The 49,644-nt window shown below is 65.7% G+C and carries 44 protein-coding genes; 13 read left to right on the forward strand and 31 right to left on the reverse strand.

Features of this window, described 5'->3' with window-relative positions; translation table 11 throughout:
* Positions 1-438: 438 nt before the first annotated feature.
* The 5 genes from QFX32_07780 to QFX32_07800 all read left to right on the forward strand — a co-directional run bounded on the left by QFX32_07780 (position 439) and on the right by QFX32_07800 (position 4,439).
* On the forward strand, positions 439-1,329 hold the full coding sequence (locus QFX32_07780) for a PEGA domain-containing protein (GenBank protein ID MDI9633933.1): 891 nt from the start codon (positions 439-441) through the stop codon (positions 1,327-1,329).
* 65 nt (positions 1,330-1,394) lie between these two features.
* Positions 1,395-1,853: a metal-dependent transcriptional regulator gene (locus QFX32_07785; protein ID MDI9633934.1), complete on the forward strand. Its 459-nt coding sequence runs from the start codon at positions 1,395-1,397 to the stop codon at positions 1,851-1,853.
* Complete coding sequence (locus tag QFX32_07790) at positions 1,850-2,794, forward strand: zinc ABC transporter substrate-binding protein (protein ID MDI9633935.1); 945 nt, start codon at positions 1,850-1,852, stop codon at positions 2,792-2,794. The genes QFX32_07785 and QFX32_07790 overlap by 4 nt, the downstream gene beginning before the upstream one ends.
* Complete coding sequence (locus QFX32_07795; protein ID MDI9633936.1) at positions 2,791-3,582, forward strand: ABC transporter ATP-binding protein; 792 nt, start codon at positions 2,791-2,793, stop codon at positions 3,580-3,582. The genes QFX32_07790 and QFX32_07795 overlap by 4 nt, the downstream gene beginning before the upstream one ends.
* Complete coding sequence (locus tag QFX32_07800) at positions 3,582-4,439, forward strand: metal ABC transporter permease (protein ID MDI9633937.1); 858 nt, start codon at positions 3,582-3,584, stop codon at positions 4,437-4,439. The genes QFX32_07795 and QFX32_07800 overlap by 1 nt, the downstream gene beginning before the upstream one ends.
* Here QFX32_07800 and QFX32_07805 read toward each other — a convergent pair.
* From QFX32_07805 to QFX32_07830, 6 genes are all read right to left on the reverse strand, one after another.
* Positions 4,381-5,481, reverse strand: coding sequence for an MFS transporter (locus QFX32_07805; protein MDI9633938.1), 1,101 nt, complete (start codon positions 5,479-5,481; stop codon positions 4,381-4,383). The genes QFX32_07800 and QFX32_07805 overlap by 59 nt on opposite strands.
* Positions 5,478-7,367 carry a beta-CASP ribonuclease aCPSF1 gene (locus QFX32_07810; protein ID MDI9633939.1) on the reverse strand — a complete coding sequence of 630 codons (1,890 nt, stop codon included), beginning with the start codon at positions 7,365-7,367 and terminating at the stop codon, positions 5,478-5,480. The genes QFX32_07805 and QFX32_07810 overlap by 4 nt, the downstream gene beginning before the upstream one ends.
* 26 nt (positions 7,368-7,393) lie before the next feature.
* Entirely contained in the window at positions 7,394-8,035 is a 642-nt protein-coding gene (gene psmB, locus QFX32_07815; protein MDI9633940.1) for an archaeal proteasome endopeptidase complex subunit beta, read from the reverse strand.
* 91 nt (positions 8,036-8,126) lie between these two features.
* A complete protein-coding gene (locus QFX32_07820; GenBank protein MDI9633941.1) occupies positions 8,127-8,966 on the reverse strand; it encodes a CBS domain-containing protein in 840 nt (279 codons plus the stop codon).
* Positions 8,963-9,400 (reverse strand): universal stress protein, encoded by a 438-nt coding sequence (locus tag QFX32_07825; GenBank protein ID MDI9633942.1) that lies wholly within the window; start codon positions 9,398-9,400, stop codon positions 8,963-8,965. Before QFX32_07825 ends, QFX32_07820 begins: the two co-directional genes overlap by 4 nt.
* 37 nt (positions 9,401-9,437) lie before the next feature.
* On the reverse strand, positions 9,438-10,493 hold the full coding sequence (locus QFX32_07830) for an amidohydrolase family protein (GenBank protein MDI9633943.1): 1,056 nt from the start codon (positions 10,491-10,493) through the stop codon (positions 9,438-9,440).
* A 47-nt stretch (positions 10,494-10,540) separates the two neighbouring features.
* Between QFX32_07830 and QFX32_07835 the strand changes: the two genes are divergently transcribed.
* Both QFX32_07835 and QFX32_07840 read left to right on the forward strand, forming a co-directional pair.
* Positions 10,541-10,699, forward strand: a complete 159-nt coding sequence (locus QFX32_07835) for a preprotein translocase subunit Sec61beta (GenBank protein ID MDI9633944.1) — start codon at positions 10,541-10,543, stop codon at positions 10,697-10,699.
* 121 nt (positions 10,700-10,820) lie between these two features.
* Positions 10,821-11,135, forward strand: a complete 315-nt coding sequence (locus tag QFX32_07840) for a DUF1922 domain-containing protein (GenBank protein ID MDI9633945.1) — start codon at positions 10,821-10,823, stop codon at positions 11,133-11,135.
* Here QFX32_07840 and QFX32_07845 read toward each other — a convergent pair.
* From QFX32_07845 to QFX32_07855, 3 genes are all read right to left on the reverse strand, one after another.
* Positions 11,098-11,247 (reverse strand): DNA helicase PriA, encoded by a 150-nt coding sequence (locus QFX32_07845; GenBank protein ID MDI9633946.1) that lies wholly within the window; start codon positions 11,245-11,247, stop codon positions 11,098-11,100. The two genes, QFX32_07840 and QFX32_07845, sit on opposite strands and share 38 nt — an antisense overlap.
* Positions 11,248-11,312: 65 nt before the next feature.
* On the reverse strand, positions 11,313-13,103 hold the full coding sequence (locus tag QFX32_07850; protein MDI9633947.1) for a ribosome biogenesis/translation initiation ATPase RLI: 1,791 nt from the start codon (positions 13,101-13,103) through the stop codon (positions 11,313-11,315).
* Positions 13,104-13,133: 30 nt separating this feature from the next.
* Positions 13,134-13,652, reverse strand: a complete 519-nt coding sequence (locus tag QFX32_07855; GenBank protein ID MDI9633948.1) for a hypothetical protein — start codon at positions 13,650-13,652, stop codon at positions 13,134-13,136.
* 60 nt (positions 13,653-13,712) lie between these two features.
* Here QFX32_07855 and rqcH point away from each other — a divergent pair, with 60 nt between their 5' ends.
* Together rqcH and QFX32_07865 are read left to right on the forward strand one after the other, a co-directional pair.
* Entirely contained in the window at positions 13,713-15,620 is a 1,908-nt protein-coding gene (gene rqcH, locus QFX32_07860) for a ribosome rescue protein RqcH (GenBank protein ID MDI9633949.1), read from the forward strand.
* Entirely contained in the window at positions 15,617-16,642 is a 1,026-nt protein-coding gene (locus QFX32_07865; GenBank protein ID MDI9633950.1) for an mRNA surveillance protein pelota, read from the forward strand. Before rqcH ends, QFX32_07865 begins: the two co-directional genes overlap by 4 nt.
* 51 nt (positions 16,643-16,693) lie before the next feature.
* Here the strand turns inward: QFX32_07865 and QFX32_07870 are convergent, their stop codons facing one another.
* The 3 genes from QFX32_07870 to QFX32_07880 form a co-directional block, all read right to left on the reverse strand.
* Entirely contained in the window at positions 16,694-18,664 is a 1,971-nt protein-coding gene (locus QFX32_07870; protein MDI9633951.1) for a PKD domain-containing protein, read from the reverse strand.
* 34 nt (positions 18,665-18,698) lie between these two features.
* Positions 18,699-19,805: a PKD domain-containing protein gene (locus tag QFX32_07875; protein MDI9633952.1), complete on the reverse strand. Its 1,107-nt coding sequence runs from the start codon at positions 19,803-19,805 to the stop codon at positions 18,699-18,701.
* A gap of 2,648 nt (positions 19,806-22,453) precedes the next feature.
* Positions 22,454-25,927 carry a PKD domain-containing protein gene (locus QFX32_07880; GenBank protein ID MDI9633953.1) on the reverse strand — a complete coding sequence of 1,158 codons (3,474 nt, stop codon included), beginning with the start codon at positions 25,925-25,927 and terminating at the stop codon, positions 22,454-22,456.
* A 320-nt stretch (positions 25,928-26,247) separates the two neighbouring features.
* On the opposite strand from QFX32_07880, the gene QFX32_07885 reads away from it, so the two are divergent.
* Together QFX32_07885 and QFX32_07890 are read left to right on the forward strand one after the other, a co-directional pair.
* Positions 26,248-27,219, forward strand: a complete 972-nt coding sequence (locus tag QFX32_07885; GenBank protein MDI9633954.1) for a hypothetical protein — start codon at positions 26,248-26,250, stop codon at positions 27,217-27,219.
* Positions 27,220-27,226: 7 nt separating this feature from the next.
* On the forward strand, positions 27,227-28,246 hold the full coding sequence (locus QFX32_07890) for a DUF1616 domain-containing protein (protein MDI9633955.1): 1,020 nt from the start codon (positions 27,227-27,229) through the stop codon (positions 28,244-28,246).
* Here the strand turns inward: QFX32_07890 and QFX32_07895 are convergent.
* From QFX32_07895 to QFX32_07925, 7 genes are read right to left on the reverse strand one after another with little or no spacing between them, the layout of a single operon-like run.
* Entirely contained in the window at positions 28,179-28,988 is an 810-nt protein-coding gene (locus QFX32_07895; protein MDI9633956.1) for a hypothetical protein, read from the reverse strand. The two genes, QFX32_07890 and QFX32_07895, sit on opposite strands and share 68 nt — an antisense overlap.
* On the reverse strand, positions 28,985-29,416 hold the full coding sequence (locus QFX32_07900; GenBank protein ID MDI9633957.1) for a hypothetical protein: 432 nt from the start codon (positions 29,414-29,416) through the stop codon (positions 28,985-28,987). Before QFX32_07900 ends, QFX32_07895 begins: the two co-directional genes overlap by 4 nt.
* Before the next feature lie 32 nt (positions 29,417-29,448).
* Positions 29,449-30,753 (reverse strand): DUF58 domain-containing protein, encoded by a 1,305-nt coding sequence (locus QFX32_07905; GenBank protein MDI9633958.1) that lies wholly within the window; start codon positions 30,751-30,753, stop codon positions 29,449-29,451.
* 3 nt (positions 30,754-30,756) lie between these two features.
* On the reverse strand, positions 30,757-31,725 hold the full coding sequence (locus QFX32_07910) for a MoxR family ATPase (GenBank protein ID MDI9633959.1): 969 nt from the start codon (positions 31,723-31,725) through the stop codon (positions 30,757-30,759).
* Positions 31,725-32,588 (reverse strand): DUF4350 domain-containing protein, encoded by an 864-nt coding sequence (locus QFX32_07915; GenBank protein ID MDI9633960.1) that lies wholly within the window; start codon positions 32,586-32,588, stop codon positions 31,725-31,727. Before QFX32_07915 ends, QFX32_07910 begins: the two co-directional genes overlap by 1 nt.
* Before the next feature lie 10 nt (positions 32,589-32,598).
* Positions 32,599-34,377, reverse strand: coding sequence for a hypothetical protein (locus tag QFX32_07920; GenBank protein ID MDI9633961.1), 1,779 nt, complete (start codon positions 34,375-34,377; stop codon positions 32,599-32,601).
* Positions 34,374-34,634, reverse strand: coding sequence for a hypothetical protein (locus tag QFX32_07925; GenBank protein ID MDI9633962.1), 261 nt, complete (start codon positions 34,632-34,634; stop codon positions 34,374-34,376). The genes QFX32_07920 and QFX32_07925 overlap by 4 nt, the downstream gene beginning before the upstream one ends.
* 117 nt (positions 34,635-34,751) lie before the next feature.
* Between QFX32_07925 and QFX32_07930 the strand changes: the two genes are divergently transcribed.
* Positions 34,752-35,261, forward strand: a complete 510-nt coding sequence (locus tag QFX32_07930; GenBank protein ID MDI9633963.1) for a hypothetical protein — start codon at positions 34,752-34,754, stop codon at positions 35,259-35,261.
* A gap of 134 nt (positions 35,262-35,395) precedes the next feature.
* Positions 35,396-36,760 (forward strand): AIR synthase-related protein, encoded by a 1,365-nt coding sequence (locus QFX32_07935; GenBank protein MDI9633964.1) that lies wholly within the window; start codon positions 35,396-35,398, stop codon positions 36,758-36,760.
* A gap of 32 nt (positions 36,761-36,792) precedes the next feature.
* Here QFX32_07935 and QFX32_07940 read toward each other — a convergent pair whose 3' ends face one another.
* The 12 genes from QFX32_07940 to QFX32_07995 all read right to left on the reverse strand — a co-directional run.
* On the reverse strand, positions 36,793-37,800 hold the full coding sequence (locus QFX32_07940) for an AAA family ATPase (protein ID MDI9633965.1): 1,008 nt from the start codon (positions 37,798-37,800) through the stop codon (positions 36,793-36,795).
* Positions 37,787-38,518, reverse strand: coding sequence for a 4-phosphopantoate--beta-alanine ligase (locus QFX32_07945; protein MDI9633966.1), 732 nt, complete (start codon positions 38,516-38,518; stop codon positions 37,787-37,789). Before QFX32_07945 ends, QFX32_07940 begins: the two co-directional genes overlap by 14 nt.
* Entirely contained in the window at positions 38,515-39,381 is an 867-nt protein-coding gene (locus QFX32_07950) for a GHMP kinase (protein ID MDI9633967.1), read from the reverse strand. Before QFX32_07950 ends, QFX32_07945 begins: the two co-directional genes overlap by 4 nt.
* 92 nt (positions 39,382-39,473) lie before the next feature.
* Positions 39,474-40,640, reverse strand: coding sequence for a bifunctional phosphopantothenoylcysteine decarboxylase/phosphopantothenate--cysteine ligase CoaBC (gene coaBC, locus QFX32_07955; protein MDI9633968.1), 1,167 nt, complete (start codon positions 40,638-40,640; stop codon positions 39,474-39,476).
* Positions 40,637-41,509, reverse strand: a complete 873-nt coding sequence (locus QFX32_07960) for an SAM-dependent methyltransferase (GenBank protein MDI9633969.1) — start codon at positions 41,507-41,509, stop codon at positions 40,637-40,639. Before QFX32_07960 ends, coaBC begins: the two co-directional genes overlap by 4 nt.
* Positions 41,510-41,516: 7 nt before the next feature.
* On the reverse strand, positions 41,517-42,557 hold the full coding sequence (locus QFX32_07965; protein ID MDI9633970.1) for a 60S ribosomal export protein NMD3: 1,041 nt from the start codon (positions 42,555-42,557) through the stop codon (positions 41,517-41,519).
* Positions 42,558-42,566: 9 nt separating this feature from the next.
* Positions 42,567-42,860 carry a DUF424 domain-containing protein gene (locus QFX32_07970; GenBank protein MDI9633971.1) on the reverse strand — a complete coding sequence of 98 codons (294 nt, stop codon included), beginning with the start codon at positions 42,858-42,860 and terminating at the stop codon, positions 42,567-42,569.
* Between the two features lie 49 nt (positions 42,861-42,909).
* The gene (locus tag QFX32_07975) at positions 42,910-43,737 is read right to left on the reverse strand and encodes a TatD family hydrolase (protein ID MDI9633972.1); all 828 of its coding nucleotides are present in this window, start codon (positions 43,735-43,737) and stop codon (positions 42,910-42,912) included.
* A complete protein-coding gene (locus QFX32_07980; protein MDI9633973.1) occupies positions 43,738-44,061 on the reverse strand; it encodes a dihydroneopterin aldolase family protein in 324 nt (107 codons plus the stop codon).
* Positions 44,062-44,106: 45 nt separating this feature from the next.
* Positions 44,107-46,248 (reverse strand): minichromosome maintenance protein MCM, encoded by a 2,142-nt coding sequence (locus QFX32_07985; GenBank protein MDI9633974.1) that lies wholly within the window; start codon positions 46,246-46,248, stop codon positions 44,107-44,109.
* Entirely contained in the window at positions 46,245-47,210 is a 966-nt protein-coding gene (locus tag QFX32_07990) for a replication factor C small subunit (GenBank protein ID MDI9633975.1), read from the reverse strand. The genes QFX32_07985 and QFX32_07990 overlap by 4 nt, the downstream gene beginning before the upstream one ends.
* 159 nt (positions 47,211-47,369) lie before the next feature.
* Positions 47,370-49,644: PKD domain-containing protein (locus tag QFX32_07995; GenBank protein MDI9633976.1), on the reverse strand; the 2,275-nt coding region annotated here is incomplete at its 5' end.

Genomic DNA, 49,644 nt, shown 5'->3' on the forward strand with positions numbered 1-49,644 from the left:
CCGTCCCCGACTCCGGCCCCGTCACCAGCCTCCACGCCTGCGCCGCCCCGTACCCTGCCACCGCCTCCCACCCCGACACCGGACGTCGCGGTGACACAGTCTCCTGCTCCGACTCCGTCCCCGACTCCGGCCCCGTCACCAGCCTCCACGCCTGCGCCGCCCCGTACCCTGCCACCGCCTCCCACCCCGACACCGGACGTCGCGGTGACACAGTCTCCTGCTCCGACTCCGTCCCCGACTCCGACCTTGTCACCAGCCTCCACGCCTGCGCCGCCCCGTACCCTGCCACCGCCTCCCACCCCGACACCGGACGTCGCGGTGACACAGTCTCCTGCTCCGACTCCGTCCCCGGTATCCACGCCGGCACCCGCGGCCACGCGACCCGCGGGGGAGTCTCCTCCCCCGGCCGGCGCGGCGGAACCCGGCGGGCAGGGGGAGGTGCACGGTGAAGGCACCCCGGGCGGCCCGTGCGGCTGCACCCTCTGCATCGAGTCCGAGCCGGCCGGCGCACAGGTCACGGTCGGCGGGGACGTGGCGGGCCGCACGCCCCTCTGCGTCTCCCTCCCGCCCGGGACCCACCGCATCCGGGTCGCGCTCGAGGGCCGCGTCCCGTGGGAGAGCGAGATCACCCTCGCGGGATCCCAGACGCTCTACCTCCCGGTCCTCTCGCTCCGCACCGCCGTCCCGCCTGCCGCGGCAATCCAGACCGTGGCCGGGGACGGGCAGGACCCGCTCGCCGTCGGGTTCCGCGACGTCTCCACCGGTGACGTCTCGCACAGGACGTGGGACTTCGGCGACGGCGCGACCTCGACCGACGCCGAGACCGTCCACGCGTACCGTGCGCCCGGGAACTACACGGTGACACTCGTCGCGTGCGGTCCCGCGGGCTGCGACACCGCTTCGGTCCTCGTCCGCGTCGGAAACCAGGCACCGCCCGGGAGCCCGGCAAACGCGACGGCCGGCGGGCCCCTCCAGCCCTCCGGGGATAACCCGCCGGTCATCGGGGGGAGCACGGGCTTCATCGAGGTGAGGTGCCCGGTCGAGGGGGCGGCCGTCTACGTCGATGGTATCTACAGGGGGGAGGTGCGGGGCGGCACCCTGCGGATTCCCATCTACCTGACGGGGAGTCCCTGCAGGACTCTCACGGTTCGTGCCGAGGGGTACCTCCCGGCGACTGTCCCCATCCAGAAGTATCCCGGCGAGGGGGAGACTGTCACGGTGGAGATCCGCCCGGTGCGCATCGGGCCGGTTCCCGCGCTTTCCGCGGGACTCGCGAACCTCACCCCCCGCCCCGGGAACGTGACGGTCCCCCCCGCGTCTCCCCGCTGAAGGGAAAGATTATCTTTGGTACGCCACCAAATTTTTTCGCGAAACTGGCCTCGGGAGGTGGAGAGGTGGATCCGATTCCAGACGAGGGACTCTCGCCCCGCAAGATCGCGTACCTCAAGTTCCTGCGCGAGAGGGGCAACGGGGCGAGGACGGGGGAGATCGCGGGGCACTTCTCGGTCGACCCGTCGACGGTGACGAAGGCTGTCAGGGAACTCGCGGCGTGCGGCTACGTCGCCCACCAGCCCTACGGCGAGATCACCCTCACCGAGATGGGGATCGCATGCGCCGACTTCCTCATCTGGAGGCACAGGGTTCTTGGGCTCGTCCTCTCCCACTACGGGCTCACGGGGGAAGAGGCATGCCGCGAGGCAGAGCGGTTCGAGGCGTACGTCTCGGCCGAGGCCGTCCGGAGGATCTGCGCGTCGCTCGGCCACCCGACGACGGGGATATGCGGCGCGATCTCCCACGGCGCCCTGTGCGAGAGGGGTCCGCGGGCGGAAAATATTGGGGAGGTACCAAAATGATCCCGGGTGGCCCCGTCCACGACGTAGCCCACCCGCGCCCTCCTGCCCGCGCGGCAAGGACCCTCCTTTCCTCCCTCCTCGCCCTCCTCGTGCTTGCCTCGGTCGCGGGGTGCCTCGACGGGCCGGCGCACGGGAGGGGACCACCCCACGCGAGGACCGCGGTCGTCACGGTACCCCCGCAGGAAGAGGTCGTCAGGGAGATCGCGGGCGACGGCTGGGAGATCGTCGCGATGGTCCCGCCGGGGGCAGAACCGCACACCTACGAGCCACCCGTCTCGACGGTGGGACGGGCGAGCACTGCCGACGCCTACTTCAGGCTCGGCCCCGGCCTCCTCCCCCTCGAGGACGTACTGGTCGCGCGGCTCGTGGCGCAGAACCCCCGCATGGCCGTCGTGAACATGTCGGATGGGATCGCCCTCCTGCGGGGCGGGGACGGGGGCGGCGCGGGGGGCGTCGACCCCCACGTGTGGCTCTCGCCGGCCAACCTCCGGGTGATGGCGACGAACGTCGCGGCAGCCCTCTCTGCCATGGATCCTGACCGCGCGGGCGAGTACGCCGCGAGGAGGGACGCGTACCTCCGGAAGGTCGACTCCTGCGAGGAAGCGATCGAGAGGAACCTCATGGGGCTCGAGGGGAGGTCGTTCCTCGTCTTCCACCCGGCGTTCGGGTACTTCGCGCGCGACTTCGGGCTTTCCCAGGTGGCGGTGGAGGCCGGCGGCCACGAACCGGGACCCGCGGAAATCTCGCGGATCGTCACGTTCGCGCGCGAGAACGGGATAACGGTCGTCTTCGCCGCGCCCCAGTTCAGCACGAGGGAGAGCGAGGTCATCGCGCGCGAGATCAACGGGACGGTCGCCCTCGTCGACCCCCTCTCCCCCGACGTGACCGGGAACCTCGTCAGGATATCGGGTGCGATCGCGGAGGGCATGCGGTCCCGATGACGCGTGCAGGGAGCGGCGAGGGGGACGTGATCGAGGTCGAGGGGGTCTCGTTCTCCCGCGACGGGGTCCCGATCCTCGAGGACGTCTCCCTCCGCGTGAGGAGGGGGGACTTCTACGCGCTGATCGGCCCGAACGGCGGGGGGAAAACGACGCTCCTGCGCATCATCCTCGGCCTCCTCTCACCCACCCGCGGGAGTGTCCGCGTGCTCGGGCAGCCGCCGGGGAAGGCGAGGTCGCGGATCGGGTACGTCCCGCAGTTCAGGACCTTCGACTTCAGCTACCCCATCACGGTCGGGGAGATGGTCCTCTCGGGGAGGCTCTCGAGGACCCGGTTCCCGTGGGCGAGGTACACCCCCGCAGACAGGGAGGCCGCCGCGCGGGTCCTCTCGCTGCTGAGGATGGAGGAGCTTTCTGACCGGCCCCTCTCCTCCCTCTCGGGCGGCGAGCAGCAGCGGGCGATCCTCGCCCGGGCACTCGTCTCCGACCCCGAGATCCTCGTCCTCGACGAGCCGACGGTGTACATCGACGCACCCACGGAGCTCCAGTTCTTCACCCTCCTCGAGAACCTCGGGCGAAAGCTCACGGTCCTCCTCGTGAGCCACGACGTCGGGGTCATCTCGCGGCACGTGACGAGGGTCGCGTGCCTGAACCGCAGGCTCTACACGCACGACTCGCCCGAGATCACGGAGGACATGATCGAGGCGACGTACCATTGTCCCGTCGACCTCATCGCCCACGGGATCCCGCACAGGGTCTTCCGCGACCACGGGGAGGGGGGCGCGACGTGATCCCGGACCCGGGCATCCTCGCGTTCGGGTTCTTCAGGAACGCGATCGCGGCCGCGGTCCTCGCGAGCGTCGCCTGCGGGATCATCGGGAGCCTCGTCGTGGTGAGGAGGATGGTGACCGTGAGCGGCGGGATATCGCACGCGGCGTTCGGGGGCGTGGGACTCGCGTACCTCTTCTCCCTCGACCCACTCCTCGGTGCATTCCTGTTCACCGTTGCCGTCGCGCTCGCGGTCGGTCTCCTCTCGGAGAAGGCCGGGCAGGATGTCGACACCCTCATCGGGGCGGTCTGGGCGACGGGGATGGCGGTCGGGATCGTCGCGGTCAGCTTCGCGAGGGGGTACACCCCGGACCTCTTCGGCTACCTCTTCGGCAACATCCTCCTCGTCCCGCCCTCGGATCTCTGGGCCATGGCCGCCTTCTGCGGTCTCATCGTGGGGGTCGTCGCCCTCCTCTTCAATCCCCTCAAGGCGGTCACCTTCGACGAGGAGTACGCGCGGGTCATGAACCTCCCCGTGACCGCGCTCACCCTCCTCCTCTTCCTCCTCACCGCGGCCTGCATCGTCATGCTGATCCGCATCGTCGGGATCATCCTCGTCATCGCGCTCCTCGTCCTCCCGGCGGCGAGCGTGCGGGGATTTTCGACGGGACTCCTCCCGATGATGGTCGCGGCGACGGGCCTTGCGCTCGCGCTCTCCCTCTCGGGGCTCTTCCTCTCGTACCTCTGGGACCTCCCCTCGGGCGCGACGATCGTCCTCCTCGGGACCGCGGTCTACGCGGCGTCCCTCGCCCTCTCCCGGTTCAGGCGGGAACGGCCGGCCGGCGGCACTCGCACCGGCCGATGGTCGCCGCGACGGTGAGGGCAGAGAGTGCCGTGAGGAAGTACGCCGCGGGGAACCCGGCGAGCTCCGCGGTGATCCCCGCGAGGAACGGCACGGCGGACATGCCCCCGTAACTCGCGGTGTTGAAGAGTCCCATGAGCACGCCCTGCCGCCTCCCCGCGGCGGCGAGGAAGGAGAGCTGGGCTATCATCACCATTCCCGCGAGCCAGCCGATCACGAGGAAGCCCCACATCGAGAAGAAGGTGAGGGCGACGCCGCCCGCCATGGCGATCGACGCGGCACGTATCGTCGGGACGGGGGGGAGGCTCGCGTGCGAGGTGACGAGGACCGAGGCGACGGTGGCGATGTTCATGAGCGCGATCTGGGCGGAGACGGGGCCGGCGGAGAGGCCGCTGTGCTCGGGGTGGAGGGCGGTGAGGGCCCCCGTGATCCCGACGAGCACGACGGCAGAGAACCAGAGCCAGAAGTAGGTCCGGAGCGCCCAGGCGAGCCTCTCCCTCGTCTCCCCCGCCGGCTCGCCCCCGTTCCCGGGGGAGCCCTTCCCCTCCCCCATGCCGAGCGAGAGCGCGAGGGGGAGGAGCGAGACCCACGTGAAGAGGACGATCCCCTCGCGGGGCCCCCCGCCCGCAGAGACGAGCCACCCCGTCACGAGGAGGCCGGAGAGCAGGCCGAGGTTCAGGAGCCCCATGAAGTACCCGCTCATCCGCTCGTGGTCCGGACGCGCGTTGAGGCGCGCGAGCGCCGCGGGGACGAAGAGACCTGCCCCGATCCCCTCGGCGAGCCGCCCGGCGAGGACGAGGAGCGGCGATCCGGCTGCCGAGAGGACGATCCCCGAGAGGAGGGTGAGCGAGAGCCCGGCGCGGACGAGCGGGACTGCACCGACCCTGTCGGCGAGGTACCCCGAGGGCAGGACGAAGAGGAACGCCCCGAGGAAGTACGCGGAGAACACCGCGCCCTGGAGCGCTGTCCCGGGCGCGAAGGAGGGGAGGACGGGCACTATCGCGTTCGAGAGTGCCATGACCGAGAAGACACCGGGGAGGAGGGCGAGGCTCTCCTTCATATCATCCGGTACGTCTCCAAGTTCATGGGCGAGTGAGTCTCGATGTGGTATCTCTTGTAGATAGAGCTCGCGAGGTCGATGGTGTTGTTCTCGTCGCCGTGGACCGTGAAGATCTTCTCGGGCCGCGGCTGGATGTGGGCGATGTAGTTCATCAGCTGTTTCCGGTCGGAGTGGCCGGAGAACCCGTCGATCGTCACGATATCCATGTTGATGAGGATCGTCCCCTTCCTCCCGACCGGGATCTCGCGCCACCCCTTCTGGATGCGGCGGCCGAGCGTCCCCTCCGCCTGGTACCCGACGAAGACGAGCGCGTTCTTCTCGTCGGGCGCGAGGTTGCTCAGGTACTCCATCACGGGGCCGCCGTTGAGCATCCCCGAGGTCGTGATGATGACGCAGGGGTCGCCGGAGATGACCTTCTCCCGCAGGTCGGGGGAGTCGACCGGGACGAAGCACTCCGCGAGGAACGGGTTGTGCCCCTCCTTGAAGATCTGGTTGCGCAGGTCGCTATTGAGGTACTCGGGGTACGTGGTGTGGATGGCGGTTGCCTCCCGGATCATCCCGTCGAGGTAGATCTTGACGGAGGGGATCTTCTGCTTGCGCATCCCCTCCTCAAGCGCGAGCATCACCTCCTGCGACCTCCCGACGGCAAACGCGGGGATGATGACCTTCCCGCCCCTCCGGAGCGTGTTTCTCACGATCTCATACAGCCTCTCCTCGGCCTCGGCCCGCGTGGGCTGGATGTCGCCCGAGCCCCCGTACGTGCTCTCCATGATGAGGGCCTCGAGCCGCGGGAAGTTGCAGGTCGCGGGGTTGAAGAGGCGGCTCTTGCTGAAGTTGAAGTCCCCGGTGAACGCGATGTTGTAGAGGCCGTCGCCGATGTGGAAGTGGGCGATCGCCGAGCCGAGGATGTGCCCGGCGTTGTGGAAGGTGAGCTTGATGTCCGGGGCGATATCGGTCACGCTGCCGTAGTTGAGGGTGATCGAGTGGCGGACGTAGCTCTTCACCTCGTTCGAGCTGTAGGGGATCTTCCTGTCCTCCTTGCTCACCACGTCGAGGTAGTCGAGCTGGAGCATCGCGGCGAGGTCCCTCGTCGGCGGCGTGCTGTACACCGGCCCGTCGTACCCGTACTTGTAGAGGAGGGGGACGAGCGCGCAGTGGTCGAGGTGGGCGTGGGTGAGGACGACCGCGTCGAGCTGGCTCAAGGGGTGTATCTCGGGGACATAGAGGTACGGGGTGCTCGCGTTCGTGTCGGGTTTCTCGCCGCAGTCGATGAGGACCCTCGACTCGGGCGTCGAGAGGAGGAACGCTGCCCGCCCGACCTCCCTGCAGCACCCGAGCATCGTCACCCTGACCCACTGGTCCTTCGCGATGACGTCGCGGTGGATCCTCCTCCCGATGGTCCTCAGGAACTCCTTCCTCTCCTCGTTCACGGACCGGAGGTACTGCCTGATCTGCTTGACCGTGGTGGACTCTATCGGGGGCGTCCGGACGACCTTCGGCGTCCACCCGATGTGCCGCGTGATCTCGCGGAGCGTCGCGCCGTTCTTCCCGATCACGACGCCGGGTTTCTCGGCCTCGATCAGGACCTCGCCCGTGTCGGCGTCAAAGTAGATGTCCGTGATCCCCGCGCTCTCCGCGACGACCGCCCGGATGTCCTTCACCGCCTTCTCGGGGTCCTCGAGGACGTTCGGCCGGACGACGATCCGCTTGCGCAGGTCGCGCGCGAGGATCTTGATGAGGTCCGCCTGGTCGGCGAACTTCTTGGGATCGTCCGTGTAGATGACGAGTTCCGGTCCCTCGAACTCCACGTCGGAGACCGTGATCCCCGCCGGGACCTTCTCGTTGATCTTGTCCTTGAGCTCCTTGAGCCGCTCTTCGATCTGCATCAAGACCTACCTAAAAAAAAGGGTGACTAGGCGGGTACAGCCCGGGAAATTCCCTCGATCTCGCTCTCGGGGAGTTCCCTGTACGCCTCCCTCGTGATGACGACGACGTGGATGCCCTCGCCGGACCCCGCGTCCCTCTTCATCGCGGACCGGATGGCCCGCACGGCGAGCGCGACCGCCTCGTCTACCGAGAGGTCCTTGCGGTACCTGTCCTCGAGGACCCCGAACGCCATGGGCGAGCCGGACCCCGTCGCGACCATCTCCTCCTCGCGGGATGCTCCCCCGAGGGCGTCCACCGCGTAGAGCTTAGGGCCATCGTCGTCGATCCCGCCCACGAGGAGCTGGACGTAGAAGGGGTAGAACCGGTTCGCGTTGAGGATGTTCGAGAGGAGCGTTGCCACCGCGCCGACCGTCATCGGCTTTCCGCGCCGGATCTGGTAGAGGCTGCACTCCACGGTCATCAGCCGCGCGATCTGCTGGGCATCCCCGACGCCGCCCGCGGTCGTCATCCCTATCCTCTCCGCGATCTGGTAGATCTTCTTTGCCTTCTTCGAGGCGATCAGGTATCCCATCGTGGCCCTCATCTCGGACGCGAGGACCACTGCATCCCGGAGGACGAGGCCGACCGTGGTCGTGCCCTTTAGTCCTTCCCTGTATTGGTCATTCATGGAAGCACCCCAAAATATCGGAAAACGCTGGGAAATTACCTTAAAAGCGCTTCAATGAGTATAGTGTCATCCACGCGTATAAACATTTTTGTCAGGCCTTGCAGAGGGCCCTGATGAGCTCCCTGTCGAAGAGCATGGCAACGAGCTTCCGGTCGCCGTTCACGACGGGGAGCTGGTCGACGCGTGCACGCTTCATCTTGAGTGCGCACTCGCTCACCTCGGCGTTCATCGGCACCGAGATGACGTTCCTGACCATCGCCGTCTTGACGGGGCGGTTGGGGAGCTGGATGCGCGAGATCCCGTAGCTGATGACGTGCGTGTCGCGGATGCTCTCCCACGTCCACTCGTCGTCGTCCGTGCCGTTCGAGAAGTCGCTCACCTCCACGAGGTCCTCTATCATGGAGTGGCGGATGAGATCGCGCTCGGAGATGATCCCCTGCAGCGTGCTCTCCCCGTCGAGGATGGGGATCGCGTCGAACCCCGATATCTCCATGATCCGCCCGACGAGCGGGAGCGGCGTCTCCTCCCAGAGGGCAAACGTCTGGCTGATGTACGAGTCCTTTATCTCCTCCCTGATCTTCATCTGGGCGATCGCCGCGATCAGGTCGGCGACCGAGATGATGCCGACGAGCCTGTCGTCCTCGACGACGGGGAGGCGGCGGACAGAGTGCCTCGTCATGAGGGCCGCGGCCTCCTGTATGGTCGCGTCCGGCCCGATGGTGATGGGATTTGGGGTCATGAGGAGGCCTAGCTGCGTCTCCTCCGCCTTCCGGAGGAGGTCCTTCCTCGTGATTATCCCGACGAGCTTGCCCTTCTTGAGGACGGGAACGCCGGATATCCCGGTGCGCTTGAGGATCTTGAGGACGTCGTCGCGGTTCCCCGGGATCTCCACGGAGACCACGTCGGTCGTCATGTAGTCCCGGACTCTCATTTCTGCGATGGTCTCACCACCAGGACGGCCACCCTGCTGTTGCCGACGACGAAGTTCGATACGCTCCCGAGGAGGAGCCTGTCGACCTCGCTCTTCCCGTGCGAGCCCACGACGATCAGGTCTGCCCCCACCTCGGACGCGGTCTTGAGGATCTCTGACCCCGCGTGCCCCTGCCGGATGTGGGTCTCGGCGTGGACGCCGGCCTTCTGCGCTGCCTCCCTCGCGCGTTCGAGGGTCTCCTTCCCCTCCTTCTCGAGCATGCTGAACATTATCTCCCAGGTGCTGTCCATGGGCAGGGAGGAAAAGAGCCCTGTCTCCACGACGTAGACCACGTGGACTTTTGCCTTCCAGACCCGGGCCTCCTCGAGGGCGATCTCGAATGCCCTCCTCCCCATGTTTGACCCGTCAACAGCGACCAAGATATTCGAGAACATCAGTACGCTCCAAAATAGTCTGCCTATGTAATGTCCTTTACAATTTAATAACTTTTCTCACGATATTCGCGGGTCCTGCCCTGTGGACGAGCGTGGCCGCGATGTCGCGGCTGAGGGCGAGGTTGGACCCGCGCGGGTCGACGACGAGGAAGCGTGCAGGGTTCCCCTCGGCGAGCAGGGAGGGGGCCCTGCCGAGGACCGATGCCCCGGCCGTTGCAGCCCGGAGGGCGTCCCGCGGTGCGACGCGGTAGACCGTGCAGAGGAAGGCCATCTCCCCCCACATGTCGGGCTGGACGCACATCGCGTTGTCCGTCCCGAGGAGGAGCGTGCACCCGAGGGAGAGGAGTTCCCGGACGGGCGGCTTTTCGGGCGAGCTCGTGACGGCGAACCGCCAGTTCGCGCGGGGACAGACGGCGACGGGGACCCCGAGGTCCGCGATCCGGCGGAGTTGCTCGCGCGTCGCGTGCGTGCAGTGGACGAGGAGGTCGGGGTCGTACGAGAGGGCGGCGTCGATGTCGCCGGGGTCCCTCTCGCCGGCGTGGAACGCGACGATCTTTCCCGCCTCCCGCGCGCGGGAGACCATCCCGTCGAGGTCGTGGCCGACGACGTCCCGCGCGCTGGATATCCCGATGCCGTCCGCGATCTCCTCGCCCCCCTCGCGCCCGAGGATGACCGGCCTGCAGGGGATGCCCCTCGCGGCCTCGCGGAGTGCCCCGACACCCTCCCTGCCCCCCTCGCGGAAATCCGCGAAACCCGCGGTCCCGCCGCGCGCCATCGCCCGGATAGAGAGCCGCATCGCGCGGACGAGATCGCCGCGGGGCGTCGCGCGGAGGATCCTGTGCTTGAGCCCGTCGGGGGGCCGGACGATCGCGTCGAGGTCCCCCTCGAGCGGGATGTCCATCGCGATGCTGTCCCCGAGGTGGGTGTGCGCGTTGAAGAACGCGGGGAGGATCCACGGGAGGTCGCCGCGCCTCTCCCCGATCTCCTCGATCCTCCTCACGGTCCCGCCCTCGACCACGATCCGTGCGGGGACCTCCTCGAAGTCATCCCCGAGGAGGGCGACCCCCTCCACGGCGAGTTCCCGGGCCGCCATGGTTCCTGCCAGCCTTTTATATATGGAGAACGAGAAATATGTTTTGCATGGCAAGGAAACAGGGAGGACGCCTGATCTCCTCGGCGGGGCTCGTCAATTACTACGAGAGCGAGGACAGGAGGGCAATCCGCGTGAGCCCGTACTCTGTCATCGCCGTGAGTGCCGCAATCGGTGTCGCGGTGCTCGTCCTCAACATCATCTACTGAATAAAATCTTTTCCCGGAATCCCATTCGCCCGCGGTTTCCCGGTCCGCACACCGTTCCCCCGCGAGCGCCGCTCCCGTCAATATTTATATACAATGGGAGCTGCAATCACCAATTGCCGAGATGTTCCTGATCATCCGCTGCCCGGGGTGCCGGACCTTTTCGTACGTCGACCGGTTCCAGCAGTGGAAACTCTGCCCGGTCTGCGGGGAGGCGTTCGAGGTCGGGAAGGCACAGGTGTACGTCGAGGTGGACGAGTACCAGGTCGCCGAGCAGATTGTCGGGCAGCTCGAGGAATACCTGCACAGGAACAAAAAGAAGGACCTCTCCGCCGAGGAACTCGCGGCACTCCGCGCGCAGTACGCGGAGTGGCTCCGGAAGAGGGCAGGCGGGGAGGACGTCACCATTTCTTCCCGCAACCCGGGCATAAGAGGGTGATCTCGCGCCCGCAGCGGGGGCAGTGGAGCCCTATCCTCTGGTTGTAGAGGACGGGGGACCCGCACCTCCGGCAGAGGATCTCCTGCTCGAACCCGCACTCGTGCCGGACCATGAGGAGGATATGGCGGGAGGGGGGAGAAAAAGTTTCTGAAGCGGTTATGGTGACCCCCGCGTCCTTCAGTGCCCGGGCGCGCCGGTCTCCTCCCTCTCAGAGAAGTAGTAGTACTCCCCCGCCGATTTCTGTTCCCTGTCGAGGTATGACCCCGGCTTGTTGATCCGCGGCCTGCCGGTCTTGTCCCTGCGGAACGTCACGTCGAGCTTCGCGAGGAACCTGTTCATCCCCTCCCTCATCCCGAAGGGGCCGGTCGCGACACCCCTCTCGCCCGGCACGCCGTCGAAGACGAGTATCCGGTCGCTGATCATGTCCACGAGGTAAATGTCGTGGTCGATGACGAGGATCGCGGCGTCCTTCCCGTCCACGAAGTGGCGGAACATCCGCGTGATCCTGACCCTCTGCTCGACGTCGAGGTGGGCACTCGGCTCGTCGAGGACGTAGAGGTCGGCCGACCGCGAGAGGCACGCCGCGATGGCGACCCTCTGGAGCTCGCCGCCCGAGAGCGTGTCGAGGGGCGACTGGAGGATGGGCCGGAGCGCGAGGGGCTCGAGGATGTCGTGCTGGTAGAGGGACGTGTCGAACTGGTTCGTGATGGACCGGAGGAAGAACTCGACGGTGTCCCCGCTCTCGGCCTTGATGTACTGGGGCTTGTAGGAGACCCTGAGGGGGAACCGGACGGCCCCCGCGTCCGGAGTCTCCACGCCCGCGAGGAGGCGCGCAAACGTGCTCTTCCCGATCCCGTTCTGGCCGAGCACGCCGAGGACCTCGCCCGCCCGGATGTCTCCCCCCGCGACCTCGAGGCGGAACCGGGAATAGGTCTTCTCCATGCGGGGGAACTCGAGGAGGATGGGCCTCTCAGACCCGTCCGCGTGGGTCCTCCTCTCGAAGACGACGGGGTAATCCCTGAACCGGACGTTCTCCTCGGGGAGGTACCCCGCGAGGTACTCGTTGATCCCGACCCTGACTCCCCTCGGCTGGGTGATGACACCGAAGACCGCGGGCTTTCCGTACGCGATGTGCACGACGTCGGCGAGCATGTCGAGGATGGCGAGGTCGTGTTCCACGATGACGACGGGGCGCTCGAGGGCCGTCTCCCGGACGAGGCGTGCCGCTGCGACCCTCTGGTAGATGTCGAGGTACGGCGTGATCTCGTCGAGGAAGTAGAAGTCCGCGTCGCGCGCGAGGCACGCGACGAGCGCGACCCTCTGGAGTTCCCCGCCCGAGAGCGTGGAGATGTCCCGGTCGAGCACGGGGGAGAGGCCCATCGCCTCGGCGAGGGACGAGAGCTTCCCGCGCTCGTCGGTCTTCCTGAGGAGTTCCCGCGGGGTCCCGGAGAAGAACCGGGGGATGCTGTCGATGTACTGGGGCTTGAGCGCGATCCGGATCTTCTTCTGGGAGATCGTCTGGAGGTAGTCGAAGAGCTCGGTCCCAGCGTACAGCTTCAGGATCTCCTTCCAGTCCCTCTCGCCGTGGAATACCCCGAGGTTCGGCCGGAGCTGGCCCGAGAGAATCTTGATCGCGGTCGTCTTGCCTATCCCGTTCGGCCCGAGGATGCCCGTCACACGCCCCCCCGCCGGGACGGGGAGCCCGTACAGGGCAAAGCCGTTCTCGCCGTACCGGTGCGTGGGGCGATCGAGCTCCTCGGGGAGGCTGACGATGTCGATCGCCTCGAACGGGCATTTCTTCACGCAGATGCCGCACCCGACGCAGAGCTCCTCGGAGATGTGGGCCTTCTGGTCCTCCCCGAGGATGACCGTCTCGTCGCCGGTGCGGACTTTCGGGCAGTAGATGATGCACTCGGTCCCGCACTTCTTCGAGTGACAGCGGTCCTTGTGGACGACTGCGATCCGCATGCGAGGGAATCCCCCTTCTGCCGTCTCCCGTCAGGTGCCCTGGGTGAGGAGGATCGTCCAGGCGATGAACCAGAACGCGAACGTCATGAACCCCTGGTAGAACCAGTCCTTTGCCCCCATCTTCTCCGCGCCGAGCCCGAGCAGGATGAAGAGGTGCTTCTGGAGGACGATCCCCGCCACCATGACGAGGAACGCGAGGACAGTGTAGGGCTGGATCCCGGCGACCTGGCCGGGCTCGACGAGGAGGTACGACGCGACGCCCGTTCCGATGCCGAGCAGGGACGCTGCCAGCGTCCTGTAGATCCGCACGAGGTGCTCGGCCTGCTTCTCCTCACGCGTCTTCTTCCGGGGCAATTCCACGGTCTCCACCGCCCCGGTGTCGTCTTCCCCGGCATCCGCCCCGCCTTTCCCCCCTTCGAGGGCCTTCAGCCTCTTTTCCCTCTCCCTCTCCCTCTCGGCCCTTTCCCTCTCGAGGGCCTCCCTGTACTTCTCGAGGAACGACTTTTTCCCGGGGTTCCTGCCCTTCCTGCCGGGGGAATCCGCACTCATCGTGGACACACCAGTAGTCCTATTTTTAGGTGCCCCGGAAATATGTAGCTTGGTATACCGATGGCGACCGCGCAGGGCCTGTCCGGGATCGACGTGAGGGCACTCGTGACCGAGTGGGAGCGTCTCCTCCCCCTCTGGGTCGACAAGGCCTACGAGGTCGTACCCGGCGCCCTCCTCATACGGCTGAAGGGAAAGGAGCACGCGAAGTACCAGCTCCTCGTCGAGCCGCCGGTGAGGGCCTACCTCACCGCCCGCGAAATACAGGTCCCGAAGATGCCGACGGCGTTCCCCATGCTCCTGCGCAAGTACCTCCTCGGGGGGCGCGTCCTCTCCGTCCGCCAGCACGGGATCCAGCGGATCGTCCTCCTCGAGGTGGGCAAGAGCGACCACCTCTTCCGCCTCGTCATCGAGCTCTTCGACAGGGGCAACGTCGTCCTCTGCGACCGGGACTGGACGATCATCCAGCCGCTCCGCCACCTCCGCTTTAAAGAGAGGGACGTTGTCCCCGGCGCGACCTACACCCTCCCCCCGGAGGGCCCCGCGACCTCGGGGCCCGAGGAGTTCGCCCGGTTCCTCTCGGGGGACCCTAGGGACATCGTCCGGGCCCTCGCGGTCGGGGCGATGCTCGGCGGGCCGTACGCGGAGTACATCTGCCGCAGGGCGGGGATCGAGAAGAAGGCGCCGGCAGGGGAGGTCCCCGCGGCAGCGCTCTACGGCGAGGTCGAGGCCCTCCTCCGCCGCGCCTCGGAGGGGATAGAGCCTGTCACCTCCCCGGACTCGTGCATCCCCTTCCCGCTCGAAGGGGGAGGCGGGACTGTACCGGGGGATCCCCTCGCCTTCAACCGGGCGCTCGACGCGTTCTTCCCCCCACCCGCGCAGCCGGCGGCCGGGGTGGAGGCGAGGATGGCGGAGGAGCGCGCGCGGGAGGACCACGTCAGGGCGCGGCAGCAGGAGGCGGTCAGGAAGTTCGAGGAGAAGATCGCGGCGTGCGAGAGGGCCGTCGAGGCTCTCTACTCCCACTATCCGCTTGTCTCCGAGGTCCTCGAAACGCTCCGGAAGGCCCGCGAGAGGTACTCGTGGCAGGAGATCGAGGCGATCGTCCGGGGTGCCCGCGAGGGTCCCGCGACGAGAATCGTCGCGTTCCACCCGGAGCGGAATGCAATCGAGATAGACCTCGGCGAGCGCGTCACCCTCGATGTGGGGGAGAGCATCGAGGCGAACGCGGCCGCGTACTACGAGGAGATCAAGAAGTACCGGAGGAAGATCGCCGGAGCGCTCGCCGCGATGGAGAGGGTCGTCCCCCGGAAGGAGCGCGGGGAGACCCGCGTGGCGCCGCCGAAGAAGAGGTGGTACCACCGGTTCCGCTGGTTCTTCACCTCTGACGGGGCACTCGTGGTCGGGGGGAGGGACGCGTCGCAGAACGAGGAACTCGTGAAGAAGTACATGGAGGGGAACGATTCCTTCGTCCACGCCGACGTGCACGGCGCGCCGGTCGTGATCGTGAAGGGCAGGACAGAGAAGTGGGACGAGGTCGCGTGTTTCGCCGCGTCGTACTCGGGCGCGTGGAAGAGCGGGCACCACTCCGCGGACGTGTACTGCGTGCGGCCGGAACAGGTGAGCAAGACCCCAGAGGCAGGCGAGTACGTGGCGAAGGGCGGGTTCATCGTGAGGGGCGAGCGCCGGTACTTCAGGGACGTCCCGCTCGGGGTCGCGATCGGGCTGCGGAAGGCCCCCGCGGCAGAGGTGATCGGGGGGCCGCCGGCGGCTGTCCGGGCATCCACAGGAATCGCGGTAAACCTCGTGCCGGGCCGTTTCGAGCCGAACGACGCGGCGAAGAAGGTGCTGCGGGCACTCCGGGAGAAGCTCTCCCCGGCGGAGCAGAGGGACTACAGGAAGGTCCTCACTGAGGAGGCGGTGGCCGCGTTCGTCCCCCCCGGGGGATCCGACCTCGTGGAGGAGGGCGGATGAAGGCCGAGGTCGGGGAACTGAAGAGGTCGTTTGGGGAGATTCGGCTCCTCCCCGAGAACGCCGACGACCTCTGGCACCTCTCCCACATCGTCGGCCCCGGGGACCTCGTCTTTGGGACCACGCTGCGGACGGTCGATGCGCCGTCCGACAAGCTGAGGCCGGAGAAGATGGAGAAGAGGCCCGTCCGGCTCGGGATCCGCGTGGAGAAGATCGAGCTCCACGAGCACTCGGGCCGCCTGCGGATCGCGGGGACGATCGAGCACGGCATCGACACCGGCGCCCACCACACCCTCAACGTCGAGCCGGGGTACGAGATCTCTGTCATCAGGCACTGGAAGCCGCACGACCTCGAGAGGATCGAGAGGGCTGTGAAAGCATCGGTCCACGAGCCCGTGCACGTCCTCGCAATCGAGGAGGGGGAGGCGACGCTCTTCCGCGTCCGCCAGTCGGGCCCCGAGGAGGTGGCATCGGTCTTTATGGGGAGCGGCAAGGGCGGGGAAGGGGGCTCGCGGCACGCGTTCTTTTCGCGGGTCGCGGGGGAGGTCTCGGCGGTCCGCGGGCCGCTCGTCATCGCGGGACCCGGCTTTGCGAAGGACGACTTCGCGCGGTTCCTCTCCTCCCACCACCCCGAGGTCGCGGGGAGGGTGATCCTCGTCGAGACGCGCAGGGCGGGCGCGGGGGCCGTCAGGGAGGTCGCGGGGCAGGGCGTGCTCGACCGCATCTGCGAGGACGCGCAGCTCGGGCGGGAGGTGCGGGCGATCGAGGAGCTCCTCCTGCGGATCGCAAAGGAGATGCCAGCCGCGTATGGGAGGGGGGAGGTCGAACGCGCGGTCGACTTCGGCGCGGCGGAGGAGGTCATGGTCTGCGATTCACTCCTCCACGACGCGGGAATCGCGGCGCTGCTCGAGAGGGCCGAGCAGCAGGGGGCCCGCGTGACCGTCCTCTCGGGCAGGTTCGACCCGGGAAAGCAGCTTGACGCCCTCGGCGGGATCGCCGCGATCCTGCGGTTCCACCTCGGGTGAGGGGGACTCCCCTCCGGTTACCTGCCGGCAGGGGATTCCCGGGAAAAAAGTTTACTTGAGGCCCTTAATCTCCCAGTCCTCTTCGGGGGCCTCGGCGGGGGCGGTGCGGCCGCCCCTCCTGCGGAGGAAGAAGAGGGCGACCGATACCCCTGCCGCGACGATGACCACGACTATCACGAGCTTGAGCACGAGGTCCATCGGGATTCCCCCGACCTCGGGTGCCGTGGGCGTGGGCGTCGTGGCCGTCGTCTCGGGCGGCGGCGTGGGCGGCGGCGGGGTGGCGACGAACAGGGCAAAGGTGCTCGTGTGGGTGATCTTCGCGCTGACGGTCCGCGATGCGCTGTCGACGGTCGTGGGCAGGTTCTCCCACGCGGACGTGGCCGGGTTGAACCACTTCAGGGAGAGGTCCTTGCCCGCGAGGCGCGGCCAGTCTCCCTCGGGGATGACGAGGGAGAGCGTGACGTAGGGATCGAACCGGGCGCCGGACGGCTCCACCTCGTAGGCGTAGCCGGCGAACGCGAACCCTGCTGCGGGGACATTCGGGAGTTTACCCTCGGAAAGCGGCTTTATGCTCAGCGTGCGGAGCGGTGCGCCCGAGGCGTCCTCCGGCTTCATCCCGTTGGGCAGGAAGAGCGTCCCGACCCCGTCCTCGGCGACGATCGTGACCGACTGGGAGAGGGTGAGCGCCGAGTTCAGGGGCAGGATGCCTCCGGGGACCGGCGGGACGCCGGGCGTCGTCGGGGTCGGGGTGGGGGTCGCGGTCGGCGTCGCGGTCGCGCCGCCCACGGCGAAGAACCCTCCACCGCCACCCCCACCGCCGCCACCCCCGCCACCTCCGCCGCCCGCGGCGCTGCGGACGTTGATGTAGTGCAGCTTCGTCATGGCCCCGCTCGTCTCGTTGTTCCACGCGGTGAGCGTGACGGTGTAGGTCCCATAGAGGTACTGGTGGCTCGGGTTCTGCTCCGTGGACGTCTTCCCGTCGCCGAAGTCCCACAGCCAGTTCGTGGGGAATCCGACCGTGAGGTCAGTGAAGTTCACGACGAGGGGTTCCGTCCCCGTGACCGGGCTCCCGATGAAATCCACCACGAAGACGGATCGGTTCGTCCTGAGGTTGAGCCGCGTGAGCTGGCCCGAGCGGAAAGGATACGTATTCGTCCACGTTCCTCCTGCCTGGACGTCCAGGCATTCCGCGGGAACCCTGTCGATGAAGAACTGTATCGGAGCCCCCTCCTCTATGCAGCCGTAGACCTGGAGCCTCTGGTCAAAGGAACCAGGACCACCGTAGAACCCGGGATTCGTCACGGTGAAGGGGTTCCCGGCCCCCGTCTGGCCACCCACGACGCGCGCCTCGATCGTCGTACCAGCGGGTGCGGGGATGCCATCCCTGACAGTCACCTCGCCGTAGAACTGGTGGGGCAGCGGGGGAACGCAGGTCGGGGTTGGCGTCGGTGTCACTGTGGGGGTGGGCGTTGGAGAAATTGTGGGAGAAGCGGTGGGTGGAGCGGTCGGGGAAGTGGTCGGGACCGGGGATGTGGTCGGGACCGGGGATGTCGTGGGGCTGGCCGTCGGGGTTGTTGTGGAGGTTGTTGGGGGGACGGTCGTCGGTGGTGGCGTCGTCGGCGATGCTGTGGGTACCGGCGACGTGGTGGGCTGCGTGGTGGGCGTCACGACACCCGTGACCGCGAGGTCCACGTTCTTGTAACCCCCCGCAGAGAACGTGGATGTCTGCGGTGCCTTGATCCCATTCACGTAGAACTCGACAGGGATCCTGCAGCCGCACTCGTACTCACTCGAGGTGACTGCGGCGATGAGGTGGTCGTAGACTCCCGGTACTGTCACGGTGATGTCACCGCGGACGGTGCCGTACACGACTGTCTGGATAACTGTTCCGACCGGCGCGGGGGCACCGTTAATCGTGACCGTCCCGTAGTACGTGCAGGGGATTGGAGGGGGGGAATCGGCCACTGCGATCCCTGCTGCGAGTCCGATAATCAGGAAAAAAATGAGTGGCTTCGTCGACATTTCGCTCCTCGCTGGGTACCGGGATGGGCCGCGATCAGGCACTGATCGCGGCCAGGGTCCCGGGCGAGCTCATGAACAACCAGTAGCCCTTGAACGGGTACATTGGGTTCGTGTCGCTGTGGCTCCCCGAGCCACCGTTGATCAGGGAGGTCTCGTAGGCCTGCGACGCTGCATTGAACCCGATGGCCTGCGTCCACTGGTTCTTCACGGATATCAGGGTGTCCTTCGCACTCGTCGGGTTCACGTCCGAGAACCCGATCGCGTTCCAGCCGGAGGAGAGATCCTTCGTCGGCGGGAGGGCAAGCGGGTCGTTCTTGTACGTCAAGGGCACGTCGACCGTCGCCGTCGAGTAGATCCAGATCCCGTCGAGGGGTTTGACGACCGAATCTTCCGTCATCTGCCTCCAGATCCCGCTCGCGGCGTCGTAGAGGAAGACCGACCTTCCGCCCTTATCCACACCCGCAAAGACCGTCCCGACAGTGTTCTGGCCGTCGGCAAGAGTCCTCGGCGTCGAGACGAAGTTCCAGCCGGGGTACAGCCTCATCGTGCTCGCCGGCGGGGTCGTCGGGGTCGGGGTGGGGGTGCCCGTCGGCCCGGGTCCTGCCGTCACTGTGATGTACGCGTTCTTCGTGATCGAGGAGGTTCCGGTGGCACCCGTAATTGTGAGAGTCACCGAGTACGTCCCCGGGCTCGAATAGACGTGCAGGGGATTCTCCTCGCCGGAAGTGGATCCGTCACCGAAGTTCCACTCGCGCGTCGTCGGCGACCCTATGGAGAGGTCGGTGAACTGGACGGAGAGCGGGGCGGGACCGTTTCTCGGCGTCCCGGAGAAATCTGCCTGCAGGGCCGTGTTGCTCTCGACGGTGAAGTTCAGGACCAGAATCCTGTCATCGACGTTCCTGTCACTGAATCCCTGGAGAAGGGCATGGAGCGCTGCCGTCCCCGCGAGGCGGTCTGGCCCGTCGATAACGAAGAGCTTGCTCCAACGGACTGGCGTAGCAGTGACGACGAACTTCTTGTTGACGTCAGGGTACCATACCTCATCTCTAAGGACCGCAGGGTCAAACCGTAACCACGGGCACCAGTCTGACTGGTCACAAATCTTTGTTTCAGGTATAATATCGAGCCTGTGGTTATACATGGGATGCTGGACAACGATGGTATAGGTTCCGGGCTCGAGGGCAAGGGTATTAATATAATTAGCTAAATTAATGGAGTATTTTCCTGTATTACAGTCAGGGAAAACAGTATCGAAAACGTATTTCTGACCAGCCACTTTATTCTCGCCAAACACCCAGAACCCGAGTGGTACGGTATTATATTGTTGACCAATTGCCTCTCCCCTCATACCTGTCACGGTTCCACTCACAGATATGGAAGGAGGAATACAGCATACAATCTTCAAGACCTTTGGATTGATTGTTCCTGTAATGGAAGGTTCAAGGAATGTAAACGGTTTTTTAGCCCATGCAGCGCATGTCACATTCACGCCACTGCACTCGTTACAAGGTACACCTTCGAGAGCAGGGGCATCATTAGGCATACTTGTCGCATAGATCGTATATCTTCCAAGATCTATCTGCAGATTACGCGTGACCCACCTGTATTCCCATGTTCCGTCAGATTTCACAGGAATAGCCGTGAACGTCGAGGCATTTCCGTTCACAACCGTTTTTGTTGCATTCATATCGACGCCAGCGCAGTTCTGGCATGGTCCCGTGATGAAGAGATAGGTTGTGCGGGAATCTGTGTTTGTTCCGAAAATTCTGATGGTTTCACCAAGGTACCCTTCGTCGGAAGTTACCCCACACACCTCAGTATTGATTGTCACAACACCTTTCTGCACATTCACGCACGTTTCTGCGTACGGCCTTGTTGGGTCCAATTCACAGACATCGTATGGAATCCATCGCTGCGTTCGTATCTTGTACGAAGATGGGGCAGTACATGTGCTTGTTTGCCATTCGATTGTTCTTTCTCCTTTTTCGTCAGTATAAACAAGAGCATAGTAATATTTCCCCCCATCTGGGCTGTGGGGAAGTATGCCATATAGTTTTTCGGTGCAGTAACATCCACACCATTCGATGAGTGTATCACCAATCGTGTAATATTTGCCATTTATTCCCCCACCATTGACCGGTTGTCTATATGTGCAGCCACAGTCACTGCACGTTTGATACATATCACAAATACTGCCTATTGTGCGGGGACAGGAAATCTCGAAAGAACCATACTGGTCTGTAAATTTAATCCCCTCTTGTCCAGGCGTAATCATTGGGGGTTGGTCACAACATACACCTGACATAGCATCGTCGCAGCAGCCATTTGGACAGCCATCACAATCCTTAATCCATATGAGATAAGTGGTATTGGGAATTCCTTTTACTGTTGTATAAAATTTGTCTCCTCGAATGAGGGATGCAGGATTGACTGTCAGGGTAGGTTTCTCTTCTTCAAGTGTTACTGTTTTAATTGTCCCCTTAAATCCTAAATTATTTTGATTGCATTCTATCCATACCTGGTAGGTTCCGGGACTATACACGGGGAAACTCGTGATAGGATCGATAGCGTCTGTTTTCCACCCATTTGCTTTATAATAAATAGATCCATTTCCTGACGACCAATACCAGGGTGACGAATTAACGGCAAGATAAGTGAGATCTCTCTGCGAAGCGGTGGGAACTGTCGGAGACCACAGTTTATTGTACGTGACCCCTCCTGGTCCTTTCACAACAATCCTGCAATCAAATGTCGATGAAGGACTTCTCAGGAAAATGTAATGGAGTGAAGACTGGGTGAGCTCAAAGTCAAGAATGTCCCCGATGAGGGCAGTACCATCTGTGACATCCGTATTATAACCGACAGTGCTTGGCCCAAGATCCCTGATTCTCAATATGGCTTCCGGAGCGACAACTGTAAATGCAGGCTCTGTTGGATTAGTCTGCCCAGATTCATACAATCTCCACCAAAAACCTTTTCCTTCGGTTCCAACGAACGGAGATGTTGGACTGTCATCGATATTAAAATTCGTCAGAACATACCCAGAGAGGTCGATTTGCCTGTCAGGGGGATTGCTCATACTCGATGTTGAATCCCACCATGCGAGATATTGTGCACTCCCAACAGCGGCGGTTACATCGAGGCCTTCCTCTCCCAGAATAACAGTTCCACCCTGGGGAACAACATTCAACTGCGCCGAAGCCGGTAGCACCATCGCGGCGATCGCGATGCCCATCACTAACGAGAGGAGAACTTTCTCTTGAAGCGTCATTTTGGACCACCTTGATTGTATATAACAAGAGAGGTATCCCGGACGTCCAGCTTGGGGATTATCCACTCTTTTATATGGTGAGGGTTAAGGTGGATATACATATATATTTTTCCATCGCCCATTTCGGTGAATGACCCCTCGGGCACCCCGGGACTGCGATTCCGGGGTTAGTCCGGTGAGATTCACGGTGATGTTTGGTATATTAAGCTATCCTTTTTTTCACGAGTGTTGCGGTAACATATCATGTTAAAAAACCGTATTTTCAATCCGGGCTGCATCAATTCCATTTTTATTCGATTATTCAGGGCAGAAGTCCTCGCGGCACTGGTGCCAACGGTGTGCGACATTCCCGTGGCAGTCGCGCGAGATCGTGCACGTGAGAACGAGTGCGCTCCCATTGCCAGTCGCGGGAGGTTCTGCCCTTTTTTTGTGAGATCAAAGGGAGAAGATCGTGATATAGATAGTGAAAAATTGGAAGAATGGCGAAATTTAGAAGAAAGATTCATTTTTTAGAGCGCTCACTCCGGCGGTCCCCCGCGTCCCGGCCTTATCCTTACGATGTAGAACGCCACTCCCGCGGCGACGGCGATGACCACGACAAGGATCGCAACGGGCACCTGCGGGAATTCTGCCCCGGGGGTGGGAGTGGGAGCCGGGGTCCCGGCGGTCGGGACGGGCGTTTCTGCCGGTGCCCTCGCGAACAGCCCGTAGATGCCGCCTTGGGTGATGGGCGCACTCACCGTGCGGCTGTCCTGGTCCGTGGATGTGGGAAGCGGTATCCAAGTCCCTTTTAGCGGGTCGAAATGCATGAGGACGAGGTCGCGGCCCGCGAGGGCATTCCACTCCTCGGCGGTGAACTGGAGCGACAGCGTCGCACCGGGGTCGAGGAGCGTGCAGTTCGGGCTGACTATGTAGGCATATCCCGTGAACGCGGGATCAGCAGGGACGGGGGGGAGGTCCCGCTCGGCAACCGGGAACAGCTCGATCGTCAGGGGCTGCGGACCATCCCCGCAGGTCACTGCGACGGCCGTCCCGATGGATACCGAGGCCCTGCCGTCCGGCGAGACGATCGTGACCGGCTGCAGGGTCCTGCCGTCGGGCCCGAGCGGGAGAGGTCCTGCCGGCGTTACCGTGGGAGTCGGTGTGGGTGTGGGGGTGGGCGTCGGGGTTCCCGTGATGAGGAAGGTGCCCCCTCCTCCGCCTCCACCGCCACCACCGCCGCCACCCCTCTGGGACGCGATGATGTAGTCGGTCCGGGTCACGGTATCCGTCGCCGTGCCGTTCGAGACCGTGAGCGACACGGTGTACCCTCCCGGCCGGGTGTAGATGTGGCTTGGGTTCCTCTCGTCGGAGTAGCTCCCGTCACCGAACGACCAGTTCCACGAGGTGGGGTTCCCCGTGGAGATGTCCGCGAAGAGGACCGTGAGCGGGATGAAACCAGACCTCGGGGCTCCCACGAAGTCTGCCTGCAGGCCCGGCGGCGGCGGTGGTGGCTGTCCTGTCACATTGATGTAATTGGTCCTCGTCTTGGAGCCTGACCCGTATTCATTTGCGACGGTGAGGGAAACGGTGTAGGTCCCGCCGTACTGGTACACGTGGACAGGGTTCTGCACGGAGGAGACACTGCCGTCGCCGAACGTCCATGACCATGCCGTCGGTTCACCCGTGGAGAGGTCGGAGAATGCGACCGGGAGCGGGGCCTCTCCGGACGTGACGTTGGCAACGAAGTCGGCGACGGGCGGGATCCCGTGCACGGCGATGTAATTTGTCTTGGTCTCGGTGTCGATACCGCCAAGACCCCTCACCCGGAGCGAGACGGTGTAGTTCCCGGGCTGTGCATAGGTGTGGACCGGGTTTCTCGCCGTGGAACTGCCCCCGTCACCGAAATTCCAGATCCACTCGTACATGGACCCCGTGGAGAGGTCGGTGAACTGGACGGTGAGAGGCACGGGCCCCGACGTCACGTTCGCAACGAACTGTGCGACGGGCGGGGGAGGCACGGGCACGACCCTTATGTAGTCAACCCTCGTCATCGTCGACGGTGTACCCGCCCCCTGTCTCACCGTCAGCGAGACGGTGTAGGTGCCGACAGACCCGTATGTGTGGACCGGATTCTGCGCTGTGGATGTCCCACCGTCACCGAAAGTCCAGAACCACGTGTCGTGGGGTCCGGTGGACGTGTCCGTGAACTGGACCGCGAGGGGAACGAATCCCACCGTGGGGTCAGCGGTGAAACCGGCCTGCAGCGGAGGAGCAGTGGGCGTGGGTGTCGGGGTAGGTGTCGAGGTAGGAGTGGACGTAGGTGTCGGTGTCAAGGTAGGTGTGGGCGTGGGTGTCGGTGTCGGCGCGGGCCCCGTGACGTTGATGTACTGGGCCTTCGTCTCGGTCCCGGAACCGATATCGTTTGTCACGGTCAGGGTGACATCGTAGAGGCCAGGGTTGTTGTAGGTGTGGACCGGGTCCTGTGCGGTTCCGTTCGGAGTATTGTCACCGAAGTCCCACTGGTAACCTAAGGGCCGGGTACCGTCGGAGAGATCGGTGAACTCCACTGTGAGCGGCGCGGTCCCCGCGGTCCGGTTGGCAGTGAAGTTTGCGCGCGGAGAGGTCCCGAGGAGGACGGTATCGTGGTCGAGGGCCACGACCGTGTTGTTCCCGTCCGCGCCGAGGGCGTAGAGGTCGAAAGTCCCGTCGAGGAGCCCCTGCAGGTCGCCGTGGGGAATCGTGACCTGGGACGCGTGCGTCGCGTACCCCGACGTCCCGTATCCCGGCGTGATGTTGATCTTCGAGAAGTGGGCCGAGTGCGGCGGGGTTGCGTTCCCGACGGCGAAGACGGAATAGGAGACGACCTTCTTGAAGTCGTCCAAGCCTAGGCCTGTCTCCCGGAGAATGGCGAGGAAGGGATTCCCGGAGAGGACCTGCTCGGGGGTAACGGAACCCCCAACCTCCCCGAGGGCCGTCATGTTCACCCTCACGAGTACATCGTAGGTCTCGTTCCCTTTCACGAGGAGGTACGTGATATTCTTCACGGGTGCCGGGTTCTGGAACGTGAGCTCGAGGTCTGCGCCGGACCGCTTGTCGTACCTGTAGGGAGGGGTCTTTCCAACCAGTTCCAGCCTGTTGTCACCGTCTGTCACGAGGACCGGCCATGCCGCGTAGACGGCGATTTTATTTTCAGGGGGCGGGGAATAACGGAACGCGTAGAGGACATGATTCCCGGACTTTGGAATTACAATCGAGCTTTGGGATGTTATCTGGGCAATATTCCTCTCGAGGAGAAAACCGGAAAGGTTGTTCTCGTTCTTTAAGAGCGTGAAGCCGAGGTCATGCTCCCTGAAGTCGTCGGGATCGATATTGATAAGTACTTTTTTCCCTATTGTTCCGTCCGGTTGAATCTCGAGGCCGAGGATCCCAGACTGGCTGTCGTAGGAGCGCATGACGTAGAGCCGGTCGGTATTCTTCAGTAGTCCCTCCATGGTGAGATTGAGGCGGAGATTCGGGTCGATGATCCTCGAGAGAAATACGTCCCCGCTGGCCGGTCCTTGCACGACCACGTGGACCACGGGTACCGCGACGACCTTGAAGAAGGTGTAATTCCTGAATCCTATCCCCGAGACGGTCGTGTCCGTGCCGCCGAGGATGGTGAGTGTGTTCCCGTGCCACGTCGCATTTTCAGACGAGAAGATCCTCCGGATATTCCGGACTTCCGGAAAGAGGATGTTCTTCACGTCCGAATCATCGCCGGCGGTCGAGTGGATGGTGACCCTCGAGACCGAGAGATTCATGAGGTCAACGGTCTCGACCGACGAGACCGTCATATTTTTGTAAGTCTGGCTCGCGTTCAGGTCGAGACGGGCAAAAGGGGGTGGTGCCGCGCTGCACGGCAGCACCATGCCCACGACGAGGACAATCGCGACGGGGAGCAGGAACGTGGTGGTTCCCGGACCGGAACGTCGTGGGATTATCCGGTCTTTCCCCGCAGGGTACCATTTCATACTCTTCGCTTCCTCCACGTGGCGTGTTCCCCGGGGCCTTTGGTTCGCCCTCCTAAAGGGGTCCACACGTTTATATACATGGTGCTTGTTCGAGGTTACATTTAAACTTATGGGGAAAAAGGCCGTTTCCGGCCCTCGATTCACCGCGGGAGGAAAGGTGCAGGGACACCTGCTGACGGAAGACGGACGCGTGGCAGGAGTCGCGGGTGAATGGGAGGCGACGGTGGAAACCGGGGAAAGGGGCGGGCACTCCCACCCGCGTGAGCTCCCCGGAAATCCATTGCATCGGCTTGATAACGGGGAACCGATAATAGTCTCTCATGGGAACGGAAAGCGAAAACCACGGCCATGTTTTTTTCCTGCGCATCCTCTTTGCCATCTCCCTCCTCGTCCCGGCAGCAAGTGCCCTCTCGGTCACGGTCACCCCGGACCGCATCGGGGCGGGCGACACGGTCACGATCGCCGTCACGGATCTCGCGGACAACAGCACATTCGCGCTCAGGGTGGACGGGGCATTCCCGGTCGGCGCGGACGGGAAGTTCACCTTCAGGGTGGAGAACCTCGTCCTGCCATTCGCGCTCCGCGACGGGACCCTCTCGGCCACCCTGAGGAACACCGAGACGAACGTCCTCACCGTGCAGAAGGGTGACACCGAGGTGAAGAAGGTGGGGACGTCCCGGGACGGGGTCTTCACGACGAGCGACTCCGGCTCGATCCCCGCGGGGACCTACGAAGTGATATCGCTCGAGGGGACGGCGGCCCCGGGCGCGACGATGGTCGTCGCGGCACTCACCCTCGAAGGGAAGAAGAGCGGGCCCGCCGACTCTGTCATCACGTTCGTCGTTGCCGGGATCCCCCAGGGTACCGTCACCGTGACCGTGACCGTCGACGGCGCGATGGCCCTCTCGCGCACCTACGCCCTCGGGGGACAGCCGGCGACCACGGCGACGACACCCGCGACGAGCCCGACTACCAGTCCTGCCACTACGGTGGCGACCGCGACCCCGACGCCGACACCGCTCCCCGCGGGAGGAGGCGGTGGTGGAGGGGGCGGGGGGACGGCGTCCATCGGGATCCCGGGGACGACCACCGCCACCGTGACGGCCACGCCGGCAGTGACGGAGAGCCCGCACGCGAACATCTCGCAGCCCGTCCCGCCCGAAACGGCAGTGACGGTCACGGAAACGGAACCCGCGACGACCCCGCCCCCGCCCACGAGGTCACCGTCCTTCCCGCTCGCCGCGGCTCTCGCCCTCGCCCTCGTGGCCATTGCCACCCGGAAGGTGCCCTGATCCCCGCATGCCCGATCTCACCCCGGACGAGCGCCCTCCCCTCCCCCCCCTCGGGGAGATCCTCCTCGCCCTCAACCCCGCGGAGACTCCCGCGGACCTCGCGCTCGTCTACGCGTGGACGTTCCTCTCGGTGGTCGCGATCTACGCCCCGGTCGTCAGCGAAAGCCCCCTCCGCGTCGTCCTCGCTCTCCCCATGGTCCTCTTCGTCCCGGGGTATGCCCTGATCGCGGCACTCTTCCCCGGGAAGGGGGAGATCGACGGGATAGAGCGTCTCGCCCTCTCGTTCGGCCTCTCGATAGCGGTCGTCCCGCTCATCGGCCTCGTCCTTAACTACACGCCATTTGGGATCAGGCTCGACCCCGTCGTCGTCTCGCTCGTCGTGTTCACGTGGTCGATGGCAGTGACCGCGCAGGTGAGGCGCGCGAGGCTCCCCCCCGGGGAACGGTTCTCGGTTCCATTCCGCGAGATGTGGGCGGAAGCGAAGAGCGAACTCTTCCCCGCGGACGCTTCCCGCCTCGACCGTGCCCTCTCGGTCCTCCTCGTCGCCGCGGTGGTGGCTGCAGTCGGGACGACCGTGTACGTCATCGCCGTCCCGAAGGAAGGGGAAAAATTCACCGAGTTCTACATCCTCGGCAGGGAGGGGAAGGCCGCGGACTATCCTACCGAGCTCGTCGTCGGGAGACCCGAGTCCATCATCGTCGGCATCGGCAACCACGAGTACAGGAACGTCACGTACTTCGTCGAGATCCTCCTGCTCGAGGCGCGTTTCGACACCGCCACGAACGAGAGCACCATCCCCTCGATGAAGAGGATGGCCTCATTCGCGGTCACTGTCCCGCACAACGCGACCTACGAGCAGCGCCACAACTTCACGCCGGGGAACCGCGAGGCAAACCAGGTGAAGTTCCTCCTCTTCAGGGACGAGCCGCCCCCCGACTCGGTCTGGGGCATGGACAGGATCAACGCGAGTTACCGGGACCTCCACCTGTGGGTCCGCGTGAGGGAAGGCCCCGGAAGACCGCGGTAACCTTCTTTTCCCCCTCGTCGAGCGAGACGTGCGTGACCTGCCACGGGATGCCCGTTCCCCGCGCGAGCATGCATGCCGCGAGGCTGCAGAGGCCGCAGGGATGCATCGTGCAGCACTTGGGGGACTCCCGCGCTACTGCAAGGCAACCGGGAAAGAGCCGGTATCCCCGCGCGGTCACCACGAGCGACTCGCCCTCCCGTTCCACCTCCACGCTCTCCGCGAGCCCGAGGACGTCCACGGCGAGCTCGCGTACCGCGGCCACAATCTCTCCTTCCGCCTCCGGGACAACGAGGGCGAGCTTGCGCTCGCAGTACTCGAGGAGGTGGGCTGCCGCCGGGAGGAGGGCGATTCCCGGCGTCCCGGTCCCCGTCACGAAGGTGAAGTCGGGAATCTCACCCGGCAGGCCCTGCCCGGCGACAGGCACGAACTCGCGGACCGGCCCGCCGCCCGGGGTGGGGACGAACCACGCGTCCCCCCTGACCCCGAGGTCGGCGCAGGCGCGGCACAGGTTCACCGTGGATGACGCCGAGAGGAGGGATGCGACCTCCGCGTCGAAGGGCTGCTCCCTTGCAAAGGACAGGACGAAGACGGCGGAGAGGAACGTCCCGACCCCGCTGAGGAAGAGCGTGGCAGTGACGACGTCATTCCTGCCGGTCAGCGTCGCGACGGAGAGGAGGACCGCGGCGGCGCCGAGGAGGACGCACCCCGCGACGAGGGAATCGTGGGCGGCGGGAATCTTCACGGGGAACCACCTGTGGCGCGGGAGACGATGTGCGACGCGGTACCGAGGACAACGAGGGCCGCCGCGGCGGACGCGGCGAGGATGGCGAGGAGGGGGATAAAAACGTGCCTCTGCGACGCGAGGGAGAACGCGAGCACCCACGGGATGAGGAGAACGACACCGGGCGGGAGGGTATCTTCCCCCGTCCCGCGGGCCTTGCAGGAGAGGACGAGGGCGAGCAGGAGGAATGTCTCGGCGGTGGCCGAGAGGTACGGGGACGCGTCCCACGCGAGGAACACGGGGGGCTGCCCCGCGAGGAAGAGTGCGACGGGGTCCTGCTTCCCGCGGTGGGCAGAGAGTGCCGGCAGGGCAAGGACCGGCCCGCACGCGATCGCGGCGAGGGCGGGGGAGGTGCCCGCGAGGACGACCGCCGCGGCGGCAGAGCCCACGGAAATTCCAATGAAGACGGGAAATTCCCCCCTCACGCGATCACCCTCACCGCAGAGAAACCGCTGCCCCGCAGGCGGCGCACGAGCCCGGGGGAGAGGGCCTCTTCCGGGATGCCGATCCGCGCGTCGATCCCGCGCCGGCGTGCGTGCAGGCCGAGGATCGCGAGGTGGCTTGGGTCCCCCGTCCCGTGCGAGAGGACGTAGAGCGCGGTCTCCCTCTCCCTCGCGAGCGCGCGGGCGCACTGGACCTCGAAGGGGATTGGTTCCACCGCGGGGACGAACGCGTTGTACACCTCGAGGAGGCGGCGCGTGAACTCCTCACCTCCGGTGCCGGCGGCCTCGCCCGCGAGTCTCTGCCGGAACCCCTCCGCGATCCCCGGGTCGAGGAGTCTGTAGCAGCGGACAGCCTGCGGGGGGGAGTGGTATTCCCGCAGGGCCTTCTCGACCCGTGCCGGCGACCTCCCGCCCGGGAGGAACGAGAGGAGGTTGGGCCCGGAGATGACCATGAGGCTGCACCCGCGGGGACTCTTGCACATCTCGCGCGCGGCGTCGAGCGCCGCACCGAGAACCGCGTCCCGGAGGCGCGCGGGAAAGGGGACGGACCCGTCCGGGAGGTCGACGACGAGGAGGGGGCTCTTGCCCTCGAGGCCGGAGAGCTCCCTCACGAATACCTTCCCGTGCTTCGCCGTGAGCTTCCAGTCGATCATTCGCGGGTCGTCCCCCGGGATGTACTCGCGGAATGACCGCACCCCGTGTCCCTGGAGCAGAGCCCGGGCATCTCCCTCGACCTCGCCGAACACCTGCGTCCCCTCGCCCGGCCTGAACCGGGCGACGGGGTCCACCCAGAGGGTGGGGGAAGAGAAACTGCCCCCCCTGAACGGGAGGAGGAGCGAGAAGAACGCGTCCTGCACGACGATATCGAGACCGCGGAAGGGGAGCCTGCCGCACGAGAAGGGGGAGATCGCGTAGGCGAGGGGCACGGTGGCAGGTCCCGGGATGCCGTGCACCGCGGTCGCCGTCCCGCCCGTGACCTGTGCGCCGGCGGGCGGGCGATCGGCGATCGCGACGCGGAGCCCGCGGGGGAGGGTGAACTGCACGGTGCACGCGACCTTGACCGCCCCGCCCTGCCGGAGGAATGCGGGAGTGGCATCCCGCCGGACACTCGTGCCCGAGGCGAGGATCTTCGCGGAATGGAGGAAAGAGAACGCCCTCCACGCGACGAGCCCGGCGATCGAGCCCGAGAGGAAGAGGGCCGGCGCGGAGTCGAGGAGGAAGGCGTAGAGGAGGAGGAAGGCTGCAGCGGAGAGGAGCACGAGGGAATGGCGCGTCGGCCTCACGGGTCAGGGCACCTCGATTCTCGCAAGGATGTCCCTAACGACCTCCGGGGGAGTGAGCGCGCTCACCCCTGCCTCCTGCGTGAGGATGATCCTGTGCTGGAGCACGGGCATCGCGAGGTACTTGATGTCGTCAGGGATGACGTACGTCCTCCCGCGGAGTGCCGCGAGGACCTTGCTCCCCCGGACGAGCGCGATGGACGCGCGCGAGCTCGCCCCGATGTGCACGTCGCCGTGGGTCCGGGTTGCCACCACGATGTCGCGGATGTACTCGAGCAGGTGCCCGTCGATGTGCACACCGGTGACCGAACCGGAGAGCGAGAGGATCAGCCTGCTGTTCATCACGGGCCGGAGCTGGGAGTAGTATGATTCCCAGTCGAGCCGGCCGGCATGCTCCCGGCGGATGATCTCGAGTTCCCCCTCCCCGTCCAGTTGTGAGAGGGTCATCGAGAACATGAACCGGTCTTTCTGCGCCTCGATCAGGGGGAACGTCCCCTCGTACTCGAACGGGTTCTGCGTCGCGATCACGGTGAAGGGAGAGGCGATCGGGAGGGTGATCCCGTCGATCGTGACCTGCCTCTCGCTCATCGCCTCGATGAACGCGCTCTGGGTCCGGGGAGCGAGCCTGTTTATCTCGTCGATGAGGAGGAAGTTGGTGAAGATGGGACCCTTCCGGAGGACGAAGTCCCTCTTCTCCTGGTCGTAGATGCGGACGCCGAGGATGTCTGCAGGCTGGCTGTCCACAGCGCACTGGAAGCGGGCAAACTCGCAGCCGGTCAGCCTCGCGAGGGCCTTGACCATCGATGTCTTCCCTGTACCGGGTGTCCCCTCCATGAGGAGGTGCCCCCCCGAGAGGAGCGAGATCACGCAGAGTTCGAGCAGGGAGTCGTTCCCCACGAAGAATTCACCCATCCTCTTCCTGATCTCCCCGTAGTACCGTGCGAGGACGGCGAGGTCGTCTGCCGGGACGGTCATCATTCCCGCCTCCCGCGCGAAAGGAAGAGCCCAAGGGAGAGCATCGAGAGGGTGATTATCGCCATTTGGAGAGTAATTTCACCTTTCACAAGATTAATGCCTTGGGTCAGCGGGCCGCATGCCGCGGTCCGCGAGTACTTCTGGTCGACGAGGACGCGGGGTTTCAGCGCGAGGACGCGGGAGACGAACTCGGCGTTCCCCGTGGGGGGTCGCGCCGAGAGCATCCCGTTGATGAAGATGCTCGGGTCGGATACCACGTAGAGCGTCCCCGCCCCCACGTTCTCCCTGGAGACGACGGGGAACCTCTCGAGGACTTCCCCGCCCCCCAGCCGGGAGTCCCCGTCCGCGTCCTCGAACGAGAGGAGCGACGTGGAGAAGACCGGGGTTCCCCCCTCGAGGGTGACCGGGTCGTTGCAGGCGATCCGGGATAACCCCTCCGAGAGGGGGTCGTTTCTCGCGGGGAACGCGACGACGGAGGACGGGTCGTCGAAGAGGCGGTCAACGCTCACGACATTCGCTTCGCGTACCCGGATGGACCCCCCGATTCCCGATATGAAGGCGTTGTCCTCCTCCCTGTCCGTCGCGACGAGGACGGTGTTCCCCCGCGAGAGAAAGTCCCTGACACGTTCCATTTCGTCATGCGGGATGCCCGGGACGGGTGCGATCACGAGGAGCAGTGCATCGCCGTCCCCGGAGAGGAGGGAATAGTCGGCGAGGGCCATCCCGCCGGCCGCGTCGATCGCGTCAAAGAGGAGCGATGTCCCGTTCCACTCGATGTTGCACCGGCTGTAATCCTCGGCGGTGACGGAGAGGTGGAAGAGGACGAGGACTGCGCCGGCCGCGGCGATCGTCCCCGCGACCAAGAGTACCCGGCTAATGGTCCCCCTCCCCGAGGATGCGCAGGGCGTCGCGGGCGTGCTGGACCACGAGGAGCCCCTCCTCCTCCGGGAGGGTCTCCCCCGCGTACACCACCTTCTCGTACCACTCCGCGAACCGGCAGACGAGGTCCCTCGCGCGCAGGTCCCTGCAGATCCCGCACATCTCCCGCGGCGTGAGGGACTGGGGGGAACGGATGGACTCCCGCTCGCCGATCGCCCCGCGCAGGCTCCGCAGGAGGCCCTGCCACGTGATCTCGACCGTAGTGGCGGCATGCCCTTCCGGAGCGACCCCGGGGGCAGCGGCATCACGGGGATGCACCACGTCCTCCTCCCGTGGCGCCTCATTCTCCAGGCTCCGGGGGACCTGCTGCTGCGGCCGGCGGGCCGCGCGTGACCCCGCCGCCCTGCGGCGGAGGTAATAGAGCGATCCCGCCCCCGCGAGGCAGAGGAGACCGGCGGGAACGAGGAGGGCGACCGGTCCGGCCGCGGGCTCTCCGCCCGGGGCCCCCGCCGCGGGCGCGGGGACGACGACCTCCCGGGGCTCGCTCTCCGAGGGGAGGAGCGGGAATCCATCCGCGTGGAACACTGCCCTGACCCGGTAGGCCCCAGGCGCAAGCCGGAGCCCCGCGGAGAAGGAGCCGTCGTCGCCGGTGTGCACGGTGGCGAGTTTCGACCCGCCCGCGAATATCTCCACGGGAGCCTGCCGCACGGGGCGCGGTCCCGCGTGGAGGTTCCCCCGGCATTGGACCTTCCCGGGAGAGGCGAGGGGGGTATCGAGCGAGAGCGCGGTCGGGATCTCCTCGACGGAGAACGAGTCCATGGGGGAGAAGACCGACCCCCCGAGCACGGCGAAGACGGTATGGGTTCCCGCGCGGTCCCTCTCCACGGGATGGGAATACGAGAAGGATCCGTCGGGATTGCCGGTGACGGTTCCCGCCTTCTCGAGGTCGATGTAGAGGTCGATCTCGGGGCCCAGGCCGGCGGGTGCATTCTCCACCCGTCCCCGCGCGACCACCGTGTCCCCGTAGGATGCACGGCGCGGGGAGACCTCGAGGGTCAGGAGTGGCTTTGTCCCCGAGGGATACAGGTATTCCACGGGAGATCCGGGACCGGACGCGCCCTCCTCGTGCTCGCGGGTGACCCGGTCGACGATCTCCCTGAAGTCGGAAATGCTCGCCCTGTAGCCGGACGTGTCGATCTCGAAACGCTCCCCGGTGGAGAGGATGACCTCGTCGTGCGCGAGGTACTCGCGGTAGAGGTCCTGTATCCGCATATTCAGTGCCTCGCCCTCGTACCGTATGCTGGTCACGGCGCCGGTGTCGCCAGCCTCCCTGAACCGCAGTTCGAGGGACCGGAGCTCGTCCCACCTCTCCGTCCCGTTCAGGAGCTCGGCGAGGATCTGCAGGTTCTTCTTGCTCGCGCGCCGGAACTCTGTGATATCCTTCTCATCAAGGTCGATTTGGACGACGAGCGAGTCGAGGCTCTTCACAAGATTGCTATACTCCCGGAGGTCGCGCGCCGCGTTCTCGAAATCGCCCGATTTGATGTTCAGTACGATGGACCCCGGGGTTCCGATGACATCCGCGAGGAGAGTGATCATCCGTGCACCCCTCTCCCCGGTCACCGGCCTGAGCGCGAGGGGATTTACGTGGCCATCGGCACGGGCATCGGAGGCAGGACTGTAGAGGAGCGGCGACCCCGCGCGCATCCCGGCGAGTGCGAGGCAGGCGATGCAGAGCACGGTGGCTGCCGCGAGGAGGATGGTCCGCCTCATCGCGCGAGTATCTCCATGACTTTCCGGGCCACGATCGCGCCGAAGAGCACGATCCCCGCTGCGATCACGAGGTTCTGGAACTGGACGTGCCGGGGCGTCGCGAATCTATCGGCGGCAAGCTCGGTGACCACGAGGGTCCCGACCAGCCACAGGACGAAGAATACCTCGAGGTCGAGCGTGCGGGCGAGGAGCATGAACCCGGCCACGACGATTGCCCACGCCGCGAGGACGCTTGCGGCAAGGTGTCCCTTTCTCATCGGTTACCACTCGGTTGGGACCACTCCGTAAAGAGGGTATCGCCGCGAAATCTCCGGGACGCGGGGGAAAATTTATCCCGGGGGAGCGCAACCCCCACTGAAAGGGAGGAATTGTGCATGCGCCCCATGACATTGCGGGCAGGCGTGGCAGTCCTGCTCCTCGTCCTCGCCGCGTTCCCCGCCGGCGCCATGACGTCCGAGAGGCTCGACATATCCATCGGGCAGGACGGGAATGCCGACATCCAGTTCACGTACTCGCTGGACTGGCTCGAGTACATCGCAGTGTACCTCCGGCTGGTCGATCCCGCGGCGGAACTCCAGAAGGCTCTCGAGTCGAACTTCAAAAAACCGGTCGAGGTAAAGTCCGTCACGGGGGAGAGCGTCAGTCTCTCGGTCAGATCTTTCGCGCGGGTCGAGAGCAGGAACGGGACGTTCACGGCGCGGACGCCGGGACTCTCGTTCTCGGAAGGCGAGAAGATCCTGAAATCGTACTGGTTTGCACCCCTCGTGAAGGCCGACCTCTCCCCGGCGGAGACGACGATCCGGTTCCCCGACGGGCACACCGAGACGTTCACGGAGCAGGTCGCGATCCCGCCGCTCGTCCACTCGTGGGAAGGGGAGAGGTAGGGCCGGACCGCGCCTCCGGGGAGTTCCTCCCCCCATTTTTCCCCGCCGGCAGGGCCCTGAAGTCCCAGAGTGCCGTGCACTTCCCCTGCCCGCAGCGTCGCCCCTTATGACCCTGCACGATCCACATGACAGGCATGGACGTGGAGGAGTTTGCGAGGCGTGCGCTATCCTCGGGCGCGGCGCCCGGCGAGGTCAGGGACCGCCTCGTGGAGCGGGTGAGGGAATACAAGCCGGGCATGCCGGAAAAGTACCTAAGAGAGTTTGCCTCGGCCGTCGTCTCCGAGGTCCGCAACACTTCCGGGCTTTCCGGCGACCTCTTCTCGTTTTGCCCTGCCGGCGTCACAATGGGTGAGTTCGGCGTAGGGTCCCGGGGGACGGGGGATTTCTTCGCGCACCGCCAGATCGCGAGAATCATCGGCGAGACGTCGGCATCCGTCGGCGTGGACGATATGGACGACGCGGGCGCGGTCGCGATCCCCGGGGACCGGAGCAGGGGACCCCTCTACCTCGTCTGCACGGTGGACGGGATGCACTCGCGCCTCTCGGACTTCCCCTTCCTCGCCGGGTTCCACGCGACGAGGGCGACCCTCCGCGACGTGTACGTCATGGGTGCGCGCCCCCTCCTCCTCTTCTCGGACATCCACGTCGCCGACGACGGGGACGTCGCCAAGATCTTCGACTACACGGCGGGCATCTGCACCGTCGGGGAGTCGGTGGGAGTCCCGCTCGTCGCGGGGTCCACCCTCAGGGTCGGCGGCGACATGGTCCTCGGTTCCCGCATGACGGGGTGCGTCGGGGCCGTCGGGATCGCATCCCGCCTCACCGCGCGCCGGGAGGCACGGCCCGGCGACGTCATCCTGATGACGGAGGGGGCCGGTGGGGGGACGATCGCGACGGCGGCACTCTACTCGGGCTACCCCGAGGTCGTGGACGAGACGATCAACCTCCACTTCATCCGGGCGTGCGAGGCGCTCCTCGCGAGCCCCGCGCTCGGCGAGGTCCACGCGATGACGGACGTGACGAACGGCGGCCTGCGGGGCGATGCCCACGAGCTCGCGAAGACCGCGGGGTGCAGGGTCGTCATCGAGGAGGAGAGGGTCGGGGAACTCGTCCAGGAAAAGGTATTTTCCATGCTGGAAGCCCTCTCCATCGATTACCTCGGCGTCTCTCTCGACTCCCTGCTCGTCACGGTCCCCCCGGAGGCCGCGGACAGGGTCGCCGCGGTCGTGCGCGGCGCGGGGGTGAGGATCGGCGAGGTGGGGTACATCGAGGAGGGAGAGCCGGGGGCGTACCTCCGGAGGGGGGGAGAGACCGTGGAGTTCGCCCCCCGGTTCCGCGAGTCTGCCTACACGCCGGTCAAGCGCGTCGTCGACTCGGCGCACAGGGACTTTGGAGAGATGAAGAGGGCAGTCGAGGACGCGGCAACGGCTGCAATCGAGAAGAAGGAACGGGTGAAAGCGTTACTCGCGGGGAAGGTCGCGGGGAAGGGCGGGAGGTGACACGCCGGCGGCGATGGCCGCACCCGTCCCCCTCATCCCCCGTGATCCTCGCGGATGGCGCTCCCGAGCCGCGCGACGATGCCGTTCAGCTGGATGAACTCGTTGTGCCCGTGGACGAGGTGTGCATCCCCGTCCCCGAGGATGGCCGCGACCCGGGGATCGTTGTACTCCCTCCGCGCGGCGTCCGATATCTTCCGGAGGACTTCCTGCGGGGAGAGGCCGTACTCGATGACGAGGTTTTCCACCTTCCTGAAGGCGAGGGAGACTTCCCCCTTCCTGATCGCGGAGAACGCGGACTGCGCGACCTTCCCTGCCTCGCCCTCGGAGAGGGCGGAGAGGCCCGTCTCCCTCCCCGCCTCGGAGACGAGCTGGAGGAGGACGATTGCCTTCCGGAGGTCCCCCTGCGCGGCCGCCGTGACGAGGTCGAGGTCATCGTCCGTGAGCGCGTCCCCCTTCTCCTCGCGGTCGAGGATGGCCCGGAGGTGGTTCCGGACGAGGTCGTCGGGGAGCGGCGAGAAGGAGAGGGGCAGGCAGCGCGACGCGATCGCGGGGATGATCGCGGACGGGTGGCACGTGCAGTACACGAACCTGCACGTCCGCGACGACCGCTCCATGATCCTGCGCAGGGCCTGCTGGGCCTCGCGGGGGAGGGAGGAGGCCCCCTCGAAGACGAGGATCTTGAACGGTGCGTCGAGGGGTTTGAGGCTCGCGTACTCCCTCGTGATCCTCTTGAAGTTGGCAAGCACGCTCTCCTCGGGCCGGTAGAGGTGCGCGTACCTCTCCTCACGCTCGAGGAACTTCTTTCCCTGCGAGAAGAGGTCGGAGGTGGGGATCACCGTGAGGTTCTCCCCGGCGAAGTCGCCATAGAGGGCATTCGCGAGGCACTCGACGCTCGCGCTCTTGCCCGTCCCCGGGGGGCCGGCGAGGATCATGTGCGGGACGGTGCGGGTCTGCGCGAAGTGCGCCATCCTCGTGACGACCCTCTCCTGCCCGACCATCTCCCGAAATGTCCTCGGCCGGTACTTCTCAATCCAGAGCACGGGAAAGCCTCCTCTGGATCTCTTCCAGCGCCTCGGATAGAAACTTTCTGTTGTCGTACGTGGTGGCGAGGTGGCGCGCCTCCTCCCGCGAGAGCGACCTGCAGGCCTCGGTGATGCGGGGGAGTGCCCGCGTCAGCTCGTCCACTATCGTGAGGCTCGCGGTCCTCGCGGTCCGGGAGAGGGGGTTTAGGTCTATCGCGATGACGGTCTTCCCGAGGCCCCGCAGCGCACTGCACCGGTCCCCGTCCTCGAGGGGGACGAGGACGGTGTCCGCGGCGTAGATGCCGTCCCGGAGGCAGAGCGCACGGTCGTGCGAGAGGGGGAGGAGGCGTTCTGCCTTCCCCTTCAGCACGGTGGCACCCGCCTCCTCGAGCAGCCGCGCGATCTTCTCCACGCGCTCCTCCGTCCTGTGGAAGAGGTTCACCTCGACGCGGGCCCCGGAGGCCTCCTGCAGGCGTGCGATCTCGCCCGCGGCGAGCGCCGCGGTGTTCCCGTTGACGGATATCACCGGGTGATGCGCGCAGAGGAGGAGCGCCGCGGCAGTCCTCTCCGCGAGGAGGGCGCTCTCCGTCGTCCTCTCCCCGATGAGGTAGTCGAACGCCTCCCCCCTCCCGTGGGCGCAGAGCCCCTCGAGCGTGACGATGCCCTCCGCGGCGAACCGGGCGATCCTCTCCCTCGCGACGAGGGAGTGGTACCTCGGGTGGTCCCTCGGGATCACCTGCTCACCCCGTGGAGCCGGGCGCCCTTGTCGTCGGGGTGGAGGACGAACACCTCGCCGAGCGGCGAGAGGACGTCGATAGCGGTCTTCCCGTACGCGAATATCCCGTTCCCGAGCATCGTCATCGTCGCGGGGATCCCGGCGGAGTCGCAGGCGGAGAGGGCGTGCCGGACCTCGGGCGTCACGAGGCCGCTCTCCTCCGCGAACCTGCGGGAGAGCCTGAAGAAGTCGAGGACGTCCCGCGGGCACCGTCCGGGGTAGGCCGCGGCCACACGCTCCATTGTCTCGCGGGAGCGGAGGACGGAAGGGGAGGGGAGGGGCCCGAAGACGAGCGCGCAGAGCGGCTCGATGACGTCGTGCGCGCGGTCGATGGGCGCGGCAACGCCCGGTCCCCTCCTGCAGTCCCTGCCGCCACCCGTGCACGCGGCAACGTCCCCGAGGCCCGTGTGGAACTCGAGCTCCACCCGGTGGGCGAGTTCCGCTCTCCCCCGCGGCCCGAGCGAGAGGTCAAAGAGTGCGTCCGCGGCAATTGCCGTCGCGAGGAGGGCTGCGGCGGAGAGGCCGAAGCCGGCACCGATAGGGAGGACGCACCGCGTCTCCACGGACGCCCTCACGCCGAGCTCGGCGAGGAGATACTCGACCGGGGGGGAGGTGAGGAAGACCGCGCGCATTGAGCCATCGCGCGGGTCGCGCCTCTCGACTCTGACGCTGTTTTCGCGTGCCGGCCGGACCGTGACGGTCACGCCCTCGCGTATCACGATGCCCGCGCCGAGGCTCCCCGTCTCCGCGGGGGTGGGCCCGTACACGGGCCTGAAGTACCCGGAGAGGTGCCCGGGACTCGATGCTGTGGCAGCCGGTGTCATGGGCGGTCGAGCCTGTGCCGGGATTCAAGGGGAGGGGCCACCACGGGCAGGGAGGGCCATCCTCCCGTTCGCGTGCGGGCAGTCATCCCCCCTCACCCCCGCGAGAGCGAGAATACCCTGATCGCGTCCGAGAGGATCTCGGCGGCGACGGCGTCCTTTCTCTCCGAGACCTGCCGGGCGGAACCATCCCGGGTGAGGATCGTCACGCGGGCATCCTCGCTTCCCATCGCGTCGGGATCGTTCGCAACGACGACCCCGATCTGCCCGCCGAGCATCTCCCCTCCCCGCGACGCGGCATCGCGCCCGAGCTTGAACGCGACGCAGGGGATCCCGAATTCCTCCGCGACCTCGCGGACGATCTTCGGGAGCGGGCGGAGGGTGATGGTCACGGGTTTCCCGCTCGGGATCTTCCCCTCGAAGGGATCCGGGGCGAAGTCCGAGACCGCCGCGGCCGATACGAAGAGGTCCGGCGGGTCCGTGGCGCAGATCCTCCGCACCTCCTCCCTCATTTCTGCCGCGTCGACCGCGGGGACGTTGCGCACGAGGGGGAACGTGTCGCCGTGCACGACCGTGACCCGCGCCCCGAGGCGGAACGCGTGGAGCGCGAGCGCCCGGCCCATCCTGCCCGAGGAACGTGTCGTGAGAATGCGCACGTCATCGACCCTCTCCCGGCACGGCCCGCTCGTGACGAGGACGTGCCGCCCGGCGAGGGGTTTTCCCGAGAGCTCGCGCTCGCAGAGGAGGACGATCTCCTCGGTCCCGGCGATCTTCGCCCGCCCCTCCTCGACACGGGGTTCCGCGACCACGATGCCCCACTCCGAGAGGAGGGAGAGGGCGCGGCGGACCGCGGGGTGGCGATACATCGACTCGTGCATCGCCGGTGCGACGACGACTGGCATCCCCCTCCCGATCGCCGTGGTCGCGAAGGTGGTGACGGGCGTGTCGTCTATCCCCGCCGCGATCTTGCAGATCGTGTTCGCCGTCGCGGGCGCGACGAGGAGGAGGTCTGCCGAGCCGCCCTCCCCGCAGTGGCGCACGTGCTCCACGAGCCCCGATATCCCGGTGATGGCGGGCCTCCCCGTCGCGTACGCGAGTGCCTCCGGCCCGACGATCCCGCACGCGGCGGCACTCATCACTGCCTGAACCGTGGCCCCCCTCCTCCGGAGAGCACGCGCGAGCCTGACAGTCTCGACCGCAGCGATGCTGCCACACACCGCGAGCACGATCTCCTTCCCGGAGAGGATCGCGTCCGGCCTCATTCCACCGTCACGTCCTGCACGCAGTGCCACGTGCGGGGCCCTAGCTTCTTCACCCTCCTCGTCCTCACGTGCGCGCGGATCCCCGCCGCGCCGAGGATCTCCCGTATCCTCGCGGTCGCGTCGCCGGCCGTGTGGACGTGGATGAGGGTCCCCCCCTTCACGTGCGCGAGCGCAGTGTCGAGGTAGTCGCACGAGTCGAAGTGTCCCATGATGATCCTATCGTAAGTCCCGGTAAGGCAGGAACGGCAGTCCCCGAGTTCCGGGGTGACCCTGTCTGCGACGCCATTTGCGCGGACATTCCTCACGAGGAAGGAGTATGCCTCGGCGTCTATCTCCACGGCGTGGACCCTCGCCCCGCCGAGGGCGGCGGGGAGCGTGAAGTACCCGATACCCGCGAACATGTCTGCGACCCTCTCGCCCGGCCTGACAGCCCTCCGGATGACCTCCTTCTCGCCCCTGTTCCCCGCGGAGAACATCACGCGCGTCGGGTCGAGGTGGAAGACGATGCCGTTCTCCCTGTGGACGACCTCCCCCGGCGTGCCCGCGAGGACGTGGACGCGGGGCTTGCGCCTCTGCCCCTCGCAGCCGGGAATCCACAGGACCGCCGTCGGTTTCCTCCACGAGAGGACGGCATCCACGTCCTTCTCCGCGGGCATCTGCTTCCCGTGGAAGACTGCGATCGTCCCCACCATCGTGTATCCCCTCCCGCGGGGGGGGACAGGGTCGGGGAGCGTCCGGGAACACGGGAAACCCTCCCTCACGGGGACGAAAGCCACGTCTCCCTGCACGAACGGACGCCTTGACCAGTCCACCCACTCCTCGCGCCGGATTGACCGGAGCTCGTCCCTTGGGATCTCCCGCACCCTCATCATGTTCTCACGGGAGGATGACCGGAACCTCCCTGTCGAGGAGAACGTGCACTATACTGCCCGGCGGGTATACTCCGCGCAGCGGAGCCATGACCTCGTGCGTCGTGCCTGTCGCGGGGTCGAGGAGGCCGAGGAGTTCCCGGTCGCGGAAGACTACTTCCCACCGGACGGAATCTTCTCTCCTCCCCACCCGCCTCTCCACCTGCCCTTCCCCCACGAGTCTCACCGTGCCCGAGTCGATGTCGATGCAGCGGAGGAGGCGCCCCTCGAGGCCGATGACCTCGACGTGCCTGCCCCGCACGGTCAGGACGTCCCCGGGGGAGAACCGCGGGAGGCGGACGAGGTACGTCACGCGGAAGAGCTGCCGCCCCGCCTTCTCGCCGACGAGCTTAGGGTGCGCGGAGTACTTCCCGCCGAGGGACTGCGTGATCGCGTGCGCGATCTCCCGTCCGAGCCTCTGCGAACCCACCGTGATGTCGAGGCCGTCCCTGTGCTCGTCCCACTTCGTGATGAAGGCGAGCCGCTCGCCCGAGGCGACCATCTCCCCGAGTGTTTCGCTCGCGATGCGCCGAGCCTCCTTTATCTCGCGGGGGGCAGGCTTGCGCCCCGTCGCCCTCAGTTGCACGATGCCCTCGTAGTAATTCCCGCTGATGAGCGAACACCGGTCGCACTGCTCCTTCTTCCACTCGACCTCTACCCCGCAGGTCCCCTCGACCGGAACCGAGAAGAGGGTTCCCCGGACGGTGCACTCGACGAGAGTCCTGTTCGGGCTCTTCTCCCGCCGGGAGAGGCTGAACGTGACCCCCGAGAGCTCTCTGTGGAGGGAGAGGGACTGCCGGACGAGGGAGAACACGAGTTCATCATCGTCCCCCCTCTCGTCCACCCACGCGCCTGCCTGCCGGTGGGCCCCGCACGTCGGGCAGACGACGATCCGGACGCGTGCCGGGCACTCAAGCCACCTCGTCTTTGCAACCCGGCAGGTCCCGCAGATCTCGCCGTTCGGGGACGGTCTCCCGCAGAGGGGGCACATGGAATCCTTAATGGACATGTCTCTTCCTTAAATGCGGAATATCTGGGCGTGCGGGACGTCGCCGATCATGAGGCAGGACGACCGGGAGATGAGTCCCATCTCGACGGCGAGTGTGATCGTCCTCTCCCCCATGAGGTTTGCGTTCTCGGCGTTCTTCAGCGCGTCCCTGACCTCTTCTTCACTCGCGAGGCGGTTCCCGTAGAACTCTTCCCTGATATGAACCTCCACGCCCTCCCTGCGGAGGGTCGTGTTCAGGAGTTCCCTGTCACACACCGCGACCACCTCCTCTCCCTTGGGGGTCCGGTGGATCTTCATGTACATCCTGGTGAATATGGGGCGGGATGGGATATTAAGGCTCCAACGGCGGCCGTCACAGGTGTATCTCCACCCCGTACACGCGGGAGGGCGTCTCCGCGTGGATCCTGTGCACGCTCTCCTCGTCGATTGCACCTGACGCGAGGAGATTCCGGGTCGCCCGCGGGACGGAACGGGGCCCCGTGACGGCACCCGGCCGCGCGTTCTCGTCCATGTAGTCGCTCTCCATCATGAACGCCCGCCCCTCCCTCGCCAGGGCGGGGACCGCGGGGTGCGTCGCGATCAGGGAGGGGACGAGGGGTGTCGTGGGAACCGCGTAGTGCTTGACGATGCGGTCGGGGTCGAGTCCCGCGCGCGATGCCATCTCCCTCATGTCCGCGCAGTCACCGCTCTCCGCGTGGACCTGGACGGCACACCCCACCTCGGCTGCCCGCTCGAAAGCGAAAGAGAGGACATCACACGACGCGGCCCAGACTTCCGGGGGCACCTCGTAGTGCGGCCTCCCGCTCTTGATGGCAACGGCGGCACCCTCTTCCACGAACCGGGCCGCGAGGGCGATCCCCTCCTTCATGATCTCAACAACCCTCCCGAGCGGGAGATGTTCCGAGAGCCGCGTGATCTCGGCCGGGTGCACGCCGAGGACCGGGAACGCGACGGCGCCGGCAGCATTGACCATCGACGCGACCTCGAGGGTCCCCTCGAAAACCGGGCGGAAGTCCTCGCCCCGGAGGGGGAAGATCCCGAATGACCCGGAGGGCTTGCTCACGAGGAAGACGTGCGTTCCCCCGGAGCGGAGGAAGTCCCTTGCCGCTGCCACACCCCTCCCGTTCCTCGGGTCGATGTGGATGTGGTCGTCCGTGATCGGGAACGGGTTCTTCCCCATCTAGTCCACGATCTCCATGAGGGGGTAGTCTCCCTTCCTGCGCAGGCGCGCCCGGCAGGGCACGCCGTCGACGCGCGTCGTGATCTCGACATCGAGCATGGGTCCCGAGAGCTCCGAGTAGCCGAACGCGTTTGGTACCATGAGATCCCTGTCGAGGTGCACCGTGACACTCTCCACGAACGGCTGGAGGGCCACGCTCTCCGCGATTGCCCTCTCGAGCGAGGGCGCGGTCCGCGGGCTGACGGGCGACCCGACCCACTGGTGGTAGAGGGCGCCCAGCTTGATCCCAGCCTCAAACGCTGCCTTCTCCCGTGCGGTCACCATGGATTACCCATTGTCGGCGGAATTGAAAAAGCGGTCGGGACCGCGTCAGATGAGCTTGATGTACCCCGATTTCGGCTCCATCGCCTCCCCCTCGCGGAGGAAGAGGTCGATCTGGGCCTTGATCTCCTCGCGCGAGAACCCCTGGGGCACGAGGATGTCCATCAGCTCGGCGATGGCGACGCGATCGTTGCCCGTGTCCTTCTGGATCTGCCGGATGGTCTGCTTGATCGTCCTGATGAGGTCGCGCCTCCCCTTCGTGATGCCGCTCGAGACGCGGTCGATCTCGAACATCCCTGTCTTGGGGTCGTACGCGACCTCCCGCAGGCAGGAGTCGACGATCCTGATCACCCTCTCGGCATCCTCCCTCGTGATCTCCTGCGAGAGGCGGACCCTCGCGCTCGCCTCCGCGAGCCTGACCAGCGCCTCGAGCTGGCGCGCGGTGATGGGAACGGGCTTGTCCGATCCCGCCGCGAGGTCGCGCAGCTGGATGTAGTACGCCGAGAGCGCCTCCCTCGCCTCGTCCGTGAGCCGCGGGAAACACGTCCGCCTCGCGTAGGCAACGTACTTCCTGAAGAGCTGCGGGTCGATCTCCGGTGTCACGGGCCGGAGCTGCTCCTCGATGTACTTCTCGTCCACGCCGGGGATGGGCCGGTGGCGGTGCTGGGCAATCATCTCGCCGATGCTGTGCGCCTTGAGGATGTGAGACGCGATCGCGGTGTCGCGGGTGTGGTCCGGCTTGTCACTCATCTTGAAGATGAGGTCGAAGCGCGAGAGGAGCGACCCCGGCATGTTGATCTGGTCGTGGATGGGCAGGTAATCGTCAAACCGCCCGAGCTTCGGGTTCGCGGCACCGAGGAGGGCGCAGCGTGACTTGAGGGTCGCCGTGATGCCGGCCTTCGCGACGCTTATCGACTGCTGTTCCATCGCCTCGTGGAGGGCGGACCGGTCCTCCTTCTGCATCTTGTCCATCTCGTCCACCGCGGCGATGCCCATGTCCGCGAGGACGAGTGCCCCGGCCTCGAGCGTCCACCGCCCGTCCCCGAACTCGTCCTTCACGGCCGTCGCGGTGAGCCCCGCGGAGGTCGAGGACTGCCCGCTCGTGTAGATCGCGCGCGGGGAGAGCTTGACGACGTACCGCAGGAGCTGGCTCTTTGCAATCCCCGGGTCCCCGATGAGGAGGACGTGGATGTCCCCGCGGAGGCGGCTCCCGTCCGGCATCTCCTTGGGGATCCCGCCGAAGAGCTGGTACGCGATGGCCTCCTTCACCTCCTCGTTCCCGTAGATCGTGGGCGCGATCGAGTGGATGATCTTCCGGTAGATCTGGGGATCGCGGGAGAGGGCGAGGATCTTCTCCTCGTCCTTCTCGTCGATCTGGACCTCCTCGAACTCCTTCTCCGCGATCTCAATCGAGTTGCACTCGAGGTAGATGTCAAAGACCGTGTTCTTCTCGCCGTGGGTGACGCGCTGGACCGAGCGGAGTATCCCGTTGATCACCACGCGGTCGCCCGGGGCGACCTTCCCCGTGAGGTCGTCGGTGACGTCGACATCCAGCGTCTGGGGCTGTTCCCCACCCCTCAGTCCTTCCGGGGACTCCTGTATCCGTATCTTCTGGGAATCGACGAAACGCGACCGCTTGGGAATGAGCTCGAGCTTCTTGAACGTGCACCCCTCGACCGCGCATCCGTCGGGCTCCCTGAACTTCCCGTACCCCTGCTCCCTGACCGTGATGTGGCCTGCCGGGCAGCGGAAGACGGCCTGCACGATCCGCGGCCGGACCTCGGTCGTCTTGCGCAGGATGCCCTCGACGCTGATGAACTTGTTGATGTGGTCGGCGCGGATGTTCCGGATGGCAACCTTCCGGGGGAGGTTGTAGAACCGGACGTTCACTTCCCCGGTGGGTTTCCCGTCCTTCCCCTTGACGAGCTGGTGGTTCTTTATCGCGTTCTTCACGTCCTCGATGACCTTGCCGGGGTTCTCGAGGAGCTCGTCGGCCATGCGGAGCCCGGTCTTGCCGAAGCTCTCCAGTTCCCTGTAGTCTATCTCGAGGGAACGCTTGTACGGGTACTCGCGGGCAAGCTCGAGGAGCTGTTTCCTGTAGCGGCTCCGGAGGAACCTGCTCCAGTCGGCGTCGCGGTCGATGATCTCCTCGTCGCTTTCCCGTTCCGGAATCGGCTCTTTTCCCTTCATCTCTCGCGCGCGAGGAGGACGAAACGAGCGATCATGGCATCCATCTGGATGTCGGTGCTCGCGCCCTCGGAGAGCCGGAAGTCGGTTGTCCCCATCTGGTCGATGAGGGCGACCCTGAGGTCAGGGTCCATCTCGCGCTTCGTGATGGCCCTGTAACACTGGTTTATCAGCTCGTTGGGCGCAATGCCCCTCTCGTCGAGGAGGTGGTGGAGGATGGCAATCGACCCCTCGAAGTCGCCGGAGAGCGCGGTCGAGAGGAGTTCCTCGATCTCCTTCGGGCGTGCCGTGGCCGTGATCTCGTAGATCATATCCCCCTTTATCTCCGGGGAGAGGATTGCCGCTCCCTGGAGGGCGTTGATGGCCTTCCTCATGTCACCCTGCGCAATGTCGATGATTGCCGCGATCGCATCCTCGCTCACCTTGAGGCCCTCGCAGTCCGCGATCCTCAAGATCTCCTTCGTGATCGCCTCGGGCGAGAGGCTCCTGAACCGGTAGATGGCACACCTGCTCTGGATGGGATCGATGATCCGCGAGGAGTAGTTGCACGAGAGGATGAACCTGCAGGTGGACGCGTAGCTCTCCATGGTCCTCCGGAGGGCGGCCTGCGCGTCGGGCGTGAGGGCATCGGCCTCGTCGAGGAAGAGGATCTTGAATTCCGCGCCCCCGAGGGGGGAAGTCCTCGCGAACTGCTTGATCTGGTTCCGCACGACGTCAATCCCCCTCTCGTCCGAGGCGTTCAGCTCCCTGAAGTTCATGTGCCACGATTCCCCGAAGAATTCCCGCGCGAGGGCAATGGCAGCCGTCGTCTTTCCCACCCCCGCGCTCCCCGTGAAGAGGAGGTGCGGGAGGTTCCCTGTCCGGACGTACCCAGAGAGCCTCTCCACGATCTGGTCCTGTCCCACGATGTCCGCGAGCCTCGTCGGCCGGTACTTCTCGATCCAGATCAGGTTCTCCTCTTCCATGGGGTTCCCCTCGCGGGGTCGATTGGCCCCCCGCGTGTCTCCACTATATCTGCGCGGGGAGGGCAAAGACGTTTTGTTCCCGGGGTGGTTTCCCCGCGCGCGGTGCGATATCCGCGCGCGTTTATTTCCCGGGAAGCCCTGGTGGAAAAAAGGTGGGCCCTATTTCTCCTCCTCGAAGAGCGCTACCTTCGCCTGCTGTTTCTTCCAGTAGTAGTACCCGACAGCGGCGAGGGCGAGGATGACGAGGAGGAGGAGCAGGAGCCACGCGAGGGAGAAACCGACCCAGTAGGGAGTCGCGGGCGGGAGTGTCGTGGCCGTGACGGTCGTCGCGTTCCCTTCGCCGGGCCCTTCCGTCGGCATTGGGGTCAGGGTCGGCGTGACGTTGCCCCCTGTCACCCCACTCTCGGACTCGCCGGTGGCGGCTGCCTCAAGGGTGGGCTGCGTCGTGGGGACAGTGGTGGGGATGAACCCTCCACCACCGCCACCACCGCCCCCGCCACCGCCACCGCCGCCACCTGACCGCTCGAAGGTGACGCTGATCGTGTGGTTTGCGAGGACGTTCGTGAACGTCCACGTCGCCTGCGGGCCCTTGCTGTCCCCGTCGACGACCACGTTCCTCGTGTAGTATCCCACCGAGGGCGTCATGGTGAACGTGATGTTGCTCCCCGCGGGGACGCTCACGAGGCCCGAGGGGACGATCGTCCCGCCCTCGCTGGCCGTTGCCTCGATGTAGAACGTGAGCGTCCCGTTGGGCATGAACACCGCGTGTATCGTGTGGTTGGACGTGACGTTCGAGAACGTGTAGACCGGGACGGGCGCGACACCCACGCCGTCGATGGAGAGGCCCGCTGTGTAGAAGCCGGGATCCGGCACGATCTCGTACACCTGCGTGCCCATGTACGGGACGAGTGTCAGCCCGGGCGGGATGATCGTCCCGTTCTCGGTCGGGAGGGCGGTGATCCCGAACATCGCCCTCTCGAATTCAGCGTGGAGCGTGTGGTTCGCGCGGATGTCCGAGAGCGTGTAGCTCCTCGGTGCACCCACGTCTTCCCCGTCGAGGAGGAGGCGCTTCACGTTGTGGCCGGTCTCCGGGACGAGGGTGAAGTCGATGCCGGATCCTTCCTGGGCATAAAGCGTGCCGTTGGGGATGATCGTCCCGTTCGGGCCGGCCGTCGCGACGACTGTGTAGAGGACCGGCGGGATCGGGGTGAGGTTTGCGTAGAGGTCGACGGTCTGGTCCTTTGCGGGGTACGTGGGGATCGGCTGGGTGAGGGGGTAGTATCCGGGATGCGCCACGGTGAAATTGGTGTAGCGCGGTGCGGTCAGGTAGACGGTCACGAGCAGGGTCCCGCCGGATATCTGGCCCTTGTAGTCTTGGTCGAAGTGCACCGTGGCCCCATCCACGTTGGAGTGGACGCGGAAGTAGCCCTTGTCACCCCCGGTAGGGGGAAGGACAATGATGTAGCCCGACCGGGTGAGGGTGCTGTACCCGTACTCGTTTGCCACGGTGAGGTTCACGGTGTATATCCCTGCCTCCTGGTACCGGTGGACGGGGTTCTGCTCGGTGGATGTCCCGCCGTCGCCGAACGTCCAGCTCCACGTCTGGGGATTCCCGGTCGAGAGGTCGTAGAAGGCGACGTCGAACGGGAGGACGCCCGTGGTCGCGTTCGCGACGAAGTTCGCATTGGGCGGGCCGACGGGGGACGGGGTGACATTGATGTAGTGCACCTTCGTCATGGTGTCGGGCCCGCAGTCGTTCCAGACCGTGAGGGATACCGTGTAGATGCCCGGTTCCCTGTACACGTGGAACGGTCTCTGCTCGTCGGATGTATTCCCGTCGCCAAACTCCCAGTACCAGCTCACGATCTCGCCGGTCGAATTGTCGCAGAACTGGACGCCGAGGGGGTTGTTCCCGCTTCGGGGACTCCCAGTGAAGTCCGCGACGGGGAGTTCGCAGGGCTCGACTGCCCTTATGTACATGGATTTTACCTCGGAGTCTGACCCGCAGTCGTTTGCGACCGCGAGGGAGACTGTGTAGTTCCCGGGCTCGGTGTAGGTGTGGGTGGGGTCTTTCTCCGGGGAAGTGGTGTTGTCGCCGAAGGACCAGGAGTACGCGAGTGGCGGGGTCCCGGTGGAATTGTCGGTGAACCGGACTGCGAGCGGGACAAACCCCCACGTCCTGTTCGCGGAGAAGTCAGCGGTGGGCGGGGTGCAGGGCGGTCTCACGAGGACGTACGCGGTCTTCGTCTCGGTATCCTCGCCGCAGTCGTTTGCGACCGTGAGGGAGACCGTGTAATTCCCGGGCTTGGTGTAGGTGTGGGTGGGGTCTTTCTCCGCGGAAGTGGTGTTGTCGCCGAAGGACCAGGAGTAGGAGAACGGCTCTGTTCCCGTCACGGTGCTTTCGAACGCGACGGTGAGGGGTGCGTACCCCGAG

It is taken from the genome of Methanolinea sp., assembly GCA_030055515.1.
In the GTDB taxonomy this organism is placed as follows: domain Archaea; phylum Halobacteriota; class Methanomicrobia; order Methanomicrobiales; family Methanospirillaceae; genus Methanolinea_A.

Excerpts from the sequence above, each read along its gene's own strand:
- QFX32_07845 (MDI9633946.1), bottom strand. The coding sequence starts at position 11,247 with ATGGTCCGGCACGAGTGCGGGTTCGAGCAGGAGATCCTCTGCCGGAGG.
- rqcH (MDI9633949.1), top strand. The coding sequence starts at position 13,713 with ATGGCGACCGCGCAGGGCCTGTCCGGGATCGACGTGAGGGCACTCGTG.
- QFX32_07835 (MDI9633944.1), top strand. The coding sequence starts at position 10,541 with ATGGCAAGGAAACAGGGAGGACGCCTGATCTCCTCGGCGGGGCTCGTC.
- QFX32_07990 (MDI9633975.1), bottom strand. The coding sequence starts at position 47,210 with ATGGAAGAGGAGAACCTGATCTGGATCGAGAAGTACCGGCCGACGAGG.
- QFX32_07830 (MDI9633943.1), bottom strand. The coding sequence starts at position 10,493 with ATGGCGGCCCGGGAACTCGCCGTGGAGGGGGTCGCCCTCCTCGGGGAT.
- QFX32_07930 (MDI9633963.1), top strand. The coding sequence starts at position 34,752 with ATGCGCCCCATGACATTGCGGGCAGGCGTGGCAGTCCTGCTCCTCGTC.
- QFX32_07910 (MDI9633959.1), bottom strand. The coding sequence starts at position 31,725 with ATGACCGTCCCGGCAGACGACCTCGCCGTCCTCGCACGGTACTACGGG.
- QFX32_07985 (MDI9633974.1), bottom strand. The coding sequence starts at position 46,248 with ATGAAGGGAAAAGAGCCGATTCCGGAACGGGAAAGCGACGAGGAGATC.
- QFX32_07840 (MDI9633945.1), top strand. The coding sequence starts at position 10,821 with ATGTTCCTGATCATCCGCTGCCCGGGGTGCCGGACCTTTTCGTACGTC.
- QFX32_07975 (MDI9633972.1), bottom strand. The coding sequence starts at position 43,737 with ATGGGGAAGAACCCGTTCCCGATCACGGACGACCACATCCACATCGAC.
- QFX32_07925 (MDI9633962.1), bottom strand. The coding sequence starts at position 34,634 with ATGAGAAAGGGACACCTTGCCGCAAGCGTCCTCGCGGCGTGGGCAATC.
- QFX32_07965 (MDI9633970.1), bottom strand. The coding sequence starts at position 42,557 with ATGTCCATTAAGGATTCCATGTGCCCCCTCTGCGGGAGACCGTCCCCG.
- QFX32_07885 (MDI9633954.1), top strand. The coding sequence starts at position 26,248 with ATGGGAACGGAAAGCGAAAACCACGGCCATGTTTTTTTCCTGCGCATC.
- QFX32_07870 (MDI9633951.1), bottom strand. The coding sequence starts at position 18,664 with ATGTCGACGAAGCCACTCATTTTTTTCCTGATTATCGGACTCGCAGCA.
- QFX32_07875 (MDI9633952.1), bottom strand. The coding sequence starts at position 19,805 with ATGTATAACCACAGGCTCGATATTATACCTGAAACAAAGATTTGTGAC.
- QFX32_07935 (MDI9633964.1), top strand. The coding sequence starts at position 35,396 with ATGGACGTGGAGGAGTTTGCGAGGCGTGCGCTATCCTCGGGCGCGGCG.
- psmB (MDI9633940.1), bottom strand. The coding sequence starts at position 8,035 with ATGAATGACCAATACAGGGAAGGACTAAAGGGCACGACCACGGTCGGC.
- QFX32_07880 (MDI9633953.1), bottom strand. The coding sequence starts at position 25,927 with ATGAAATGGTACCCTGCGGGGAAAGACCGGATAATCCCACGACGTTCC.
- coaBC (MDI9633968.1), bottom strand. The coding sequence starts at position 40,640 with ATGAGGCCGGACGCGATCCTCTCCGGGAAGGAGATCGTGCTCGCGGTG.
- QFX32_07795 (MDI9633936.1), top strand. The coding sequence starts at position 2,791 with ATGACGCGTGCAGGGAGCGGCGAGGGGGACGTGATCGAGGTCGAGGGG.
- QFX32_07950 (MDI9633967.1), bottom strand. The coding sequence starts at position 39,381 with ATGACACCGGCTGCCACAGCATCGAGTCCCGGGCACCTCTCCGGGTAC.
- QFX32_07805 (MDI9633938.1), bottom strand. The coding sequence starts at position 5,481 with ATGAAGGAGAGCCTCGCCCTCCTCCCCGGTGTCTTCTCGGTCATGGCA.
- QFX32_07865 (MDI9633950.1), top strand. The coding sequence starts at position 15,617 with ATGAAGGCCGAGGTCGGGGAACTGAAGAGGTCGTTTGGGGAGATTCGG.
- QFX32_07920 (MDI9633961.1), bottom strand. The coding sequence starts at position 34,377 with ATGAGGCGGACCATCCTCCTCGCGGCAGCCACCGTGCTCTGCATCGCC.
- QFX32_07960 (MDI9633969.1), bottom strand. The coding sequence starts at position 41,509 with ATGAGGGTGCGGGAGATCCCAAGGGACGAGCTCCGGTCAATCCGGCGC.
- QFX32_07855 (MDI9633948.1), bottom strand. The coding sequence starts at position 13,652 with ATGAGTGCGGATTCCCCCGGCAGGAAGGGCAGGAACCCCGGGAAAAAG.
- QFX32_07980 (MDI9633973.1), bottom strand. The coding sequence starts at position 44,061 with ATGGTGACCGCACGGGAGAAGGCAGCGTTTGAGGCTGGGATCAAGCTG.
- QFX32_07890 (MDI9633955.1), top strand. The coding sequence starts at position 27,227 with ATGCCCGATCTCACCCCGGACGAGCGCCCTCCCCTCCCCCCCCTCGGG.
- QFX32_07970 (MDI9633971.1), bottom strand. The coding sequence starts at position 42,860 with ATGTACATGAAGATCCACCGGACCCCCAAGGGAGAGGAGGTGGTCGCG.
- QFX32_07825 (MDI9633942.1), bottom strand. The coding sequence starts at position 9,400 with ATGTTCTCGAATATCTTGGTCGCTGTTGACGGGTCAAACATGGGGAGG.
- QFX32_07810 (MDI9633939.1), bottom strand. The coding sequence starts at position 7,367 with ATGCAGATCGAAGAGCGGCTCAAGGAGCTCAAGGACAAGATCAACGAG.
- QFX32_07820 (MDI9633941.1), bottom strand. The coding sequence starts at position 8,966 with ATGAGAGTCCGGGACTACATGACGACCGACGTGGTCTCCGTGGAGATC.
- QFX32_07790 (MDI9633935.1), top strand. The coding sequence starts at position 1,850 with ATGATCCCGGGTGGCCCCGTCCACGACGTAGCCCACCCGCGCCCTCCT.
- QFX32_07850 (MDI9633947.1), bottom strand. The coding sequence starts at position 13,103 with ATGCGGATCGCAGTCGTCCACAAGGACCGCTGTCACTCGAAGAAGTGC.